Annotated in this window: 56 protein-coding genes (1 of these 56 cut by a window edge); 12 read left to right on the top strand and 44 right to left on the bottom strand. The window is 57.0% G+C overall.

Translation table 11 applies throughout. The features are described 5' to 3' along the window. A protein-coding gene (locus PI91_RS20035) for an EAL domain-containing protein (RefSeq protein ID WP_023293514.1) crosses the window boundary here: on the bottom strand, nt 1-815 show its 5' portion. The gene continues 751 nt to the left of window position 1, outside the view; 815 of the gene's 1,566 nt are visible here — the first part of the coding sequence; it begins with the start codon at nt 813-815; the stop codon falls past the left edge of the window. A gap of 635 nt (nt 816-1,450) precedes the next feature. Here PI91_RS20035 and PI91_RS20040 point away from each other — a divergent pair. Beyond that, entirely contained in the window at nt 1,451-1,732 is a 282-nt protein-coding gene (locus tag PI91_RS20040; RefSeq protein ID WP_039266974.1) for a YjcB family protein, read from the top strand. A gap of 62 nt (nt 1,733-1,794) precedes the next feature. On the opposite strand, the gene ssb1 is transcribed toward PI91_RS20040, so the two are convergent. Beyond that, the gene (ssb1, locus tag PI91_RS20045) at nt 1,795-2,319 is read right to left on the bottom strand and encodes a single-stranded DNA-binding protein SSB1 (RefSeq protein ID WP_039266975.1); all 525 of its coding nucleotides are present in this window, start codon (nt 2,317-2,319) and stop codon (nt 1,795-1,797) included. 251 nt (nt 2,320-2,570) lie between these two features. Here ssb1 and uvrA point away from each other — a divergent pair, with 251 nt between their 5' ends. Next, the gene (gene uvrA, locus PI91_RS20050) at nt 2,571-5,393 is read left to right on the top strand and encodes an excinuclease ABC subunit UvrA (RefSeq protein ID WP_039266976.1); all 2,823 of its coding nucleotides are present in this window, start codon (nt 2,571-2,573) and stop codon (nt 5,391-5,393) included. A gap of 3 nt (nt 5,394-5,396) precedes the next feature. Here the strand turns inward: uvrA and PI91_RS20055 are convergent, their stop codons facing one another. The 8 genes from PI91_RS20055 to dnaB all read right to left on the bottom strand — a co-directional run bounded on the left by PI91_RS20055 (nt 5,397) and on the right by dnaB (nt 12,614). Beyond that, a complete protein-coding gene (locus PI91_RS20055) occupies nt 5,397-5,750 on the bottom strand; it encodes an MmcQ/YjbR family DNA-binding protein (RefSeq protein WP_008503382.1) in 354 nt (117 codons plus the stop codon). A gap of 2 nt (nt 5,751-5,752) precedes the next feature. Next, nucleotides 5,753-6,169: a secondary thiamine-phosphate synthase enzyme YjbQ gene (locus PI91_RS20060; RefSeq protein ID WP_008503381.1), complete on the bottom strand. Its 417-nt coding sequence runs from the start codon at nt 6,167-6,169 to the stop codon at nt 5,753-5,755. Between the two features lie 113 nt (nt 6,170-6,282). Then, nucleotides 6,283-6,996: an acid phosphatase AphA gene (gene aphA, locus PI91_RS20065; protein WP_021242762.1), complete on the bottom strand. Its 714-nt coding sequence runs from the start codon at nt 6,994-6,996 to the stop codon at nt 6,283-6,285. A gap of 253 nt (nt 6,997-7,249) precedes the next feature. Beyond that, nucleotides 7,250-8,443 (bottom strand): aromatic amino acid transaminase, encoded by a 1,194-nt coding sequence (gene tyrB, locus PI91_RS20070; RefSeq protein WP_039266977.1) that lies wholly within the window; start codon nt 8,441-8,443, stop codon nt 7,250-7,252. A gap of 75 nt (nt 8,444-8,518) precedes the next feature. Further along, nucleotides 8,519-9,529: an AAA family ATPase gene (locus PI91_RS20075; RefSeq protein WP_008503378.1), complete on the bottom strand. Its 1,011-nt coding sequence runs from the start codon at nt 9,527-9,529 to the stop codon at nt 8,519-8,521. Further along, a complete protein-coding gene (pnuC, locus tag PI91_RS20080; protein ID WP_023293520.1) occupies nt 9,526-10,083 on the bottom strand; it encodes a nicotinamide riboside transporter PnuC in 558 nt (185 codons plus the stop codon). Before pnuC ends, PI91_RS20075 begins: the two co-directional genes overlap by 4 nt. Before the next feature lie 22 nt (nt 10,084-10,105). Continuing rightward, nucleotides 10,106-11,185, bottom strand: coding sequence for an alanine racemase (alr, locus tag PI91_RS20085; protein ID WP_008503376.1), 1,080 nt, complete (start codon nt 11,183-11,185; stop codon nt 10,106-10,108). 16 nt (nt 11,186-11,201) lie between these two features. Then, nucleotides 11,202-12,614, bottom strand: a complete 1,413-nt coding sequence (dnaB, locus tag PI91_RS20090) for a replicative DNA helicase (protein ID WP_008503375.1) — start codon at nt 12,612-12,614, stop codon at nt 11,202-11,204. A gap of 60 nt (nt 12,615-12,674) precedes the next feature. Here dnaB and PI91_RS20095 point away from each other — a divergent pair, with 60 nt between their 5' ends. Beyond that, complete coding sequence (locus PI91_RS20095; protein WP_008503374.1) at nt 12,675-13,658, top strand: quinone oxidoreductase; 984 nt, start codon at nt 12,675-12,677, stop codon at nt 13,656-13,658. 184 nt (nt 13,659-13,842) lie between these two features. On the opposite strand, the gene pspG is transcribed toward PI91_RS20095, so the two are convergent. The 4 genes from pspG to PI91_RS20115 all read right to left on the bottom strand — a co-directional run bounded on the left by pspG (nt 13,843) and on the right by PI91_RS20115 (nt 17,271). Beyond that, nucleotides 13,843-14,085: an envelope stress response protein PspG gene (pspG, locus tag PI91_RS20100; RefSeq protein WP_023293521.1), complete on the bottom strand. Its 243-nt coding sequence runs from the start codon at nt 14,083-14,085 to the stop codon at nt 13,843-13,845. A 136-nt stretch (nt 14,086-14,221) separates the two neighbouring features. Beyond that, on the bottom strand, nt 14,222-15,217 hold the full coding sequence (gene dusA, locus PI91_RS20105) for a tRNA dihydrouridine(20/20a) synthase DusA (RefSeq protein WP_039266978.1): 996 nt from the start codon (nt 15,215-15,217) through the stop codon (nt 14,222-14,224). Between the two features lie 82 nt (nt 15,218-15,299). Continuing rightward, the gene (locus PI91_RS20110) at nt 15,300-16,610 is read right to left on the bottom strand and encodes a conjugal transfer protein TraF (RefSeq protein WP_039266979.1); all 1,311 of its coding nucleotides are present in this window, start codon (nt 16,608-16,610) and stop codon (nt 15,300-15,302) included. Nucleotides 16,611-16,782: 172 nt separating this feature from the next. Beyond that, nucleotides 16,783-17,271 carry a cupin domain-containing protein gene (locus PI91_RS20115; RefSeq protein WP_023345267.1) on the bottom strand — a complete coding sequence of 163 codons (489 nt, stop codon included), beginning with the start codon at nt 17,269-17,271 and terminating at the stop codon, nt 16,783-16,785. Between the two features lie 115 nt (nt 17,272-17,386). Here PI91_RS20115 and zur point away from each other — a divergent pair, with 115 nt between their 5' ends. After that, nucleotides 17,387-17,899, top strand: a complete 513-nt coding sequence (gene zur, locus PI91_RS20120) for a zinc uptake transcriptional repressor Zur (RefSeq protein ID WP_008503369.1) — start codon at nt 17,387-17,389, stop codon at nt 17,897-17,899. Between the two features lie 69 nt (nt 17,900-17,968). Here zur and PI91_RS20125 read toward each other — a convergent pair whose 3' ends face one another. From PI91_RS20125 to PI91_RS20140, 4 genes are all read right to left on the bottom strand, one after another. Continuing rightward, nucleotides 17,969-18,178 carry a CsbD family protein gene (locus PI91_RS20125; RefSeq protein WP_014830284.1) on the bottom strand — a complete coding sequence of 70 codons (210 nt, stop codon included), beginning with the start codon at nt 18,176-18,178 and terminating at the stop codon, nt 17,969-17,971. A gap of 120 nt (nt 18,179-18,298) precedes the next feature. Next, nucleotides 18,299-19,636: an MATE family efflux transporter DinF gene (gene dinF, locus PI91_RS20130; RefSeq protein ID WP_021242751.1), complete on the bottom strand. Its 1,338-nt coding sequence runs from the start codon at nt 19,634-19,636 to the stop codon at nt 18,299-18,301. Between the two features lie 63 nt (nt 19,637-19,699). Then, nucleotides 19,700-20,308, bottom strand: a complete 609-nt coding sequence (lexA, locus tag PI91_RS20135) for a transcriptional repressor LexA (protein WP_008503366.1) — start codon at nt 20,306-20,308, stop codon at nt 19,700-19,702. A gap of 108 nt (nt 20,309-20,416) precedes the next feature. Then, on the bottom strand, nt 20,417-20,785 hold the full coding sequence (locus PI91_RS20140; RefSeq protein WP_021242750.1) for a diacylglycerol kinase: 369 nt from the start codon (nt 20,783-20,785) through the stop codon (nt 20,417-20,419). Between the two features lie 154 nt (nt 20,786-20,939). Between PI91_RS20140 and plsB the strand changes: the two genes are divergently transcribed. Continuing rightward, nucleotides 20,940-23,360 (top strand): glycerol-3-phosphate 1-O-acyltransferase PlsB, encoded by a 2,421-nt coding sequence (gene plsB / locus PI91_RS20145; protein ID WP_021242749.1) that lies wholly within the window; start codon nt 20,940-20,942, stop codon nt 23,358-23,360. A 102-nt stretch (nt 23,361-23,462) separates the two neighbouring features. Here the strand turns inward: plsB and gntU are convergent, their stop codons facing one another. From gntU to PI91_RS20170, 5 genes are all read right to left on the bottom strand, one after another. After that, the gene (gntU, locus tag PI91_RS20150) at nt 23,463-24,803 is read right to left on the bottom strand and encodes a gluconate transporter (RefSeq protein WP_039266980.1); all 1,341 of its coding nucleotides are present in this window, start codon (nt 24,801-24,803) and stop codon (nt 23,463-23,465) included. A gap of 3 nt (nt 24,804-24,806) precedes the next feature. Further along, on the bottom strand, nt 24,807-25,334 hold the full coding sequence (gntK, locus tag PI91_RS20155; protein ID WP_014833578.1) for a gluconokinase: 528 nt from the start codon (nt 25,332-25,334) through the stop codon (nt 24,807-24,809). 126 nt (nt 25,335-25,460) lie between these two features. Continuing rightward, complete coding sequence (gene gntR / locus PI91_RS20160) at nt 25,461-26,456, bottom strand: gluconate operon transcriptional repressor GntR (RefSeq protein ID WP_021242747.1); 996 nt, start codon at nt 26,454-26,456, stop codon at nt 25,461-25,463. A gap of 101 nt (nt 26,457-26,557) precedes the next feature. Further along, nucleotides 26,558-27,253: a pirin family protein gene (locus PI91_RS20165; RefSeq protein ID WP_008503360.1), complete on the bottom strand. Its 696-nt coding sequence runs from the start codon at nt 27,251-27,253 to the stop codon at nt 26,558-26,560. 123 nt (nt 27,254-27,376) lie between these two features. Next, nucleotides 27,377-28,414, bottom strand: a complete 1,038-nt coding sequence (locus PI91_RS20170) for an oxidoreductase (RefSeq protein WP_039266981.1) — start codon at nt 28,412-28,414, stop codon at nt 27,377-27,379. A 256-nt stretch (nt 28,415-28,670) separates the two neighbouring features. Here PI91_RS20170 and yhhY point away from each other — a divergent pair, with 256 nt between their 5' ends. Beyond that, on the top strand, nt 28,671-29,159 hold the full coding sequence (yhhY, locus tag PI91_RS20175; RefSeq protein ID WP_008503358.1) for an N-acetyltransferase: 489 nt from the start codon (nt 28,671-28,673) through the stop codon (nt 29,157-29,159). A gap of 86 nt (nt 29,160-29,245) precedes the next feature. Here the strand turns inward: yhhY and ggt are convergent, their stop codons facing one another. Beyond that, complete coding sequence (gene ggt / locus PI91_RS20180; protein ID WP_186437261.1) at nt 29,246-30,991, bottom strand: gamma-glutamyltransferase; 1,746 nt, start codon at nt 30,989-30,991, stop codon at nt 29,246-29,248. A gap of 123 nt (nt 30,992-31,114) precedes the next feature. Here ggt and PI91_RS20185 point away from each other — a divergent pair, with 123 nt between their 5' ends. After that, nucleotides 31,115-31,492, top strand: a complete 378-nt coding sequence (locus tag PI91_RS20185) for a DUF2756 family protein (protein ID WP_008503356.1) — start codon at nt 31,115-31,117, stop codon at nt 31,490-31,492. Here PI91_RS20185 and ugpQ read toward each other — a convergent pair. From ugpQ to livK, 10 genes are all read right to left on the bottom strand, one after another. After that, complete coding sequence (ugpQ, locus tag PI91_RS20190) at nt 31,476-32,222, bottom strand: glycerophosphodiester phosphodiesterase (protein ID WP_039266982.1); 747 nt, start codon at nt 32,220-32,222, stop codon at nt 31,476-31,478. The genes PI91_RS20185 and ugpQ overlap by 17 nt on opposite strands. Next, nucleotides 32,219-33,289, bottom strand: a complete 1,071-nt coding sequence (locus PI91_RS20195) for a sn-glycerol-3-phosphate import ATP-binding protein UgpC (protein ID WP_008503354.1) — start codon at nt 33,287-33,289, stop codon at nt 32,219-32,221. The genes ugpQ and PI91_RS20195 overlap by 4 nt, the downstream gene beginning before the upstream one ends. A 1-nt stretch (nt 33,290) precedes the next feature. Continuing rightward, nucleotides 33,291-34,136, bottom strand: coding sequence for a sn-glycerol-3-phosphate ABC transporter permease UgpE (gene ugpE / locus PI91_RS20200; RefSeq protein WP_039266983.1), 846 nt, complete (start codon nt 34,134-34,136; stop codon nt 33,291-33,293). Further along, entirely contained in the window at nt 34,133-35,020 is an 888-nt protein-coding gene (gene ugpA / locus PI91_RS20205; RefSeq protein ID WP_039024665.1) for a sn-glycerol-3-phosphate ABC transporter permease UgpA, read from the bottom strand. Before ugpA ends, ugpE begins: the two co-directional genes overlap by 4 nt. A gap of 106 nt (nt 35,021-35,126) precedes the next feature. After that, the gene (gene ugpB, locus PI91_RS20210; protein WP_023326491.1) at nt 35,127-36,443 is read right to left on the bottom strand and encodes a sn-glycerol-3-phosphate ABC transporter substrate-binding protein UgpB; all 1,317 of its coding nucleotides are present in this window, start codon (nt 36,441-36,443) and stop codon (nt 35,127-35,129) included. A 247-nt stretch (nt 36,444-36,690) separates the two neighbouring features. Next, nucleotides 36,691-37,404 (bottom strand): high-affinity branched-chain amino acid ABC transporter ATP-binding protein LivF, encoded by a 714-nt coding sequence (gene livF / locus PI91_RS20215; RefSeq protein ID WP_008500102.1) that lies wholly within the window; start codon nt 37,402-37,404, stop codon nt 36,691-36,693. Between the two features lies 1 nt (nt 37,405). Continuing rightward, nucleotides 37,406-38,173 carry a high-affinity branched-chain amino acid ABC transporter ATP-binding protein LivG gene (gene livG / locus PI91_RS20220; protein ID WP_008500101.1) on the bottom strand — a complete coding sequence of 256 codons (768 nt, stop codon included), beginning with the start codon at nt 38,171-38,173 and terminating at the stop codon, nt 37,406-37,408. Next, on the bottom strand, nt 38,170-39,447 hold the full coding sequence (livM, locus tag PI91_RS20225) for a branched chain amino acid ABC transporter permease LivM (protein ID WP_008500100.1): 1,278 nt from the start codon (nt 39,445-39,447) through the stop codon (nt 38,170-38,172). The genes livG and livM overlap by 4 nt, the downstream gene beginning before the upstream one ends. Beyond that, entirely contained in the window at nt 39,444-40,370 is a 927-nt protein-coding gene (gene livH / locus PI91_RS20230) for a high-affinity branched-chain amino acid ABC transporter permease LivH (protein ID WP_008500099.1), read from the bottom strand. Before livH ends, livM begins: the two co-directional genes overlap by 4 nt. Nucleotides 40,371-40,416: 46 nt before the next feature. Further along, a complete protein-coding gene (gene livK / locus PI91_RS20235) occupies nt 40,417-41,526 on the bottom strand; it encodes a high-affinity branched-chain amino acid ABC transporter substrate-binding protein LivK (RefSeq protein WP_008500098.1) in 1,110 nt (369 codons plus the stop codon). A gap of 424 nt (nt 41,527-41,950) precedes the next feature. On the opposite strand from livK, the gene panM reads away from it, so the two are divergent. Next, complete coding sequence (panM, locus tag PI91_RS20250; RefSeq protein WP_008500097.1) at nt 41,951-42,334, top strand: aspartate 1-decarboxylase autocleavage activator PanM; 384 nt, start codon at nt 41,951-41,953, stop codon at nt 42,332-42,334. Nucleotides 42,335-42,510: 176 nt separating this feature from the next. Here the strand turns inward: panM and livJ are convergent, their stop codons facing one another. From livJ to ftsY, 6 genes are all read right to left on the bottom strand, one after another. Next, complete coding sequence (livJ, locus tag PI91_RS20255) at nt 42,511-43,611, bottom strand: branched chain amino acid ABC transporter substrate-binding protein LivJ (protein WP_021242735.1); 1,101 nt, start codon at nt 43,609-43,611, stop codon at nt 42,511-42,513. A 197-nt stretch (nt 43,612-43,808) separates the two neighbouring features. Then, complete coding sequence (locus PI91_RS20260) at nt 43,809-45,074, bottom strand: 4-aminobutyrate--2-oxoglutarate transaminase (protein ID WP_039266984.1); 1,266 nt, start codon at nt 45,072-45,074, stop codon at nt 43,809-43,811. A gap of 136 nt (nt 45,075-45,210) precedes the next feature. Further along, entirely contained in the window at nt 45,211-46,068 is an 858-nt protein-coding gene (gene rpoH, locus PI91_RS20265) for an RNA polymerase sigma factor RpoH (protein ID WP_008500093.1), read from the bottom strand. 251 nt (nt 46,069-46,319) lie between these two features. Continuing rightward, nucleotides 46,320-47,375: a permease-like cell division protein FtsX gene (ftsX, locus tag PI91_RS20275; RefSeq protein ID WP_023326488.1), complete on the bottom strand. Its 1,056-nt coding sequence runs from the start codon at nt 47,373-47,375 to the stop codon at nt 46,320-46,322. Further along, nucleotides 47,362-48,033, bottom strand: a complete 672-nt coding sequence (ftsE, locus tag PI91_RS20280) for a cell division ATP-binding protein FtsE (protein WP_008500091.1) — start codon at nt 48,031-48,033, stop codon at nt 47,362-47,364. Before ftsE ends, ftsX begins: the two co-directional genes overlap by 14 nt. Nucleotides 48,034-48,035: 2 nt before the next feature. Beyond that, nucleotides 48,036-49,496 (bottom strand): signal recognition particle-docking protein FtsY, encoded by a 1,461-nt coding sequence (gene ftsY / locus PI91_RS20285; RefSeq protein WP_039266986.1) that lies wholly within the window; start codon nt 49,494-49,496, stop codon nt 48,036-48,038. A 127-nt stretch (nt 49,497-49,623) separates the two neighbouring features. Between ftsY and rsmD the strand changes: the two genes are divergently transcribed. Together rsmD and PI91_RS20295 are read left to right on the top strand one after the other, a co-directional pair. Further along, nucleotides 49,624-50,226 (top strand): 16S rRNA (guanine(966)-N(2))-methyltransferase, encoded by a 603-nt coding sequence (gene rsmD, locus PI91_RS20290; protein ID WP_008500089.1) that lies wholly within the window; start codon nt 49,624-49,626, stop codon nt 50,224-50,226. After that, nucleotides 50,210-50,491: a DUF1145 family protein gene (locus PI91_RS20295; RefSeq protein ID WP_008500088.1), complete on the top strand. Its 282-nt coding sequence runs from the start codon at nt 50,210-50,212 to the stop codon at nt 50,489-50,491. Before rsmD ends, PI91_RS20295 begins: the two co-directional genes overlap by 17 nt. Before the next feature lie 82 nt (nt 50,492-50,573). On the opposite strand, the gene PI91_RS20300 is transcribed toward PI91_RS20295, so the two are convergent. Further along, entirely contained in the window at nt 50,574-50,933 is a 360-nt protein-coding gene (locus PI91_RS20300) for a DUF2500 domain-containing protein (protein ID WP_008500087.1), read from the bottom strand. Nucleotides 50,934-51,062: 129 nt separating this feature from the next. Between PI91_RS20300 and PI91_RS20305 the strand changes: the two genes are divergently transcribed. Both PI91_RS20305 and zntA read left to right on the top strand, forming a co-directional pair. Beyond that, nucleotides 51,063-51,689: a lysoplasmalogenase gene (locus PI91_RS20305; protein ID WP_039266987.1), complete on the top strand. Its 627-nt coding sequence runs from the start codon at nt 51,063-51,065 to the stop codon at nt 51,687-51,689. Nucleotides 51,690-51,765: 76 nt separating this feature from the next. Further along, entirely contained in the window at nt 51,766-53,937 is a 2,172-nt protein-coding gene (zntA, locus tag PI91_RS20310) for a Zn(II)/Cd(II)/Pb(II) translocating P-type ATPase ZntA (RefSeq protein ID WP_039266988.1), read from the top strand. 89 nt (nt 53,938-54,026) lie between these two features. On the opposite strand, the gene ubiA is transcribed toward zntA, so the two are convergent. The 3 genes from ubiA to malM form a co-directional block, all read right to left on the bottom strand. Further along, nucleotides 54,027-54,896 carry a 4-hydroxybenzoate octaprenyltransferase gene (gene ubiA / locus PI91_RS20315; protein WP_039266989.1) on the bottom strand — a complete coding sequence of 290 codons (870 nt, stop codon included), beginning with the start codon at nt 54,894-54,896 and terminating at the stop codon, nt 54,027-54,029. 12 nt (nt 54,897-54,908) lie between these two features. After that, entirely contained in the window at nt 54,909-55,406 is a 498-nt protein-coding gene (ubiC, locus tag PI91_RS20320) for a chorismate lyase (RefSeq protein WP_021242729.1), read from the bottom strand. A gap of 180 nt (nt 55,407-55,586) precedes the next feature. Continuing rightward, nucleotides 55,587-56,540: a maltose operon protein MalM gene (malM, locus tag PI91_RS20325; protein ID WP_025912217.1), complete on the bottom strand. Its 954-nt coding sequence runs from the start codon at nt 56,538-56,540 to the stop codon at nt 55,587-55,589. Between the last annotated feature and the right edge of the window lie 70 nt (nt 56,541-56,610).

A 56,610-nucleotide genomic window follows, 5' to 3' on the forward strand; every position in this document is an offset into this window, starting at 1 on the left:
CCCGGCGAATTAAGCTCACGATGAGTACGGGACCAGACCAGCAAAATAATAATGCTGCAGATCATGCCCAGCGGCAGCGTTAATGTCGCCTGATGATAAAGCGTTTCATAAAAGCGTTTATTCGATGTCGACACAATGGCCGCAATCGGTCTTTTAGGGGATGTGACGATCGTATAAAAGCGGTTATCTTTTTGAAATACCGATTCCTTATCCCGAATCAGCGAATTTAATAACGAAACGTTGGCTTTCTGACTGACGGAAAAGAAAGCATTGGTTACCGTGTCGTAAACCCCCCACGAGAGAGAATGATCCGCGGACATGACTTCGCTGTATGAAAGTGGATTAACGACCACTACATAATTTCCGCGCTGCATATATGTCATTTTATAGCCAGTATAAAATGGGGTGTCGCGATAATAATAGATAGCGACGTCAGGTTTTCGCGTGTAATTAGCGACGGGTATGGCGTAGGGTTGATCCGGTGTAAAAACGGTCGAACAAAGAAAATTCTGACCTTCAGCGTAAATTAAATCGGCAACAAACAGGCGACCACGAACAACGTTCAACATATATTGACGGTGTCCCGGGGTACAGAGCTCGCCCCGATATTTTTCTGCCTCGTCCCGGGCCAGATCAACCTGTTGTATAACCAGCTCAGTTTTGTCTAAAGCCAGTTCAGCAAATGTCCGTAGCTGGGCGCTTGTTTCAGACACGGCTCTTAGCTGGGCAAACCATAGCGCAAGCATCACCGGCAGCATAACTACCATGATGATCCCTACCACCCTGAGCATCTTGCGCCGCGCGCTACGATTCATTTCCCGCCCTATATCCCTGCATGTTGTACGCCTGTAGTAATGAAGGCCGGATGCTGTGTTAAACAGGTGATTACGTTGCATGAATCATGCGAAGTTAGCAACTGACTTTTCGTATTAAAAATCTTAAATTTCGTTATGACGATAATATTTTCCCGTAAGTGAAACTGTAAGTATTCGTTCCGTTTCAATTAAGGAAAATAATTATCCAGCCCTCGAGGACGGAGGGAAGATAACACAACAGACGATCGTTGATTAAGCCAAACTTCTGGCAGCATGAAAAAAGCGCACCTTTATCATGACGTTTTATGCTATTTACTGTGGGGCATTGTGTGCGTTGATTTATAAATAATCAGTCTTCGCCGCACTATTTTATGATTCGACTGAGCCCCTCTTATAAAAACCGAATTTGAGGTATCACCACTAGCCCGATGGACGTTTCCGGCACGCTGGGGGGCGCCTCCTCGCGCGCCGAGGGCAGGGCCAGCCTGCACACACTCTTTACCTGAGGAATAAAAACCGTTTTTTGATCGCACAGACACTGGCGAATAAATCAACAAATGTGATATAGTTCACACATATTCTGTAACGAGAAACACCGTTTCATTCAGGTCGTCTGTTTTGTAGAGGATGGGTTTATGGCAACCATTACTACCAGCATGGTTCTCCTGCGCTGGCCTTTGTTGAGTGCGGTACTGATGTTTTTGGCCAGCACGCTGAACATTCAGTTTCGTAAATCTGACTACGCGGGTCTCGCTGTCATCAGCACGCTGTTGGGGCTGGGTGCAGCATGTTGGTTTGCAACGGGGTTGCTTGGCATTACCCTGCCGGATATCGCCGCCGTCTGGGAAAATATCAAAGTGGTGATGGTTGAAGCGATGAGCCACACGCCACCAGACTGGCCAATGGTGATTACCTGATCCCTTTATGGAATAAAAAAACCCAGACGATGTCTGGGTTTTTTGTTTGAAGGACGCACAAATCAGAACGGAATGTCGTCGTCGAAATCCATTGGCGGTTCGTTAGACGCCGCCGGAGCAGACTGCTGCTGCGGACGAGACTGCGCGCCGCCGCTGAACTGGTTGCCGCCCTGTGGCTGCTGAGGCTGACCCCAACCGCCCTGCTGCTGGCCGCCACCTGCTGGTGCGCCACCGCCCTGACGGCCACCCAGCATCTGCATGGTGCCGCCGACGTTAACCACGACTTCAGTGGTGTACTTCTCAGCACCGGACTGATCGGTCCATTTGCGGGTACGCAGCTGGCCTTCGATATAGACCTGAGAACCTTTACGCAGATACTCACCGGCCACTTCTGCCAGTTTGCCAAACAGCACAACGCGGTGCCATTCGGTCTGCTCTTTCATCTCACCGGTCGCTTTATCACGCCAGGATTCGGAAGTAGCCAGCGTAATGTTGGCAACTGCGCCACCACTCGGCATGTAGCGTACTTCCGGGTCCTGGCCCAGATTACCGACGAGAATCACCTTGTTTACGCCTCTGCTGGCCATGTTCGTGTCTCCTGAATACGTTTCTTAATAGTGTAAACGCGCGAGTGTACCATTTCCACGCTGCATTTTGATAGCTGCGAGATGGATTCCAGAGTTCTCGCGCGAACATAACATTGTTACACAGTCCGTCAGAAAATGCATTCCAATACTGTATATTCAAACAGGTCAAATTGTGTCATAATTAGCCGTTTCTGACAGCCGTTTGTCCTTCAAACAAACCAGGCAATCCGTGTTCCAACCGGGAAAGGTGAATGGATAAGATCGAAGTTCGGGGCGCCCGCACCCACAATCTCAAGAATATCAACCTCATAATCCCTCGCGACAAACTCATTGTCGTGACCGGGCTTTCGGGGTCTGGCAAATCCTCACTGGCTTTCGACACTCTGTATGCCGAAGGACAGCGTCGTTACGTTGAATCGCTCTCGGCGTACGCGCGTCAGTTCCTGTCGCTGATGGAAAAACCGGATGTCGACCACATTGAAGGGTTGTCTCCTGCTATCTCTATTGAGCAGAAGTCCACGTCGCATAACCCGCGCTCCACGGTCGGTACCATTACTGAAATCCATGACTACCTGCGTCTGCTGTATGCCCGCGTGGGTGAGCCGCGCTGCCCGGACCACGACGTCCCGCTGGCGGCACAGACCGTGAGCCAGATGGTGGATAACGTGCTGTCGCGGCCGGAAGGCAAACGCCTGATGCTGCTGGCGCCAATCATTAAAGAGCGTAAGGGCGAACACACCAAAACGCTGGAGAACCTGGCAAGCCAGGGCTATATCCGCGCCCGTATTGACGGCGAAGTGTGTGACCTGTCCGACCCGCCCAAGCTAGAACTGCAGAAGAAGCACACCATCGAGGTGGTGATTGACCGCTTTAAGGTGCGTGACGATCTCGCCACGCGTCTCGCAGAATCGTTTGAAACGGCGCTGGAGCTCTCCGGCGGCACGGCCGTGGTTTCCGACATGGACGACCCGCAGGCGGAAGAGCTGCTCTTCTCCGCCAACTTTGCCTGCCCGATTTGCGGCTACAGCATGCGCGAGCTGGAACCGCGCCTGTTCTCGTTTAACAACCCGGCGGGCGCCTGCCCGACGTGTGACGGTCTGGGCGTCCAGCAGTATTTCGACCCGGACCGCGTGATCCAGAATCCGGAGCTGTCGCTGGCGGGTGGCGCCATTCGCGGCTGGGACAAGCGTAACTTCTATTACTTCCAGATGCTGAAGTCGCTGGCGGAGCACTACAAGTTCGACGTGGAAGCGCCGTGGGCCAGCCTGAGCCCGAACGTACACAAAGTGATCCTGTTCGGTTCTGGCAAAGAGAACATCGAGTTCAAGTATATGAACGATCGCGGCGATACCTCCGTGCGTCGCCACCCGTTCGAAGGGGTGCTGCACAATATGGAGCGCCGCTACAAAGAGACCGAATCCAGCGCGGTGCGCGAGGAGCTGGCGAAGTTCATCAGCAACCGCTCCTGCGCCACCTGCGAGGGCACGCGCCTGCGTCGCGAAGCGCGCCACGTGTTTGTGGAAAATACGGCGCTGCCGACCATCTCAGACATGAGCATCGGCCACGCGATGGACTTCTTCAATAACCTGAAGCTGTCCGGCCAGCGCGCGAAAATCGCTGAAAAAGTCTTGAAAGAGATTGGCGATCGCCTGAAGTTCCTGGTGAACGTCGGCCTGAACTACCTGACGCTTTCACGCTCGGCAGAAACGCTCTCCGGCGGTGAAGCCCAGCGTATTCGTCTGGCGAGCCAGATTGGTGCGGGCCTGGTGGGCGTGATGTACGTGCTCGATGAGCCGTCCATCGGCCTGCACCAGCGCGATAACGAACGCCTGCTCGGCACCCTGGTTCACCTGCGTAACCTCGGTAACACGGTGATCGTGGTGGAGCACGACGAAGATGCGATCCGCGCCGCAGACCACGTGATCGACATCGGCCCGGGCGCTGGCGTGCACGGCGGCCAAGTGGTGGCGGAAGGCACGCTGAAGGACATTATGGCGGTGCCCGAGTCGCTGACCGGCCAGTACATGAGCGGCAAGCGCAAGATTGAAGTACCAAAACAGCGCGTGGCGGCGAACCCGGAAAAAGTGCTGAAGCTGACCGGCGCGCGCGGCAACAACCTGAAAGACGTTACCCTGACGCTGCCGGTGGGCCTGTTTACCTGCATTACCGGCGTGTCCGGTTCCGGTAAGTCGACGCTGATCAACGATACGCTGTTCCCGATTGCGCAGACGGCGCTGAACGGCGCGACCCTGGCCGAACCTGCACCGTACCGTGACATTCAGGGGCTGGAACATTTCGATAAGGTTATCGATATCGACCAGAGCCCGATTGGCCGTACGCCACGCTCTAACCCGGCAACCTATACCGGTGTTTTCACGCCCGTACGTGAACTGTTTGCCGGTGTGCCGGAAGCGCGTTCACGCGGCTACACGCCGGGACGTTTCAGCTTTAACGTGCGCGGCGGCCGCTGTGAAGCCTGCCAGGGCGACGGCGTGATCAAGGTTGAGATGCACTTCCTGCCGGATATCTACGTGCCGTGCGACCAGTGCAAAGGCAAGCGCTATAACCGCGAAACGCTGGAGATTAAGTACAAGGGCAAGACCATCCACGAAGTGCTGGATATGACCATCGAAGAGGCGCGCGAGTTCTTTGACGCCGTCCCTGCGCTGGCGCGTAAGCTGCAGACGCTGATGGACGTCGGCCTGACCTACATTCGTCTGGGGCAGTCCGCCACGACGCTGTCCGGCGGTGAAGCGCAGCGCGTGAAGCTGGCGCGCGAGCTGTCAAAACGCGGCACCGGTCAGACGCTGTATATCCTGGATGAGCCGACCACCGGTCTGCACTTTGCCGACATCCAGCAGCTGCTGGACGTGCTGCATCAGCTGCGCGATCAGGGCAACACCATCGTGGTCATCGAACATAACCTGGACGTGATTAAAACCGCGGACTGGATTGTCGATCTTGGCCCGGAAGGCGGCAGCGGCGGCGGTGAAATCCTCGTCTCCGGTACGCCAGAGACCGTTGCAGAGTGCGAAGCCTCGCACACCGCGCGCTTCCTTAAACCGTTGCTGTAATTGTCACACGGAGAGTTGCTGTCGGGTCGTTTCCGGCAGCAGCTCAACCGCCTGCTGATAGGACGCGTCCACCAGGTAGTAAATTTGCGAGCCTGGAATCGATCCATCCAGATAGACGGTGCTCCAGTGCGCCTTATTGAGGTGCTGGCTCGGCCTCACGTCATCATGCTGCTGACGCAGTAAATCCGCCAGTTCAGGGCTGGTTTTCAGCGACGCCGCCGGACGGCCTTCTACCTCTTTCACCATCGCAAACAGCACATCCCCCACCTTAACCTGCGTGGCTTTCCAGTCGCTATGGACGCTCTGCTCCGCGCCGGGCTTGCTCATGCAGTACTGAAGTATCTCCGAAATTGTCATCTTTATTCCCCTTGTAGCGTGGCGATAATTTTACGCGAACCACCGTGAATGCGATGTTCTCCCAGCCAGATCCCCTGCCACGTGCCCAACAGCAGCCGTCCGTTGTGGACCGGCAGCATCAGCGATACGCCCAGCAGGGAAGATTTGATATGCGAAGGCATATCGTCCGCCCCCTCATAGTCATGCTCGTAGGGCGCGTTGTCCGGGACGCTCTTCAGAAAATGACGCTCCATGTCAGACCGGACGGTGGGATCGCAATTTTCATTCAGCGTGAGAGAGGCTGACGTGTGCTGAAGCAGCAGATGCAGCAAACCCGTTTTGACCCGCGACAGGTCGCGGAGCTGCCCGATGACTTCATCCGTCACCAGGTGAAAACCGCGTGGTTTAGCGCTTAAGGTCAGGGTCTGTTGGTACCACATCTGCTGCTCCGTAATGAAAGATGAATCTTTCTAAGTGTGCAGCAAGAAGGCGAAAGGTAAAACCCGCAGCAGCGAGATTTGATTAAAAAAGAGTCAAACTCGCTGCCAGAGACTTAATACTCCGAGTTGACGATCACCTCTTCACCAAACTTTCCGGCCATCGGCAGCGGTCGATAGGTCGAGTTAGACGCGCGTAACACCCTGATCCCTCTGGCACCAGCATCCTGCGCGGCGGTAATGTCGTTATCCGAATCGCCATAAAACACTTTGATGTTTTTCTTTTCCAGCCACTGGATTTTGGTGTTTTGCCCCTCTTTGTCACCCGCAAAAATGACCGGATTCATATTGGCAGCCGGGATCTGGAAATCGTCCTGCAGTGTTCTGGAGACGGTTTCCGTTTTGGTCTGGCTACGGCCGGTAACGAAGTAAATGCTGTCACCGCGCTTAACGTGCATAGCAATAAGCGCCCGGGCGACCTCTTTCGGGATGCTGTACTCGTCCCAGCCGTTATTCATTTTTTCCCAGAACTCCGGATTCTTCAGATACGCTTCGCTGTCCGGTGAATACATTTTTTTGCCGCGCCAGAAGCCAGGGCTTGAGAACAGCACGGTATCGTCAATGTCGAAGCCCACGGCCATTGGCGCGCGTCCCATCAGGCTGTTTTCGATTTGGGCCACGGAGACCCAGTGAATGGGCGCCTGTTCGGCAAGCATGGCGGCGGTGGTGCCGGTGTAAAGCGGCGTCGGCGCCGAGGCACGTGCGACGACGGCGCTATTAAGTGAGAACAATAAGCAGGCGGCGCTGAGCGCCAGTGTGATCTTGCGCATATTTTCCCCTGAATATTCAGCTTGTTATCGTTTTATTTTGAGTGAATGGTCAAAAAACTATCCGACCTTAACCCCAGCGGGAGGTGAAGGGAAGGAGTTTTTGCTTATGAAGCGGAATAAAAAGAAGACGATCACAAAGTGTGGATGAGTGATGTAGGCCCGGTAAGGCGCAGGCGCAGCCGCCACCGGGCAAGATTTTCTGCGGCCTGATGCCCTCTCCCACAGGGAGAGGGAGATAAAAAGTAGTGAGTACTTACATCACAGCTGCAAACGCCTGCGCCACGCGGTGAACGTTGCTGGCATTCAGGCCCGCCACGCACATACGGCCGCTGGCGATCAGGTAGACACCGAACTCTTCGCGCAGGCGATCGACCTGCGCCGCGCTCAGTCCGGTATAGCTGAACATCCCGCGCTGCTTGAGCAGATAATCAAAGTTATGCCCTGGCACAGCCTCTTTCAGGACGTTAACCAGCGCCTGACGCATCGACAGGATGCGCTTACGCATCGCTTCCACTTCGGCAAGCCAGGAGGCTTTCAGCGTTTCGTCACCGAGAACCGTCGCCACCACCTGAGCACCAAAGTTTGGCGGGCTGGAGTAGATACGGCGCACCGTCGCTTTCAGCTGGCCCAGCACGCGGCCCGCCGCTTCGGCGTCTTCACACACCACGGACAGGCCACCAACGCGTTCACCGTACAGGGAGAAGATCTTAGAGAAGGAGTTACTCACCAGTACAGGCAGCCCGGCGCTGGCAGCGGCACGGATGGCATAGGCGTCTTCTTCCATACCCGCGCCAAAGCCCTGGTAGGCAATGTCGAGGAACGGGATCAGGTCGCGGGTCTTCAGCACCTCGATCACCGCATCCCACTGGGCATTGGTGAGATCCGCCCCGGTTGGGTTATGGCAGCATGGGTGCAGCAGCACAATACTGCGCGCTGGCAGCGTGTTCAGCTTTTCCAGCAGCGCGTCAACGCGCACGCCGTTCGTTTCGCTGTCGAACCACGGATAGGTCGCCACCTTAAAGCCCGCGCCCTCGAAGATCGCAACGTGGTTTTCCCACGTCGGGTCGCTGACCCACACGCCTGAATCAGGGAAGTATTTTTTCAGGAAGTCTGCACCCACTTTCAGCGCACCCGAGCCGCCCAGCGTCTGGATGGTCGCCACGCGTTTTTGCGCGAGCACAGCGTGATCGGCGCCGAACAGCAGCGGTGCAATGGTATTGCGATAAGCGTTTAGCCCTTCCATCGGCAGATAAAGAGACGCGCCGTGTGGAACCGCGTTCAGACGCGCTTCGGCTTCGGCAACGGCTTTTAATTGAGGAATAATGCCCTCCTCGTTGTAATACAGACCGATGCTGAGGTTCACTTTGTCGCTGCGAGGATCTTCTTTGAAACGCTCCATTAAGGAGAGGATAGGGTCGCCGGCATAGGCGTCAACTTTCTGAAACACGCGATGGTTCTCCGGAATTCGATGAGGCAGGGATTTCAACAATAAACCGGAAGCAGATGAAGGTCGAGAGCGATATCAGATCGGTCCCTGGATATATCGGCAAATGTGATCGATTCGCTCAGGCAGTGAGCCCCGCACGCGCAGAAAAGGAATATTTCGTGCCGACAGCTCTGCTTCATACCATACTTGCTGTCGATGGCGAAACGCCTCGCCCTGCCGGGTGCCATCCTGCACAAACGGAAATTCATCTCCGCAAAGTACGACCAGCGCATAGTCTCGTTCAGCTAACTCCTTTAACGCCTGCGGCGCGCTGCCAAACTGATCGAGTGCGTAAAACAGGGTCGTTAAAGGTGAGGTATCACAGACCAGATAAGGCGCCGTGCAGGCTAATGCTTCCCGACGTACTTGCTCGCGGGCAATATGCAGCAAATCCTCCCGATCCAGGATACCGTTCTTCGCTTCCCAGTGTTCACGGCCATACTCTGCAACGTACGGAACGTTTAGCGTCTGCGCCAGAGCCTTTGCTAGAGTGCTTTTGCCCGTCGATTCTCCACCTAATAAGCAGATACGAAAAACAAAGCTGCGGTACACCTCTGGGGACATCATCTTACGATAACGATGAACATCAGAACGGATGAGCGTTCCCGAAGGGGCCTCTGGTCCCCGTTGACGCTGGAGACGCACGTGCGCAACCGGTCGTCCGAAACGCTGGCTCAGGACAGCGGCAAACCCGTCTCCATAGTCTTCGGCAGTAAATACCGCCTCTGGCTGACAGTGCAAAATGTCCTCACACAGCGTTGCAACATAATGCCGGTGAAGATCGTCATCAGCGTCATTCGGTGGCGGTGGCGCAAGGCCATATGCAGCCAACACATGCGGCGAAAGCACGAGGTGGCGACATTGCGGAAAGCGCGTTGTTAACCAGTTAAGCCGCTTTTCAGGTTCGTAACCGCGTATTTCCGGCGACGAATAGCTGATGATACAGACCGTCTCGCACTGCTCAAGTGCCGTATTGATAAGCGCTTCATGGCCTGCATGTAATGGTGCGAATTTGCCTACCACCAGGCCGTTGGCATACAGCGTCATTGCGCACGGATCTCCTTGCGCCACTGATACAGTCCGTGCCACGCATTAAACCAAAACACCAGATATAAACCGGCGGTCAGGTACAGTTCTCTCGTCGCGTACAGCGGTACTGCCAGCGTGTTAACGGCAAGCCAGATGTACCAGTTTTCCAGACGCCGTCCCATCAACATAAACTGAGCAAGAATGCTGAATGTCAAAATGATGGAGTCCAGCCAGGGGGCCCATGCATTGGTATAGAGATGCAATATCCACCCGTACGCCGCTGCTACGCTTACGGCGCAGGCTAAAAGCATAAAAAAATGTCCCGGTCTGGTACGACGAACAGGCAAGACCTCTCCATGATTGCCTTTAAGCCAATGCAGCCAGCCGGTTATGCTCGTTATGATGAAAAAGAACTGAAGGGTAACGTCAGCATAAAGCTGCACAGAATAGAAAACCCAGGCATAAAGCCCGCTACCGATGATGCCTATCCACCACGTATGGATATTGTTTCTGGCGGCCAGCCAGACGGAGAGAGCATAGGCCAGACATGCAGCGATTTCTGAAGGGGACATTATCCTTCCCTGGAATGAAATGTTAGTCGATGTACTTCATCGCCACCCGAGACGTCAGGCGGGTGATAAGTTCGTAAGCACTCACTTTAGTGATTTCAGCAATACGTTCAACGGGTAAACCTTCCCCCCACATCACCACATCGTCGCCGGGTTTATCCTGCGCTTCTGGCCCCAGATCGACGCAAATCATGTCCATCGCCACGCGGCCAACGATCTTCACCTCGCGACCGTTGACCAGCACCGGCGTACCCGTTGGTGCAGCGCGCGGATAGCCGTCGCCGTAGCCCATCGCCACCACGCCGAGACGCGTGTCGCGCTCGCTGGTCCAGGTGCCACCATAGCCCACCGGTTCACCGGCTTTGTGTTCACGCACGGCAATCAGAGTAGACACCAGAGACATCACCGGCTGGAAACCCATGTCCGGTCCCCAGGGTTTATTCTCCAGCGGCGACACGCCGTAAAGAATGATGCCCGGTCGCGCCCAGTCGAAATGCGACTGCGGCCACAGCAGAATACCGCCGGATGCGGCGATCGAGCGCATCCCCGGCTTGCCTTCGCAGAAGGTATTAAAGATATCCAGCTGTCGCTCGGTCGCACCGCACTCGGGCTCATCGGCACGGGCGAAGTGGCTGACAATATTCACCGGCTGGCGCACGTTTTTGCACCGGCATAAACGCTGATAAAACGCTTCGGCGCTTTCCGGACGCACGCCCAGACGGTGCATGCCCGTATCAAGCTTCATCCACACGGTCACCGGCTCGCTCAGCTCAGCGGTTTCCAGCGCGGCCAGCTGTTCTTCGTTGTGTACCGCCGTGTGCAGATGCTGATCCGCGATAGTTGGCAGATCGGCGGCTTCGAAAAAGCCTTCGAGGAGCAGAATCGGCTGGGTAATCCCCCCCGCGCGCAGGCGGAGGGCTTCTTCAAGACGGGCGACGCCAAAGGCGTCGGCATCGGGGAGCGTTCGCGCGGTCTCAAGAAGACCGTGTCCGTAAGCGTTCGCTTTCACGACTGCAACGAGCTTGCTGGCGGGTGCCAGTTCACGCAGACGTTGCAGGTTGTGTCGCAGAGCGCGGCGGTTAATGACAACAGTTGCCGCTTGCATTTGAATTCCTTAGAAATTACTCATCATCATATTGAGGACCGGCATAGTTGTCGAAACGCGACCACTGGCCGTTAAAGGTCAGACGCACCGTCCCGATCGGGCCGTTACGTTGTTTACCAATAATAATTTCGGCGATCCCTTTCAGGTCGCTGTTCTCGTGATAAACCTCATCACGGTAGATAAACATGATTAAGTCGGCATCCTGCTCGATGGAGCCGGATTCACGCAGGTCGGAGTTGACCGGGCGCTTGTCTGCACGTTGTTCCAGAGAGCGGTTAAGCTGCGACAGCGCCACCACCGGCACGTGCAGCTCTTTGGCTAACGCCTTGAGCGAGCGGGAAATTTCGGCGATCTCCAGCGTACGGTTGTCGGAGAGCGACGGGACGCGCATCAGCTGAAGGTAGTCGATCATGATAAGGCCGATACCGCCGTGTTCGCGGGCGATACGACGCGCGCGGGAACGGACTTCCGTCGGCGTCAGGCCGGAAGAGTCATCAATATAGATGTTACGTTTTTCCAGCAGAATGCCCATGGTGCCGGAGATGCGCGCCCAGTCCTCATCGTCGAGCTGGCCGGTACGGATGCGGGTCTGGTCCACGCGCGACAGCGATGCCAGAGAACGCATCATGATCTGCTCAGAGGGCATCTCAAGACTGAAAATGAGTACCGGCTTATCCTGCAACATCGCCGCGTTTTCGACGAGGTTCATCGCAAAGGTCGTTTTACCCATCGACGGACGCGCCGCGACGATAATCAAATCCGACGGCTGCAGACCGGCGGTTTTCTTGTTGAGATCGTCATAACCAGTGTTCACCCCGGTCACACCGTCGTGCGGCTGCTGGAACAGCTGTTCGATACGGGCAACGGTGGCGTCGAGGACGTCGGCGATATTTTTGGGGCCTTCGTCTTTGTTAGCGCGGCTTTCGGCGATTTTGAAGACGCGGGACTCGGCAAGGTCGAGCAGATCTTCACTGGTACGACCCTGCGGATCAAAACCGGCTTCGGCGATCTCATTCGCCACCGAGATCATCTCGCGGACAACGGCACGTTCACGCACGATGTCGGCATAAGCGCTGATGTTTGCCGCACTTGGCGTGTTTTTTGACAGTTCTGCCAGATAGGCAAACCCGCCGACACTGTCCAGCTGTCCCTGACGCTCCAGCGATTCCGCGAGGGTGATCAGGTCAATCGGGCTACCCGACTCCTGCAGGCGCGCCATTTCGGTAAAGATATGACGGTGCGGACGGGTGTAGAAATCCTCAGACACCACGCGCTCGGCGACGTCGTCCCAGCGCTCGTTATCCAGCATTAAACCGCCCAACACCGACTGTTCCGCTTCAATCGAGTGCGGCGGGACTTTTAACCCTGCGACCTGGAAATCACGCTCGCGAGGTTCAGTCTGTTTGTTGAAGGGTTTGTTTCCTGCCATAGTGAATGGAGTTACCGAGATAAAGAGTGGGTCGAAAGATTACCACATTCTGGAGGAAGCATGGCAACACGTATTGAATTTCACAAGCATGGTGGCCCTGACGTACTCAACGCGGTGGAGTTCACCCCCACCGCGCCTGGCGAAAACGAAGTGCAGGTTGAAAACAAAGCCATCGGCATAAACTACATCGACACCTATATTCGCGGCGGGCTCTACCCGCCTCCGTCGATGCCGAGCGGACTGGGCACCGAGGCGGCCGGCGTCGTCGTCAAAGTGGGCAGCGCAGTTAAGCATATTAAAGAAGGCGACCGCGTGGTGTACGCGCAATCTCCGCTGGGCGCTTACAGCTCCGTCCACAACGTCCCGGCGGATAAAGCCGCCCTGCTGCCCAACGCCATCTCCTTTGAGCAGGCGGCGGCCTCCTTTCTGAAAGGGTTAACCGTTTACTACCTGCTGCGCAAAACCTATGAAATTAAACCCGACGAGCAGTTCCTGTTTCATGCCGCGGCGGGTGGCGTCGGGCTCATCGCCTGTCAGTGGGCAAAAGCGCTGGGCGCAAAACTGATCGGCACCGTGGGCAATGCCCAAAAAGCCCAGCGCGCGCTGCAGGCGGGCGCCTGGCAGGTGATTAACTACCGTGAAGAGAGCATTGTCGAACGGCTGAAGGAGATCACCAGCGGCAAAAAGGTGCGCGTGGTGTATGACTCGGTAGGGAAAGATACCTGGGAAGCGTCGCTGGACTGCCTGCAGCGTCGTGGGCTGATGGTGAGCTTCGGGAATGCGTCAGGCGCAGTCACCGGCGTGAATCTCGGCATCCTTAACCAGAAAGGCTCGCTGTACGTCACGCGCCCTTCCCTGCAAGGCTACATCACCAACCGGGAAGAACTTGAGGAAGCCAGCAACGAGCTGTTCTCGCTGATCGCCAGCGGCGTCATTAAGGTGGATGTGGCAGAAGCGCAGAAATACCCGCTAGCCGATGCGCAGCGCGCGCATGAGGTGCTGGAGAGCCGGGCAACGCAGGGATCGAGCTTGTTGATTCCCTGAGCCCCAAAAAGAAATTGGGCTTCCCGTGGGAAGCCCTTTCTTTTTTTAGTTCGGCTGTATGTAGGGTACAGCGCGATGAATTCTTTAACGGCAGTCATAGTGACAGATTCGATAAGTAAATCCTATTCTGTTCTAAGCCAGGCTGCCGGAAAAGTTACAACTCTGTGACGAACCCCTCAATACCTTAGTAACGGAAGCGGTTATTGCGCTGATAACTGGGCACTTTTGGCGATTTAATCGCCCGTATCACCCACACCGCCGCGACGGCCAGCAGTAACCACGGCAGCAGTTTGATCGTCAGGGCAAACAATCCGCCAATAAACATGACGACCGTCGCCACCACGATAGCCGCCAGAATGCCGAGCAGCGAAATGCCCGTTGCTAACAGCATGACAAAAAAGCCAATCACAAAAAGTAGTTCCAGCATGGTGCTCTCCCACGAGTTCCCGAATGATGCAGCAAACATTACAAGAATCATGCCAGACATAACGTGTTGTTCTTAAAACAAAACGCCCCGCGAGAATTCGCAGGGCGTGGTGAATTTGACGAACTTTTAGCGAAAGTTATCGCTTGTCCGCCACCAGGCGCAACGCATGTTCCAGCACCTCAATATCGGCCCCGGCTTTATGGGCGTTTTCGCTCAGGTAGCGACGCCACTGACGCGCGCCCGGAATGCCCTGGAACAGCCCAAGCATATGGCGAGTGATATGGCCGAGATACGTACCGTTGCTCAGCTCGCGCTCAATGTAAGGATACATCGCACGCACGACGCCAACCGGATCGGTGTCTGCACCTCCGATGCCAAAGATTTCGCGATCGACCGTCGCCAGAATGCCCGGGTTCTGATACGCCTCGCGCCCGACCATCACCCCATCCATATGTTCAAGATGCGCTTTGGCCTCTTCCAGCGACTTGATGCCGCCGTTAATGGACATGGTCAGGTGAGGGAAGTCACGCTTCAGCTGATACACGCGCGGGTAGTCCAGCGGCGGGATTTCACGGTTCTCTTTCGGGCTCAGGCCGGAGAGCCAGGCTTTTCGCGCATGGATGATGAACATCTCGCATTCGCCCTTGCCGGAGACCGTATTGATGAAATCGCACAGGAATTCGTAGCTGTCCTGGTCGTCAATCCCGATACGGGTTTTGACCGTCACCGGAATGGAAACGACGTCGCGCATCGCCTTGATACAGTCCGCCACCAGCTGCGCGTTCCCCATCAGGCAGGCGCCGAACATACCGTTTTGCACGCGATCGGACGGGCAGCCAACGTTGAGGTTGATCTCGTCGTAGCCGCGCGCTTCAGCCAGCTTCGCGCACTGCGCCAGGGCGGCCGGATCGCTGCCGCCCAGCTGCAGGGCAACCGGATGCTCTTCTTCGCTATAGGCCAGATAGTCGCCCTTGCCGTGAATGATTGCGCCTGTGGTCACCATTTCGGTGTACAGCAGCGTATGGCGGGAGAGCTGGCGCAGGAAATAGCGGCAGTGTCTGTCCGTCCAGTCGAGCATTGGCGCAATGGAAAAACGGTGTGCAGGGAAAGCGGTCTGTAATTCTGACGACATGGCGAAGTTTTAAGCATCTGGTGGAAAAGGGGCGCTACTATAGCACAAAGAAAAGCCGGAGGCGCAGCGCCTCCGGTGGACTTTAGAACGTCATGCTCAGCTGAGCCCCTGCGCCCCAGGTTTCGTCTTCACCGTACAGGCCCATCAGGTCAACATGCACGGTGCTAAACGGCGCGAAACCGACACCGCCGGTAAAGACATTGCTGTCGTTACCCTTCACGTCGGCACGATAACCCGCACGCACCGCCAGCCAGCTCAGCGGCGTCACCTCGGCACCGACACCCACGTACTGCGATGTATCTTCGCTCTTGAAGCCTTTGGTTTCGGTCAGATCGCCATCGGCGGTCAGCGTCACCAGGTCGTTGTGCCAGGCAGCACCGGCGGTCACCAGCGGACGGATCTGGTAGGTGTCTTTATAGCTCACCACTTCTCCCGTACGGCCGTTGCGGATACGGATGTCTTTGGTGTCGATATCACGCGACATCAGGTTTTGTCCGCTCACGCCCACGGTCCAGTGTTCGCCGAAATCGGCCGCAATACCGGCATCCACGTTGAAGCCCGTATCGTCAGTGCGGTAGCGGCTGTCGTTCCACTTGTTACTGTCGTAATCGTAGATTGACGTGGTGTAGTTATAGACCCAGGTTTTTTGCAGTTTTGGCGTAACCCCCACGGAAACCGGGACGCCACCCAGATCGAACTGACGGGCAACAGCAACACCGTAATCGGAGACTATCGCCGCCCGGCCGGATGCCGTTGAGTTGAGGTTTTTGGTGATCTGATCCGTACCATTCAGCGCAGCGTCCAGCGCGACACCGGCAGCCACGACATTGCTTCGTTGAATACGGCGAAGGTAATCAATATCTTGCTGATCGATAGACGAGCTCACCCGGCCATGGGCATAGCCTTTCGCCATGAAGGCTACCGAAAGGACATCGTTAGGGATACTCACCGCAAGCCCTGCCCCTGCCGTTGCGCGTGCGGTTTTGCCTTTGAGATAGTCCAGCTCATCGGCCAGATCTTTGGCCGCGCCCTGGAATTGATTAATGGAACCTAATGGATTGGTGATAATTTCTCGTGGCGTGAGATTATCAACCACATCCTTGTAGTGATTAATTTTGTCGTTGATGTTATCAATCTCGTCCTGAAGATTGTCTTCATCCGTGATTTGCGCGCCAACCGAAGGCAATATGACCGTCACATCATCGTCCGGTTTTGCCTTTGCCAGCAGCGCGGGGTTGATTAACGCCCCACTACCATAGCTTCCCGAAGCCACGCCGGTGCCACCCATTGCGTCGCTGCGTGATTCTGTCCAGGTAATGGCTGCTCCCGCCTGATTTGCCATAAACAAGGAGACAGCAATGCTAACCACCGAAAATTTAAAATTTTTTTTCACAGTATGCCCGTTATAGTCTGTTATGAAATAACCCCTGTCTGTTATCACCCAAACAGGAACGAACTATTGCTGTGAATAAGTAGTAAAAGACCCGCTATTTCTTTCCCTAAGTAAAACTCCCTTACGGCCTGTTATATTTTGTGACGGCCCTCAATATTTATAGAAGAGGAAATTATTTTTTCCCAGGTTTTCCATCATGCGGCCCAAAAAACTGCGGGGGATGATCTACCCAGCGATCTTCCCGCGTGGCGGCATACACGGGGTTGAGCGGGTAGTAGATGCGGTTGTGCTTCTTGTTGGCCTCGCCAACGACCAGGAGCCGAACCTCATCGTCCGTGTTGTTGATAAAGGTATGACAGATGCCGGTTCCGGCGGGAAAGCCTACGCTGTCGCCAGGCTCCAGTTTCCACAAGTAGCCGTTAATCCAGGCTTCAGGGTAGCCTTCGAGCACGTAAACAAACTCTTCTTCGTCGCTCTCCGCATGCGGATAGGACGTTCTGCGCCCAGGCGGCAGGCGCTCATGATGGATGCCAATACGCCCGAGCCCAAGCTTGCGAGCCAGCGGAGCACCAATGGAAAAAAGCTCATGGCTGTCGGGGTAGGTCGAGTCATCCGCGCCTTCCACGTCGCGCCAGTGTCGAATGCAGTCAGGTCTTTTCATTCTGGTTCTCCCGGTTTTCGATGGGTCAGGTATAGCACAGACTGGCGGATCTCGGTGTTTTTAGCAGAACATGATAAAGTGAAGGTTTTCCGTCCTATAACATCCGGGGTGCTACATGGATAAGTCCACAAAAGAGCTGTTAGCGCAGGCCGAAAAGCTGTGTGCGCAACGCAATGTGCGCCTGACTCCGCAGCGCCTTGAAGTATTACGTCTGATGAGCCTGCAGCAGGGTGCCATCAGCGCCTACGATCTTCTGGATCTGCTCCGCGAAAGCGAGCCGCAGGCAAAGCCGCCGACGGTCTATCGCGCGCTGGATTTCCTGCTTGAACAAGGGTTCGTGCACAAGGTGGAATCCACCAACAGCTATGTGCTATGCCATCTGTTTGATCAGCCCACCCACACGTCGGCGATGTTTATCTGTGACCGCTGCGGCGTGGTGAAAGAAGAGGCTGCGGAAGGCGTGGAAGATATTATGCATACGCTGGCAGCGAAAATGGGCTTTGCCCTGCGTCATAACGTGATTGAAGCGCACGGGCTCTGTTCCGCGTGCGTGGAGGTGGAAGCCTGTCGCCATCAGGACGCGTGTCAGCACGACCACTCTATCCTGGTGAAGAAAAAGCCGCGTTAGCGGCAAAAGAAAAGGCGGCTCATGGCCGCCCTCAGGGTGTACTTCCTTGTACTTTCGGGTGTAGCCCGGTTACCAGCGGTAGTCGTTGCGTTTTTCCCAGTCGCCCACTTCTTTTTCCGCCTGGTCTTTTGCGTAGCCGTAACGCTCCTGGATTTTACCGACAAGCTGATCGCGTTTACCTTCGATGACGGTCATGTCGTCATCCGTCAGCTTACCCCACTGTTCTTTCGCTTTACCTTTGAACTGCTTCCAGTTGCCGCCGATTTCGTCTTTATTCATCATCGTGTCCTCTTCGTTAAGCGTCGGGTCGTAACGTCCGTTACGTTCTTTTCTGCTGGACGTGATAATTATTGTAGTTAAGGATTCCGTGGTTAATTTCATATTCGGAATCTTTAACCGTCACGATATATCGGAGCGCGAGGGAAACCAGGTATTGTTTTGCCAGTGTCGGTGCCAGATAAACGCCAGCGATAATCCGCGCAGCGAGAGGAAGACGGCCAGGGCCAGCCATAAACCATGATTCCCCAGCCAGGGGAGCGTCAGGAGCGTCAGGCCAAATCCGGCCGCCGCGACAGCCATACTGTTGCGCATTTCGGCTCCGCGCGTCGCCCCAATAAACATGCCGTCCAGCAGATAACACCAGACGCCAACCACCGGTAAGACGACTTGCCAGATGAGATAGTGGCTCGCCAGCTCGCGCAGCGCAGGGAGAGAGGTAAGCAATGCAACGATCTGCTCACCGAAGCAGGCGTAAACCAGACCAAAGGCCAGCGCCACCAGCCCCGACTGACGGCAGGCAGCCCGCCAGACCTCCCGTAGCTGCCCGCTTTCGCGCGCGCCGTACGCCTGTCCGGAATGCGCTTCAACCGCGTAGGCAAAGCCGTCCAGCGCATAGGCGGTAAAGGTCAGAAGCGTCATCAATACCGCATTCACCGCAACGATTTCCGGCCCCAGTCGAGCCCCGAAAACCGTCAGCGCACCAAAGCAGAGCTGAAGAAGAAGCGAGCGCAACATGATGTCACGGTTGAGCGCCAGCAGCTTACGGATATTGCCGCGCCATGCGGTTTTGAGCAGCGCCAGGGAGATCCCGCGCATGGCCAGCACACGCCGGACCATCCACAAGCCAATGATAAAGGTCCCGTATTCGGCAATCGCCGTCGCCAGCGCCGCGCCCTGCACGTTCATATGCAGACCCATGACCAGCCAGACGTCCAGAACAATGTTGAGCAGATTACCCACCACCAGCAAAATCACGGGCGCGCGGGCGTACTGCACGCCCAGTAGCCACCCCAGCAGAACCAGGTTTGCCAGCGAGGCGGGTGCGCTGAGCCAGCGGATTTCCAGGAACCGTCGCGCCTGCGCCAGTACCGCTTCGCTGCCACCGACGATATGAAGCGCAAGATCGATCAGGGGGGCCCGCAATACAACGATTAACGCACCCGCGCCAAGCGCGAGGATCAGCGGCTGCACCAGTGCGCGCGCCAGACGCAGCGGATCTTTCGCGCCATAAGCCTGTGCGGTAAGACCGGTGGTACTCATGCGCAAAAAGAGCAGCAGCATAAACAGGAAGCTGGTTGCCGTCGCGCCAATCGCCACGCCGCCAAGATAAACCGGTGAATCAAGATGGCCTATAACGGCAGTATCAACCAGCCCCAGCAAGGGCACGGTAATATTGGAGAAAATCATCGGCAGAGCAAGACGCCACAATGCCTTATCGGATGCCGTCAGCAGTGACATGAAAGATACCGGGAGTGGGGAATGAATCAGGCTACAGCGGTGCCATAGCCTGTCAGGAAGAGATTACAGCCATTCACCGTTGCGAATCACGCCTACCGCCAGACCTTCAATAGAGAAGCTCTGTTCGCGGAGGTCGACCACAATCGGGGTGAACTCGCTGTTTTCGGGCAGCAACTGAACAGTGTTACCCTGCTTTTTCAGACGCTTAACGGTCACTTCGTCATCAATGCGTGCGACCACGACCTGGCCGTTTCGCACGTCCTGAGTTTTATGCACCGCAAGCAGATCGCCATCAAGAATGCCGATGTCTTTCATCGACATGCCGCTGACGCGCAGCAGGAAATCAGCGCTCGGTTTGAACATGCCGGGATCGACCTGGTAGTGACCTTCAATATGCTGTTGTGCCAGCAGCGGCTCACCTGCAGCAACACGACCTATCAGCGGAATGCCCGTCTCTTCTTCCACCAGCAGGCGGATACCACGCGACGCGCCTGACACAATCTCAATCACACCCTTACGCGCCAGCGCTTTCAGGTGTTCCTCGGCAGCATTCGGAGAACGGAAGCCCAGACGCTGCGCGATTTCCGCACGCGTGGGTGGCATACCCGTCTGGCCGATATGATCCCGAATGAGATCAAACACCTCTTGCTGCCTGGTCGTTAACGCTTTCATTCCGCCCCCTGGGTGTATATACAGTTATGCTGTGAGTATATACAGTCAAAGGCGATTTTGGAACCAAAAACTGCACAAAAAACCAGGGACTTAATTATTCCTCGAGGCTCATCGGAAATGTGACCAAAGCAGGGTGACCCAGGTGATAACGGCAGTGATAATCGCCAGCAACACGGCAGCAGAGCCCATGTCTTTTGCACGGCCAGAAAGCTCATGGAAATCGGAACCAATGCGATCAACAACGGCCTCAATAGCGCTATTAAGAATTTCCACTATCATCACCAGAAGTACGGAACCGATAAGCAGTACGCGGGTAATCGCATCAACATCAAGGAAACAGGCGACGATCACCGCGATGATTGCGGCGACGCCCTCCTGGCGAAAAGCGGCTTCGTTGACCCATGCGGCACGGAAACCTTTCCATGAATAGCCGGCGGCTTTGATGATACGCGTTAACCCAGTGGTATTATTGGCCATTAAAAGAACCTTTTTTAAAAAAGAGCGTCATTAACATGAGGCGGAGCGCGTTTCGCTACAGCCTGAAGTATGACGGGTAACAACAGAAATTTTGCGCGCTTTCTGTTATCCTTGCGCCGCAATTGCATTATTAACCAGAGGCTTTACATCGTTTATGTCCGGCTGGCCACGAATTTACTACAAATTACTTAATTTACCATTAAGCATCCTGGTAAAAAGCAAGTCTATCCCAGCAGAACCCGCGCTGGAACTGGGGCTCGATACGTCGCGCCCTATTATGTACGTTTTGCCTTATAACTCGAAGGCAGACTTACTGACGCTTCGCGCCCAGTGTCTGGCGCATGACTTACCTGACCCGCTTGAACCGCTGGAAGTTGACGGTACGCTGCTGCCGCGCTACGTCTTCATCCACGGCGGGCCGCGCGTGTTTACCTATTACACGCCGAAAGAAGAGTCCATCAAGCTGTTCCATGACTATCTCGACCTGCACCGCAGCAACCCCGATCTGGATGTGCAGATGGTGCCGGTATCGGTGATGTTTGGTCGTCGTCCGGGTCGTGAAAAAGGCGAAGAGAATCCGCCGCTGCGCATGCTTAACGGCATCCAGAAGTTCTTCGCGGTCTCCTGGCTGGGACGCGACAGCTTTGTGCGCTTCTCTCCTTCCGTTTCGCTGCGTCGCATGGCGGACGAGCACGGCACCGACAAGATCATCGCGCAAAAACTGGCGCGCGTGGCGCGTATGCACTTCGCCCGTCAGCGCCTGGCTGCCGTAGGGCCACGCCTCCCGGCGCGTCAGGATCTGTTCAACAAGCTGCTGGCTTCAAAAGCGATCGCCCGCGCCGTTGAAGATGAAGCGCGCAGCAAGAAAATTTCGCATGAGAAAGCTCAGCAGAACGCCATTGCGCTGATGGAAGAGATCGCAGCGAACTTCTCTTACGAGATGATTCGCCTGTCCGATCGTATTCTTGGCTTTACCTGGAACCGCCTGTATCAGGGCATCAACGTGCATAACGCCGAGCGCGTGCGTCAGCTGGCGCACGATGGCCATGAGATTGTCTATGTCCCCTGCCACCGCAGCCACATGGACTACCTGCTCCTTTCCTACGTGCTCTATCACCAGGGGCTGGTGCCACCGCACATCGCAGCCGGTATCAACCTGAACTTCTGGCCCGCGGGCCCGATTTTCCGTCGCCTGGGCGCGTTCTTTATTCGTCGTACCTTCAAGGGCAACAAGCTCTACTCCACCGTGTTCCGCGAGTATCTTGGCGAGCTGTTCAGCCGCGGCTATTCCGTGGAGTACTTCGTGGAGGGCGGTCGTTCCCGTACCGGTCGTCTGCTCGATCCGAAGACCGGCACGCTGTCGATGACCATCCAGGCCATGCTGCGCGGAGGCACCCGTCCGATCACGCTGGTGCCTATCTACATCGGCTACGAGCACGTGATGGAAGTGGGCACGTACGCGAAAGAGCTGCGCGGTGCGACCAAAGAGAAAGAGAGCCTGCCGCAGATGCTGCGCGGCTTGAGCAAGCTGCGTAATCTCGGTCAGGGCTACGTGAACTTCGGCGAGCCGATGCCGCTGATGACCTACCTGAACCATCATGTGCCGGAATGGCGCGAGTCCATCGATCCTATCGAAGCGGTGCGTCCGGCCTGGCTGACGCCAACGGTTAACGGCATCGCATCCGAGCTGATGGTGCGCATTAACAACGCCGGTGCGGCTAACGCCATGAACCTGTGCTGTACGGCACTTCTGGCTTCGCGTCAGCGCTCGCTGACCCGTGAACAGCTTACGGAGCAGCTGGATTGCTATCTGGACATGATGCGTAACGTGCCGTATTCGGTTGACTCGACCGTGCCTTCTGCAACCGCCAGTGAACTTATCGATCACGCGTTGCAGATGAACAAGTTTGAAGTGGAGAAGGACACGATCGGCGACATCATCATTCTGCCGCGCGAGCAGGCGGTGCTGATGACCTACTACCGCAACAACATCACGCATATGCTGATGCTGCCGTCGCTCATGGCCGCCATTATTACCCAGCATCGTCATATCTCCCGTCAGGAGCTATTGCGCCATCTTGAGACCATCTATCCGATGCTGAAAGCGGAGCTGTTCCTGCGCTGGAGTAAGGATGAGCTGGCGACAGAACTGGATAAGATGACGGAAGAGATGCGTCGCCAGGGGCTGATTACCCTGAACAACGACGAGCTGCACATCAATCCGTCACGCTCCCGCACCCTGCAGCTGCTGGCGGCCGGTGCGCGCGAAACGCTGCAGCGCTACGCCATCACGTTCTGGCTGCTGAGCGCGAACCCGTCCATCAACCGCGGTACGCTGGAGAAAGAGAGCCGGACGCTGGCCCAGCGCCTGTCCGTTCTGCACGGCATTAACGCCCCTGAATTCTTCGACAAAGCGGTCTTCAGTTCTCTGGTGCTGACGCTGCGCGATGAAGGCTTCATCAGCGATACGGGTGATGCCGAGCCGGAAGAGACGTTGAAGGTGTACCAGATGCTGGCAGAGCTGATTACCTCGGACGTGCGCTTAACGATTGAGAGCGCCACGCAGGGCGAGTAACACAATGCCGGGTTATGGCCCGGCCTGACGCCCTGGATAATAAAAAGGCCCGGTAAGCGCTGACGCTACCGGGCCTTTTTTTGCCTTGTTAAATCATTGCATTTAGCTGAGCAGCGTAAAGGCAATCATCCCGACAATTGCCCCCGTCGTGCCGAGGATAGTTTCCATCAGCGTCCAGGTTTTCAGGGTTTGCGCTTCGGTGGCGCCGGTAAACTTACCGAACAGCCAGAAGCCGGCGTCGTTAACGTGAGAGACCACAATCGAACCGCCCGCGATACAGATAGAGAGCGCGGCCATCTGGGCCCCGGAGTAGTTCAGCTGTTCAATCACCGGCATCACCAGACCCACGGCGGTTAAACACGCCACGGTGGCGGAACCCTGGATGATACGCACCGCCGCAGCCAGCACAAAGCAGGTGACCGCAATCGGCAAGCCCATCCCGGTCAGCGCTTCGCCCAGAGCCGGGCCCACGCCGGAATCCACCAGCACCTGCTTGAACACGCCGCCTGCACCGATCACCAGCAGGATAATCCCCGCAGGCTGCAGCGCCGCACCGCAGATCTCCATCACCCGGTCTTTTGGCATCCCCTGACGCATCGCCAGACCGTAAATCGCCACCAGGCACGCCACCAGGATCGCCGTGAACGGATGACCAATGAACTCAAACCATTCGTAGGCGGTAGAACCGACCGGCACAAAGCGCGCGGCGATGGTTTTCAGGCCCACCAGCACCAGCGGCAGCAGGATCAGCGACAGGCTGAAGCCAAAGGATGGCATTTTGCCCTCGCCCAGGTGCGGCTCGGTAATGTCGTCCGGAATGTGCAGCTCAACGTAACGGCTGATGAAGTTGCCCCACAGCGGACCGGCAACAATCATCCCCGGGATTGCCGCGCACAGGCCAATCAGGATCATCCAGCCAAAGTCGGCGTGCATCTGGGAAGCCAGCAGCATCGGGGCAGGCCCCGGCAGCAGAAACGCTGCGGCCGCCGCCACGCCCGCAAACAGCGGAATGACCAGCTTCACGAGGTTAGTGCCGGTATGGCGCGCCATGGAGAAGGCGACGCTTATCAGCAGCACAACGGCCACTTCAAAGAACAGGGGCAGTGCGCAAATCAGACCGGCCAGGCCAATCGCGTAGTGCGCGCGGCTGTGGCCAAAGGATTTCAGCATCTTGACGGCAATCTGGTCGACCGCGCCCGTCTCGTGCAAAATCTTGCCAAACATCGCGCCCAGCGCGACCACAATCGCCAGGAAGCCCAGCGTACCGCCCATCCCTTTTTCCATCGTCGCGGCGATCTTGTCGAGCGGCATACCGGAAAAGAGACCAGCACCAATAGAAACCACCATCAAAGCAACAAAGGCGTGCATGCGCGCCTTCATCACTAAAAACAGCAGCAGCAATACCGAACCTACTGCTGTCAAAACTAGCGTTAATGTACTCAAAACTTACTGCCTTTTATTAATGACCTCGATGGTGCTGGCAACAACACCCTCCAGTGACTGATCGATATCAACCACTAAGACGTCTTTTTCGTCTTCACCCGGCTCCTGCAGCGCTTCAAACTGCGTCACCAGCATCTGGGTTTTGAAGAAGTGACCTTTACGCGCCTTCAGGCGGCTTTCAATCACCTCGAAATCCCCTTTCAGGTAGATGAAAGAGAGGTTCGGGTTGCCGTCACGCAGCAGATCGCGGTAGGTTTTTTTCAGCGCAGAGCAGACGATCAGGGAAACTTTATTGGTGCGCTGCATGGCAAACGCGGCATCGTTCAGCGCCTGTAACCACGGTTTACGGTCGTCGTCGTTCAGCGGCTCGCCGGAGGCCATCTTCATGATGTTGCTGCGCGGATGGAGGAAGTCGCCATCAAGAAACGCCGCATTAAGTTGATGCGCCACTTCGCTGGCCACGGCTGATTTCCCGCTACCGGAAACGCCCATCAGGACGTAGACGTGGTGATCATGATTAGTCGTGCTCAAAGGGTGTCCCTCAGTCAATTGTTACGGGTAACAGTTATCGGTAACATTGTCCTGCCGGGGCAAAAGAGAAGCAATATCCAAACGTGCGCGAAGTGAATAAGTGTGAGCTACTTCAAATTTGTCAGTTCAAATAGATCCACCCGGTGACAAGGTGAAACCTAAATCTAACATTTTCGGCGTAACCGTCTCGCCACGAATGCGCGCCAGCAGGCGTTCTGCGCCAATGCGGCCCATACGTTCACGCGGCGTCAGGACGCTCGCCAGACGCGGCTCCATCACCTGACCGATGTCATGGCCGTGGAAACCGGCGATCGCCATATCATCAGGGATCTTCAGCCCCAGACGCTGGCACTCAAACGCTGCGCCGACCGCAAGGTCATCGTTGGTACAGAAAATACCGTCCAGTTGCGGATACTCGCGTCGCGCCTGACGCATCAGCTCAATACCCGACGTATAGGAAGAGGACTGCTCCACCATCACGCTGTACGGGGTTAAGTTCGCGTCGAGCATCGCCTGCTCGTATCCCTTCTGTTTGATGATAGTACGTTCATCAAGACGCGCACCCAGATAGGCGATATGACGATGCCCGCGGGCGATAATGGCCGCCGTCATCTGGCGCGCCGCTTCGAAGTTATCAAAGCCGACGGCGATGTCGAGGCACGGCGACTGGCTGTCCATCAGCTCCACGACCGGAATACCGGCCACTTCAATCATTTTGAGCGTGCGGGCAGTGTGGGTACGTTCGGTTAAAATCAGGCCGTCAATGTTCCAGGAAAGCATCGATTCAAGACGTTCCTCTTCGAGTTCCGGCTTGTACCCGTAGTGGGCGAGCATGGTCTGGTAACCAAACGCATCGGTGACGCTTTCAATTCCACGTAATACTTCGGCGAAAACCTGGTTGGTCAAAGAAGGAAGCAGAACGCCCACCGCGCGGCTGGTCGCATTCGAGAGAATATCGGGTGCACGGTTGGGGATGTAACCCAGTTCATCAAGGGCAGCGGCAATCTTGCCACGTAACGCCACGGAAACCTGTTCCGGGTTACGTAAAAAACGGCTGACCGTCATTTTGGTCACACCGACGCGATCGGCGACATCCTGAAGTACGGGGCGTTTCTTTTTCATCGTCCTGAGAAATCTTGAAGTGAGAGATTCGCTCAGTTTACCACGGACAAAGCCCATCCTTCCCCTGTCAAAGGGAAGGATGGGGATTTATTTATGTTTTATTACACCGGCGGCAGGTCAAACAGCAGAATTTCGCTTTCGCTGTCGGCATGCACGGAGATCGCCTGCTCATCCCAGATGGCCAGACCATCGGCGGTTGTCGCTTTGGTGCCGTTGATGGACACCTCCCCTTTCACCACCTGGATCCAGACGCGGCGGTTAGCGGCAATCTGATGCACGGACTGTTCATCTTTCGCCAGCGCCCAGCGGTACAGCTCCATATCCTGATGCACTTTCAGGGAGCCTTCACGCGCATCCGGGGAGAGCACCAGCTGTTTACCCTGTTTGGCGTCGAAGCGGCGCTGCTCGTAGCGCGGCGTGATGCCGGTCTCTTCTGGAATGATCCAGATTTGATACAGGTGCAGTTTTTCCGTTTTGCTTGGGTTGTACTCGGAGTGACGCACCCCGGTACCCGCGCTCATAATCTGGAACTCGCCCGCCGGAACCTGCTCTTTGTTGCCCATGCTGTCCTGGTGCTCAACCGCGCCTTCCAGCACATAGGTCAGGATTTCCATGTCTTTGTGCGGGTGGGTACCAAAGCCCTGGCCTGCATCAATCACGTCGTCGTTAATCACCCGCAGTGCGGAGAAGCCCATGAAGTTCGGGTCGTAGTAGTCGGCAAACGAGAATGAATGCCATGAGTCCAGCCAGCCATGATTCGCGTGACCACGTTCGTTTGCTTTGCGTAAGTAGATCATTGTTTTCACCCTCAGTTCGTTTCGATGGAGTAAGTGTGGACGCAAACGGCCTGGGATCATAGAGGGTGAAAATTGACTCCTCTGTTCAAAAATTGTGAACAAGTTCAGAGGAGCCGTTTTTGCTTATTTTGCGAGGGTTACCGTGGCAGGAGAAGCCTGTCCGAAGGCCCGCTCAAGGATTTCGAGGTTGGTCAGAACGTCAGATTCCTTGACGTAATTCGCCGTGCCGTTTGTGAGGGTCTCAAACAGCGCATCATAGACGCGGCCATAGTCGCCGGTTTCCGGCTTAAGCGTTTCTTTGACCGTCACGCCCTCATCGTTCACATACTCCAGCACGCCCACGGAATCGTCCGCCGCAAAGCCAGGTTCACCGGGCATGATATTGGCCTTCAGGCTGGTCTCCTGCTGGTCGATACCGTATTTGATAAACGAACCTTTTGTGCCGTGAACGATAAATTTCGGGTAGTCGATCTTCACCAGGTGGCTGGTTTTGACGATGGCTTTAAGGTCGCCGTAGAACAGCTGGGCTTCGAAGGTATCGTCCGGGTTGGCTTTATTGCGCAGGCTGCGAATGTCATACGTCACGTGGTCCGGGCGGCCAAACAGGGAGATGATCTGGTCCATGGTGTGCACCCCCAGCCCGTAGAACGAACCATCCTGCGGCAGTCCGGGTTGCGTTTCCGCCACCGGGCGGTAGTAATCGAAGTGACTTTCGATCTCCACAATGTCGCCGAGCTTGCCGCTTTCAATCGCTTTTTTTGCCGTCAGGAAGCAGCTGTCAAAGCGACGGTTCTGATACGGCGTGACGGTCAACCCTTTACTTTTCGCCAGCGCGAACAGCGCTTTCGCTTCGGCGATGGTCGGGGTGAACGGCTTTTCTACCAGCACGTTTTTGCCCGCTTCCAGCGCGCGTTTCGCATAGTCAAAATGGCTGTCGGCGTGGGTGCAGACAACCACCAGCGTGACCTGCGGATCGTTAAGCACCTCATCGAGATCGCTGGTGAAATGGATGTGGGAGTACTGCGGAGACTGCTCCTCCGGCTTCGCGCGGCGGCGGTAGATATGGGCCACATGCCAGCTGTCTTTGCGGTTAAGGACATACGGCAGGTGATAGCGGGTGGTGCTTTTGCCAAATCCAATAAATGCACAGTGTAGTGTCATGGCTCAGTCCTTTTGGAAGGTTACTGAGTCTAACCATAACAAAAAAAAAGCCAGCTAAAAGCTGGCTAAAGTAATACTGGAAGCAATGTGAGCAATGTCGTGCTTTCAGGTTCCCGTAGCGGTCTTCCTGAATGCAGAGCAATAATAATCATTCTCATTCGCACTTGTCCAATACTTTTTGCAAAAAATAGCGGTTGACTCAAATTTTAAAGTCATTGATGTTGGAAGGGCCTTTTAACTGACTGAGGAACAAGGAATGAGTGAGATAGTGATACGCCACATCGAACCCAGCGATGCAGAAGCTTTACGTGACATCATGTCGCATCCTGATGTGTATCACGACACGCTACAGCTCCCTCATCCTTCTATGGAAATGTGGCACGAACGCGTTGCGACAAAACCAGGCCGGCGCCATCTCGTTGCCTGTCTGGACCAGCGCGTTATTGGACATATGGCACTGGACGTAATGGAAAACCCGCGTCGCAGCCATGTTGCCACATTCGGCATCAGCGTGGCTGCGGATATGCAGGGACGCGGCGTAGGCCGCAGGCTCATGAGCGAGATGATCAACCTGTGTGACAACTGGTTGCGTATTGAACGTATCGAACTGACGGTCTTTGCCGATAACCCCTCGGCAGTTGCCCTCTATAAAAATTTTGGTTTTGAAATCGAAGGAACCGGCAAGAAATTTGCCCTGCGCAACGGCGAATATGTGGACGCGTATTATATGGCGAGAATGAAGTAATGATTTGCCGGGTGGCGGCTTCGCCTTACCCGGCCTACGTTCGTGCAGTTGTAGGCCCGGTAAGCGCAGCGCCACCGGGCAACACATCAATACCCCGCCGTCAAATCATCCACCGAACGCGGATCTGATGCGCCAAACAGCGCTCCGTCCGGCCCCACCATAATGCTCTGGGTGCTGCCCATCGCCTCTTTCACCGCCACCTTCTGCCCACGCTGCTCAAGCAGTTTAATGGTGTCCGGGCTAAAGCCCTTCTCGACGCGCAGCTCGTCCGGCAGCCACTGGTGGTGGAAACGCGGGGCGTTAGTCGCTTCGGCGACGTTCATCCCAAAGTCGATACTGTTTACCACCATCTGTAATACGGTGGTGATAATCCGGCTGCCGCCCGGGCTACCGGTTACCAGCCAGGTTTTGCCCTCTTTCACCACGATGGTGGGCGACATGGACGACAGCGGACGTTTCTTCGGCCCTACCGCATTCGCATCGCCGCCGACCAGCCCGTAGACGTTCGGCACGCCCGGCTTGGCGGAGAAGTCATCCATCTCGTTGTTCAGCAGAATGCCGCTGTTGCCCGCCACAATCCCGGTGCCGAAGGTGGTGTTGAGCGTATAGGTCACCGCCACCGCGTTACCGTCTTTATCCACCACCGAGAAGTGGGTGGTCTGGTTGCTTTCATACGGCGCCAGCTTGCCGGGACGGATCTCGCTCGACGGCTTGGCCTTGTTGATATCAATCTGATCGGCAATGGATTTGGCGTACGCCTTGTTGGTCAGCGCCTGCCACGGCACCTTCACGAAGTCCGGGTCGCCGAGATATTCCGAGCGGTCAGCGTAGGCGCGTTTTTCCGCTTCCGCCATTATCTGCATGGCATCCGCGCTGCCGAAGCCGAACTTGTGCATATCGAAGTTTTCAAGAATGTTGAGGATCTGCACGATGTGAATGCCCCCGGAAGACGGCGGCGGCATGGAGAAGACCTCGTACCCGCGGTAGGTGCCGCTAATCGGCTCGCGCTCCACCGCCCTGTAGTCCGCCAGATCCGCTTTGGTGATGAGCCCGCCGTTCTTCTGCATCTCTTGTGCAATCTGGTCGGCAATCGCCCCTTTGTAGAAAGCGTCCGGACCGTGCTCCGCAATCAGCTCCAGGCTTTTGGCGAGGTTCTTCTGCACCAGCTTATCGCCCTTCTTCAGCGGTTCACCGTCTTTCCAGAAGATCGCCTTACTGTTTTCGTGATTCGGAATGACTTCGCTGCCGTAGGTTTTGAGGTCGTCTGCCAGGGCGTCATTCACCACAAAGCCCTCCCGCGCCAGCTTGATAGCAGGCTGAACCACCTTGTTCAGCGGCATCGTGCCGTATTTTTCCAGCGCCAACGAGAAGCCCGCAACGGTGCCCGGCGTGCCGGAGGCCAGGTGCGAGGTCAGGGATTTTTTACTGTCCGGGTTGCCCTGGTCATCGAGGAACATGTCCCGTGACGCCTGAGAAGGCGCCATTTCACGGAAGTCGATGGCGGCGGTTTTCCCGTCTTTGGTGCGCAGCATCATAAAGCCGCCGCCGCCCAGGTTCCCCGCCTGCGGGTGCGTCACCGCCAGCGCATAGCCGACAGCGACCGCCGCATCCACCGCGTTACCGCCCTGCCTGAGAATATCAACACCCACGCGGGTCGCCAGCGCATCCACCGACGCCACCATGCCGTGGGTTGCCCGCACGGGATGAAAGACATCTTCCTCCACGCCGTAAGAGACCGGAGGCGCCGCGGGCGGGTTGGCCGCCACGCTAAATGTACCGCCTGCCATCAGCGCGGCGAGGGCGACCCAGCGCAAAAACGTTGGTTTCATCATTATTGTTCTCCAGGTGAAGGGATCCATATTCCCCGCTTAAGCCTGGTTCACAACTCCTAAAAAATCATCGTCATGGTGAAATCAGGGTAAACTTAAGAGAGACCTCAAAAGGAGGAAATGACAATGAAACGCTTATTGATTCTTACGGCGCTGATCCCGTTTGCCGCGCTCGCACAGCCACTCAATACGATGAATAACCCGAACCAGCCGGGTTACGTTATCCCGAGCCAGCAGCGTATGCAGACCGAGATGATGAGCCAGCAACAGCAGCAAAAAGGGATGCTGAATCAGCAGCTGAGAACGCAGACCCAGATGCAGCAGCAAAGCCTGCAAAATCAGATGAACGCCAACACCCAGCGCGTGCAGCAGGGGCAGGTGCGCGAGCAGCCGCTGCCGAACAGAAACGGCGGAATGTTAGGTGGGATGACCTCGTCAGGCAGCGGACAGCAGCATATGCTGCCGCCGCAGTCGAATGGCAGTATGCTTAATCCGCAGAACTAAAGTCCGGGCCGATCAAGTCAATCGCATCGGTACAGATGCTGTCCACGCCCCAGCGCAGCAGTTCGGCTGCACGCTGGGGTTTATTGACGGTGTAAACCAGAATATGCAGACCCGCGTCTTTCAGCACCTTCACCCGCGCCTCATCCAGCAGCTTGTGATTAAGATGAATAGAGACACACGCTAAGCGCGTCGTCAGCTCACGCCAGTCCTCGCGCCACTCGTCCAGCAATAGCCCGCGCGGCAGTTCCGGCGCTGCGGCCTGTGCGGCCTCCAGCGCATCGATTTCAAATGATGACAGCAGCGGCGCGGTCATCCCTTCCCACAGCTCGCGCGCGGCAAGGGCAATCACTTTGCCGGTCAGCGGCCCGGTGCCGGTGGTCGGTTTGATTTCGATATTGGCCATCATGCCGTGCTGGCGACAGCGGTCGGCCACTTCCGCCAGCAGCGGCAGCGGTTCGCCTTTGAATTCGCCGCTGTACCAGCTTCCGGCGTCGACCTTCAGCAGATCGCGCCACGGCAGCTCGCCCGCCACGCCCCAGCCGTTGCTGGTGCGTTCGAGGTTATCGTCATGCAGCAGGAAAATCTCGCCGTCTTTCGACAGCTTGGCGTCGAACTCGATCATGGTGTGGCCGTAACGCGCGCCAACATCAATCGCCGCCAGGGTGTTCTCCGGCGCCAGCTTACCGCCGCCGCGGTGGGCGACGACGTGGGGATAAGGCCAGTTGCTCATACTCGTTGTCCTGTTTCACCGTCAAAAAGGTGCAGATGATTTTCCGGCAGGTGCAGCCACAGCGTGCTGCCTGCTTTCGGGCGCTCCTGATGCGCCAGACGCACCACCATCTTTTGCTCGCCCCAGCGCCCGTGCGCCAGGTTATCTGCACCTAACATCTCCAGCGTGTCCATCACCAGCGGCACGCCGCCTTCCGCCTGAGAGGTTAAACCGATATGTTCCGGGCGGATACCGAGCGTCATCTTACGCCCGGCGTAGCCACGATAGTACCAGTTGATCGGCAATGCCATCCCGCTTTCCAGCTCAAAGTGCGTGCCCGTGCTGCTGATGCGCCCTTCGAGCAGGTTCATCGCCGGGCTGCCGATAAAGCTCGCCACAAAGCGGGTGGCCGGTTTCTCGTAGACTTCCACGGGGGTACCAATCTGCTCGGCAACGCCTTTGTTCATCACCATCACGCGCTGAGCGAGGGTCATGGCCTCAACCTGATCGTGGGTAACGTACAGTGACGTGGTTTTCAGACGACGGTGCAGCTGCTGCAGCTCAAGACGCATCTGCACGCGCAGCTTGGCGTCGAGGTTAGAGAGCGGCTCGTCGAAGAGGAATACCGCCGGATCGCGCACGATGGCGCGCCCCATCGCCACGCGCTGGCGCTGGCCGCCGGAGAGTTCGCGCGGGCGGCGCTTGAGCAGGCCGTCCAGCTCCAGAATGCGCGCCGCTTCTTTCACGCGCTCCTCAATATGGCCTTTGCCCATGCCGCGGATTTTCAGCCCCCAGGCCATGTTCTCCTCCACGCTCATGTGCGGGTAGAGAGCGTAGTTCTGGAACACCATCGCGATGCCCCTGTCTTTCGGCTCCATCTCGGTGACGCGCTGGCGGTCAATCCAGATATCCCCGGACGTCACGCGCTCCAGCCCCGCCACCATGCGCAGCAGCGTAGATTTGCCGCAGCCGGACGGGCCGACCATCACGATAAACTCCCCGTCCGCCACGTCGAGCGTCAGCGGCTGAATCACCTGGGTTTTGCCGTCCCAGCTTTTGGTTACTGCCTGAAGTTTTAAACCTGCCATCTTATTTCTCGCTATCGACCAGGCCGCGGACAAACGCGCGCTGCATGGCTAAAACAATGACTACGGGTGGGATTAGGGTGAGCAGCATCGCCGCCATCACCTGGTTCCAGAGGGTGGTGCCTTCGCCGGTGGCAATCATGCCTTTGATGCCCGCCACGGCGGTGCCGAGATTGACGTCCTGAATAATCAGCAGCGGCCACAGGTACTGGTTCCAGCCGTAGATAAAGGTGATCACAAACAGCGCCGCAAGGTTGGTTTTCGACAGCGGCAGCACGATGTCGCGGAAGAAGCGCATCGGCGACGCGCCGTCGATGCGCGCGGCTTCAATCAGCTCGTCCGGCAGGGTCATAAAGAACTGGCGGAACAGGAAGGTGGCGGTCGCCGAGGCCATCAGCGGCAGGGTTAGGCCCGCGTAGCTGTCGAGCATCTTCAGGTTGGCGATCACTTCCACCGTCGGGAAGATACGCACCTCCACCGGCAGCATCAGGGTAATGAAGATCATCCAGAAGAAGAGGTTGCGCAGCGGAAAGCGGAACCAGACGATGGCGAAGGCCGAGAGCATCGACACCGTAATTTTGCCGACGGTGATGCCAAACGCCATGATGAAGCTGTTGAGCATCATCAGCCAGAACGGCGCGCTGTTGGCGCCCACGCCCTTGGTCCAGATGGTCTTCATGTTCTCGAACAGATGTGTGCCTGGGATCAGCGTCATCGGCGTATCGAACACCGCTTTGGTGTCCAGCGTGGCGGCGACAAAGGCCACGTACAGCGGGAAGAGGATGACGATAATCCCCAGAATCAGCATGGTATGGCTGAAAATCGTCAGCCCGCGACGGTTCTCAATCATTGGTAGCGCACCTTACTTTCAACATAGCGGAACTGCACCACCGTGAGGATGATGACGAGGAACATCAGCACCACCGACTGCGCGGCGGAGGCCGAGAGATCCAGCCCGGCGAAGCCTTCGCGGTAGATCTTATAGATAAGCGTGGTGGTCGCCTGCACCGGACCGCCTGCGGTGGCCGCATCGATCACCGGGAAGGTGTCGAAGAAGGCGTACACGAGGTTAACCACCAGCAGGAAGAAGCTCACCGGGGCAATCAGCGGCAGCGACAGCCTGAAGAAGCGACGAATCGGCCCTGCGCCGTCAATGGCGGCGGCCTCCACCAGCGAACGCGGGATGGACTGCAGCGCGGCAAAGAAGAACAGGAAGTTGTAGCTGATCTGCTTCCACACCGAGGCGAACACCACCAGGAACATGGCCTGACCGCTGTTCTGGGCGTGGTTCCAGTCGTAGCCGAACTCTGCCAGGAAATGGGTAATCAACCCGCGACCGGGGTTAAACAGGAAAATCCACAGGACGGCGGCGACGGCGGGTGCCACGGCGTACGGCAGCAGCATCAGGGTCTGATACAGGCGGCTGCCGCGCACCACGTAATCCACCAGCGCGGCGAAAAACAGCGAGGCAACCAGACCGCTGACGGTCACCAGCGCGCTGAACCTGATCGTCGTCCAGAAGGCGTCCAGGTAGTAGCCGTCATGGAACAGCGCGGTAAAGTTGTCCAGCCCGACAAACTGGCTGGAGAGCCCGAACGGATCGACGCTTTGTACCGAGTACCACAGCGCTTCGCCCGCAGGCCAGATAAAGAAGATAACGGTGATGACCAGCTGAGGCGCGACCAGCAGGTACGGCAGCCAGCGGGAGCGAAACACCGGACGGGATGAGGACATGGAGATTTGATTCCTGAACAATGCCGGGTGGCGGCTACGCCTTACCCGGCCTGGATGGGGCACATCGTAGGCCCGGTAAGCGCAGCGCCACCGGGCGAATCACGGATTACGATTTCGTCGACTGCTCAAAGCGGCGCAGCAGCTGATTCCCGCGCTCTACCGCGGAATCCAGCGCCTGCTGTGGCGTTTTCTTCCCGGTCCAGACGCTTTCCAGCTCTTCATCCACGATGGTGCGGATCTGCGGCATGTTGCCCAGGCGCAGGCCTTTGGTGAACGGCAACGGCGGCTTGTTCAGCATCTGACGCGTCGCGATATCCGCGCCCGGGTTCTTGCTGTAGAAGCCCTGCTCGCGGGTCAGGTCATACGCGGCTTTGGTGATCGGCAGGTAGCCAGTCTTCTGGTGCCATTCGGCGGCGTTTTCCGGCTTCGCCAGGAAGTCGAGGAACTCGGCCACGCCTTTATAGGTGCCCTTGTCTTTACCCTGCATCACCCACAGGCTCGCCCCGCCGATGATGGCGTTCTGCGGCGCGCCCTTCACGTCGGCATCGTACGGCATCATGCCCACGCCGTAGTTGAATTTGGCGTAGTGACGGATATCCGCCAGCGAGCCGGAAGAGGCGGTGGTAATGGCGCAGTCGCCGTTATAGAACTTCTCGGTGGATTCGTCTTTACGCCCGAAGTAGCTGAAGTCGCCCTTCTTGTTCAGTGCTTCCAGCAGCGCGATGTGCTTCACCTGCTCCGGCTTGTTAAACTCCAGTACCGCGTCGGTGCCGTCGAAGCCGTTGTTTTTGGTCGCCACCGGCAGGCCATGCCAGGCGCTGAAGTTTTCGATCTGGATCCAGCCCTGCCAGCCGCTGGCGTAGCCGCACTTCATTCCCGCCGCTTTCAGCTTCGCGGTGTATTCGGCCAGGTCCTGCCAGGTTTTTGGCGGCTGCTCCGGGTCTAAACCGGCTTTCTTGAAGGCGTCTTTGTTGTAGTACAGCACCGGCGTGGAGCTGTTAAACGGCTGAGACAGCAGATGTCCGGTTTTGGAATCGGTGTAGTAACCCGCTACGGTTGGCACGAACTGGGATTCATCGAAGTTAATACCCGCTTCTTTGAACACTTCATAGACCGGCTTGATGGCTTTGGAGGCCATCATGGTGGCGGTGCCCACTTCATAAACCTGTAACAGTGCAGGCGCGTTGCCGGTACGGAAGGCGGCAATGCCCGCGCTCAGGCTCTGCTCGTAGTTGCCTTTGTACACCGGCACAATTTTGTAATCCGGATGGGTGTCGTTGAAACGCTGCGCCAGGGAGTCAACTTCTTTACCCAACTCCCCTTCCATGGAATGCCAGAACGGAATGGTCGTCACAGCCATTGCGTTCGTCGCAAAAGCCAGACCCAATGCCAGACCCAAAGCTGTGTGTCGTAACGATGTCATTGTCATCTCTCTTATTGTGCCGGATGCGCGATATCACGCGTTTTATGCTCGCGAGGTAACATGACATGCTCGAATGACAGAAAAATAACTGTTTGTTTACAGATAAGTGACAGCAAAGGGTCAGGGGGATGATGGTTGTGTGAAGGGGTGTAGTGGTTAAAAAAGCCGGGTGGCGGCTACGCCTTACCCGGCCTACTCGATCCCTGTAGGCCCGGTAAGCGCTGCGCCACCGGGCGATACAGACGGCTCAGCCGCCCAGGTAAGCGCTCCGCACCGCTTCGTTCGCCAGCAGCGCATCGCCGGTGTCTTCCAGCACCACGCGGCCGTTCTCCAGCACGTAGCCACGGTCAGCGAGCTTCAGCGCCTGGTTGGCGTTCTGCTCGACGAGGAAGATGGTCATCCCCTCTTTACGCAGCTGCTCAATGGTGTCGAAAATCTGCTGGATGATGATCGGCGCCAGGCCGAGCGACGGCTCATCCAGCAGCAGCAGGCGCGGCTGGCTCATCAGCGCGCGGCCGATCGCCAGCATCTGCTGTTCACCGCCTGACATGGTGCCTGCACGCTGGATGCGGCGCTCCCACAGGCGCGGGAAGAGTTCGTACACCCACTTGATGCGGGTCTGGTATTCATCGCGGTGGGCGAAGAAGCCGCCCATCGCCAGGTTCTCTTCCACCGTCATACGCGAGAACACGCGACGCCCTTCCGGAACAATCGCCACCGCCTCGCGCATGATTCTGGCGGTCTGCCAGTCGGTAATGTCTTTGCCGTCAAACACAATCCGCCCGCTGGTGGCGCGCGGGTCACCGCACAAGGTGCCGAGCAGCGTGGTTTTACCCGCGCCGTTGGCGCCAATCAGGGTGACGATTTCACCCTGGTTGATATGCAGGCTGACGTCGTGCAGCGCCTGGATCTTGCCGTAGTGCGCATTGACCTTGTCGAACGTTAACATCGCTTTTTCCATCTTATGCCTCACCCAGGTATGCGCGGATCACGTCCGGGTTGTTGCGGATCTCTTCCGGCGTGCCGTTTGCCAGCGGCGTACCCTGGTTAACCACGTAGATACGGTCGGAAATGCCCATCACCAGCTTCATGTCATGCTCAATCAGCAGAATGGTGGTGTCGTGATGATCGCGCAGTTCGGCAATCAGCTCGTCCAGCTCTTTGGTCTCTTTCGGGTTGAGGCCCGCCGCCGGTTCGTCGAGCATGAGGATTTCCGGCTGCGTCACCATGCAGCGCACAATCTCCAGGCGACGCTGATCGCCGTAGGCCAGGTTGCTCGCCTGACGGTTGGCGTGCTGCAGCAGGCCAATGCGGTCGAGCCAGGTGGCGGCGCGATCGAGCGCTTCATCCTGGGCGCGGCGGAAGGCCGGGGTTTTCAACAGGCCGGAGAACAGCCCGGTTTTCAGCTGCTGATGCTGCGCCACCAGCAGGTTCTCAATCACCGTCATCTCGCGGAACAGACGCACGTGCTGGAAGGTACGCACCACGCCCATGCGGGCAATCTGCTGGCCCGGCAGCCCTTCAAGATGCTGATCGCGCAGCATGATGGTGCCGCCCGTCGGCTTGTAGAAGCCGGTCAGGCAGTTAAAGACCGTGGTTTTCCCCGCACCGTTCGGGCCAATCAGGGAGACAATCTCTTTCTTGTGCAGATCCAGATTCACGTTGTTGACCGCCAGCAAGCCGCCAAAACGCATCATCAGACCGTTAACGGATAATAATGGCTGACTCATGCCTGCTCTCCTTTCGCTTGCCCGTTCTTCAGCTTCAGCTGTGGACGGGTCATCGGCAGCAAGCCCTGCGGACGCCAGATCATCATCAGCACCATCAAACCACCCAGCATTAACATGCTGTATTCGTTAAAGTCGCGCATCAGCTCGCGCGAGACCACCAGCAGGATGGCCGCCAGGATAACGGCGAACTGCGAGCCCATCCCGCCCAGCACCACAATCGCCAGCACAAAGGCGGATTCGGCAAAGGTGAACGATTCCGGGCTGACGAAGCCCTGACGCGCGGCAAACAGCGTTCCGGCGAAACCGGCAAACGCGGCGCTGATGGTGAACGCGGTCAGCTTGATGCGGGTCGGGTTCAGGCCCAGGGAACGGCAGGCAATCTCATCTTCGCGCAGCGCTTCCCACGCGCGGCCCAGCGGCATGCGCAGCAGGCGGTTAATCACGAACAGGGTGATGACCACCAGCAGCAGCGCCACCAGATAGAGCCAGATGACGCGATCGGACGGGTCATACTTCACGCCGAAGAAGTTACTGAAGGTGTCCCAGCCGCCTTCGCGGGCGGTGCGGCTGAACTCCAGGCCGAAGAAGGTCGGTTTCGGGATCTGGCTGATGCCGTTCGGGCCGCCGGTCACTTCGGTGTTGTTCAGCAGCAGGATACGGACGATTTCACCGAAGCCTAAGGTCACAATCGCCAGGTAGTCACCGCGCAGGCGCAGCACCGGGAAACCGAGCAGGAAGCCTGCGGCGGCAGAGACCAGCCCCGCCAGCGGCAGGCAGGTCCAGAAGCCGAGCCCGTAATAGTGGTTCAGCAGCGCGAAGGTGTAGGCACCGATGGCGTAGAAGCCGCCGTAGCCCAGCACCAGCAGACCTGAGAGCCCCACCACCACGTTCAGACCGAGACCGAGGATTACGTAGATCATGGTCAGGGTAGCGATATCCACGGTTCCACGAGACACCACGAACGGCCACGCCACGGCAGCCACCAGCAGCGCCACGAGGAACAGCTTCTGCTTAACGGTAGACCCGTCGATGGCCGGCAGGACGAATTTCGGCCCGGAGACGTTTTTCAGCGACTTCTGGAACAGCGGACGCAGCAGCTGGAACAGGAACACGACGGCGGTACCGATAAACACCCACTGCCAGCGGATGTCGGGGGCGGTATCCACCACCAGTTTGGTGCCATTCAGCTCAAGCTGGACGCCCATAAAGACGCCCGCCAGCACGAAGAACATGGCGGCAGAGAGCAGCGCCATTGCAAAATGCATCGGTTTCATACTTTCTCTACCTCCGGACGGCCCAGAATACCGGTAGGCATGACCAGCAGAACCAGAATCAGCAGGGCAAACGACACCACGTCTTTATATTCCGTGCTCAGGTACGCCGAAGAGAGCGCTTCCGCCACGCCCAGGATCAGGCCGCCAATCATCGCGCCCGGAATACTGCCGATACCGCCCAGCACCGCCGCGGTAAAAGCTTTCATCCCGGCCATAAAGCCGATGTACGGGTTGATCACGCCGTAGAACTGGCCGAGCAGCACGCCTGCGACGGCAGCCATCGCGGCGCCAATCACGAAGGTCAGGGCAATCACGCGGTCGGTGTTGATGCCGAGCAGGCTCGCCATCTTCAGGTCTTCTGCGCACGCGCGGCAGGCGCGTCCCATCCGCGAGTAGCGGATGAACAGCGTCAGGGCCAGCATCGCAATAAAGGTCACGACCCAGATAACCAGCTGCATGGTGGTGATAGAGGCCGCGAAGTTTTCGCTGGCTCCCACAATCCACTGGCCGTTAAACAGGCTTGGCAGCGCCACGTCGCGCGAGCCTTCGGTCAGGCTGACGTAGTTTTGCAGGAAGATCGACATCCCGATGGCGGAAATCAGTGCAATCAGACGCTTGGAGCTGCGCACCGGCCGGTAGGCCACGCGCTCGATGCTCCAGCCGTAGGCGCTGGCAATCACAATCGCGCCGACAAACCCGGCGGCGACCAGCAGCCAGCTGCTGTCGATGCCCATCATCATCAGGGCGGCGATAATCATAAAGGAGACATAGCTACCGATCATGTAGACCTCGCCGTGGGCGAAGTTGATCATGCCGATAATGCCGTAAACCATCGTATAGCCGATGGCGATCAGCGCGTAGGTGCTTCCCAGCGTGACGCCGTTAAACATCTGCTGCAGGAAATAGAGAAACTGCTCGGACATATGCAAACCTTTTTATACCCGCCCGTCATGCCGGGCGGTGGGATAATTATTTGGCGGCCGAAGACGAACCGTCGGCGTGCCACTTAAAGACACCAAACTCAAATCCCTTCAGATCGCCTTTCTCATCCCAGTTCAGCGGCCCAATCACGGTGTTCGCCCCGTGTGCTTTTAAATCTTTCACCAGATCCAGCGGTTCTTTGCTGCCGGTACGATCCAGCGCGGTGGCCAGAGACTGTACGGCGGCATAGGTGATCCAGACGTACGGACCACTCGGATCTTTCTTCTGCGCCTTGAGCGCATCCACGATAGCCTTGTTGGCCGGATCCTGGTCATAGCGTTTTGGCATCGTCACCAGCATGCCTTCGGCAGAATCCCCGGCGATGTTGGACAGGGAGGCATTGCCCACGCCCTCTGGCCCCATAAACTGAGTTTTCAGACCGGTAGCGCGCGCCTGACGCAACATCTGCCCCATCTCCGGGTAGTAGCCGCCGTAGTAAACAAAGTCGATATTCTCTTTTTGCAGACGGGCGATCAGCGCGGAGAAGTCTTTCTCACCGGCGGTAATGCCGTCGAAGAAGACGATGTTCGCGCCGCCTTTTTTCAGGCCGTCCTGAACGGAGCGCGCCAGGCCTTCGCCGTACTGCTGCTTGTCATGAATAATGGCGATACGCTGCGGCTTGACGGTTTCAAGGATGTATTTGGCGGCGGTAGGCCCCTGAGAGGAGTCCAGACCAGCGGTGCGCATGATGTGCTGGTAGCCGCGCTGGGTCAGCTCAGGGTTAGTGGCGCCAGGGGTGATCATCAGAATGCCTTCGTCTTCGTAGATGTCAGACGCGGGCTGGGTGGACGATGAGCACAGGTGGCCGATCACATACTGGATGCCATCGTTGACGATTTTGTTGGCGACCGCGACGGCCTGTTTCGGATCGCAGGCGTCGTCATACTCCACGCCCACCAGCTTGTCGCCCTTGATGCCGCCCTTAGCGTTGATGTCTTTGATGGCCTGGCGCGCACCGTTGAACTCCATGTCACCCCACTGGGCAACAGGGCCGGACATCGCACCCACTACCGCAACTTTTATGTCTTCCGCCATGGCGGCATGCGAGATCGACAGTGCGACCATCCCCGCGATTAACGTCTTCGCGTTCCTTTTCATCTCTGAATCCCCATTCGTGATGTCGTGTTTATATTTTGTTTTATTATGGTTAAAAAGCATTCTGTACTTTTAATGAACAACGCTATTTTTACCAGTGCCTTTAATGGTTTAGCGCAGGTTTTTGTCAAAAACCAGACTAAAATCTCTATTTTTCAGGCGATTAAGCAAAGATAATATTCTGAAATCAGGCAGAGATAAACAAATAAAAGTGCAGTTTGCAGCATAAAATAACGGTACAAAGCGCCGAATAAATCACTGCCATTCAGGTTAAAATCCTGCTTATTTTTCGATCCATGTGTTTTCAAACTGCCCAACGCGTTGCCAAAAAACTAATCACCTGGCAAACGGCGATAAAAAGAGGAAGCCGCTGAGCGAATAAATTGAGTACACTGCCTCTACTCAATTTGATTTGGACAAGCAGCTAATGAAACTGACTATCGTGCGTCTGGTGACCTTTAGCGACCAGGATCATATCGACCTGGGCAAGATCTGGCCGGAATATTCCCCTTCGTCGCTGGCCGTCGACGAAAATCACCGTATCTATGCCGCGCGCTTTAACGAGCGTCTTCTGGCCGCCGTTCGCGTAACGCTGAGCGGCACGGAAGGGGCGCTGGACTCGCTGCGCGTGCGTGACGTGACCCGCCGTCGCGGCGTGGGGCAGTATTTAATTGAAGAAGTGCTCCGCGAAAACCCGGGCGTGACCTCATGGTGGATGGCCGACGTGGGCGTGGAAGACCGCGGCGTGATGGCGGCGTTTATGCAGGCGTTAGGGTTTACGGCGCAGGAGAGCGGGTGGGAGAAGCGCTAAAAGAAAGCCGGGTGGCGGCTGCGCCTTGCCCGGCCTACAATTTCTACCGCATTTTCCCAAGCATTTCGTGTTGCAGGAAGGCGGCAAGTTATGAAATCCCCGGGAGCTTACATAAGTAAGCGACCGGGGTTGAATAACGCAGCCAACGCACCTGCGCGCGAAAGGCGACGGGAATATTATTTGGCGTCTGTCGCCGTGCCGTTCGCATGCCAGTCAAACACGCCGAACTCGAAGCCCTTCAGGTCGCCTTTCGTGTCCCAGGAGAGAGGCCCCATAACGGTTTCGACGGTGTTCGCTTTCAGCCAGGTGGCAATCTCAGCCGGATCGGCTGACTGGTTCAGGCCCGCCTGCAGCGACTGCAGCGCCGCGTAGGTGGTCCAGACGAACGCGCCGCTTGGATCCTGTTTCTTCGCCTTGATGGCATCTACGATAGGTTTGTTCGCAGGGACCTGGTCGTAGTTCTTCGGTTTGGTCACCAGCAGGCCTTCGGCGGATTCACCCGCGATGTTAGACAGAGAAACGTTCGCCACCCCTTCCGGGCCCATGAACTGGGTTTTCAGACCGGCTGCGCGCGCCTGGCGCAGGATCTGGCCCATTTCCGGGTGGTAGCCGCCGTAGTAAACAAAGTCGATATTCTCTTTCTTCAGACGCGCAACCAGCGTGGAGAAGTCTTTCTCACCGGCGGTGATCCCGTCGAAGAACACCACGTCGGCATTGGCTTTCTTAAGGTTGTCCTGCACTGAACGCGCCAGACCTTCACCGTACTGCTGCTTGTCATGAACAATGGCAATGCGTTTCGGCTTCACTTTTTCAACGATGTATTTCGCCGCGGTTGGGCCCTGGTCAGAGTCCAGACCGGTGGTGCGCAGGGTCAGCTTGTAACCGCGTGCGGTCAGCTCTGGTGCGGTCGCCGCCGGGGTGATCATCAGAATACCTTCGTCTTCGTAGATGTCAGACGCCGGCTGGGTAGAGGAAGAGCACAGGTGACCGATAACGTATTTGATCCCGTCGTTCACCACTTTGTTCGCGACCGCGACCGCCTGTTTCGGGTCACAGGCATCATCATATTTTACGATCTGCAGTTTTTCGCCCTTGATACCGCCCTTAGCGTTAATGTCTGCAACCGCCTGTTCTGCGCCAGTAAACTCCTGGTCGCCGTACTGCGCTACCGGACCGGACATGGCGCCAACCACAGCCACTTTGATGTCTGCCTGCGCCATGGTGCTGAATGCCAACGCGATACATCCTGCCAGTAACGCTTTACCCTTCATGTTCATCCTGAGATTCCCCATTATTATGGTTATTACGATTGTTGTGATGTTGTTGTGCAGCGCTTTATTTCAGTTATAGGTGTGCTGTTCGCGCTTTTTCAGCATACTCTGCTAAAACATACCCCATTTTTATGATTTTGGAATAGCAAATTTGAAATGAATATATGATAAGCCCGGCAGAGAGTTCCGCCGGGCATGTGGCTTTAACGTGTCAGCGACGCGGAGATAATGTCCAGCGCTTTACGGAACTGCACTTCGGGAATCGTCAGCGGATAGAGGAAACGAATGACGTTGCCGTAGACGCCGCAGCTCAGAAGCAGCAGACCTTCCTGCAATGCACGCTCCTGCACCTGGCGGGTAAATTCCGGCGCAGGCTGACCCGTTTGCGGATCGTTAAACTCCACCGCCACCATCGAGCCCTGCGCGCGAATATCCGCGATATACGGGCAGTGTTCCTTCGCCTTGTTCAACACTTCCACCAGGTGATGGCCAAGATGCGCCGATCGCGTGCAGAGATCTTCCTCATCAATCACGTCCAGCACGGCGTGCGCCGCCGCAATCGCCAGCGGGTTACCCGCGTAGGTACCGCCCAGCCCACCCGGCGCGGGGGCATCCATCACTTCAGCACGGCCCGACACCGCCGAGAGCGGCATCCCACCCGCCAGGCTTTTCGCCATAGTGATCAGATCGGGCTTCACGCAGTGGTGTTCCATCGAGAACAGCTTGCCGGTGCGGGCGAAACCGCTTTGCACCTCGTCGGCAATCAGCAAAATGCCGTGGGTATCGCACAGGGCGCGCAGCGCCTGCATAAAATCAGCCGGGGCGATGTTGAAACCACCCTCTCCCTGAACCGGTTCGAGAATAATCGCCGCGACCTGGTCAGGGGCAATATCCGCTTTAAAGATGCGTTCCAGGCTTTTCAACGCTTCCGCCGTGCTGACGCCGTGCAGTTCATTCGGATACTGGGCGTGATACACCGAGCCGGGGAAGGGTCCGAACCCGAGCTTGTACGGCGCAACTTTGCCGGTCAGCGCCATGGTCATAAAGGTGCGGCCGTGGAACGCGCCGCCGAAGGTGATAAGGCCGGGACGTCTGGTAAAGGCGCGGGCAATTTTCACCGCGTTTTCGACCGCCTCAGCCCCCGTCGAGAAGAACGCGGTTTTGGCCGGGCCGTCAATCGGCACGCGCTGGTTGATGCGCTCGGCAAGCGCCACGTAGCCTTCGTACGGCACAATCTGGTAGGCCGTGTGGGTAAACGCGTGGAGTTGTTTTTCGATGGCGGAAATAACTTTGGGATGGCGATGGCCGGTATTCAGCACCGCGATCCCGGCGGCGAAGTCGATGTACTCATTGCCTTCCACGTCCCACACCGTGGCGTTTTCGGCTTTATCGGCATAGAAGTTACACATCACGCCGATGCCGCGCGGCGTCGCCTGTAACCGCCGGTCGTTCAGTTCGTTGTTTTTCACCCTGTCCCCCTGAGAAAGTCGCCTGCTTAGCGCATCAGTAAGTGTTTGCCAGGGGGAGGGAATTCGCCAGAGCGGGCGCTAAAAAAACAAAACCCCCAGACTCTCATCCAGGGGTTCTCGGTGTACTTCGCGTTAATTACGCTTCGATAGCGGCGCGAAGTTTCTTCATGGCGTTCTTTTCAAGCTGACGGACACGTTCCGCAGAGACGCCGTAGCGGTCGGCCAGCTCCTGCAGCGTGGACTTGTTGTCTTCGTCCAGCCAGCGGGCGCGGATAATATCCTGGCTACGTTCGTCGAGGCCTTCCATCGCATAGCTCAGCTTGTTCGCGGCCTGATCTTCCCAGTTGTCCTCTTCGATGCCGTCGGCAAAGTTAGAGGTTTTATCCTGCAGATACAGAACCGGTGCCATCGGCTGGCTGTCAGATGCGTCGTCGTCGGAGGACATGTCAAAAGTCATGTCCTGCGCGGCCATACGGGATTCCATCTCACGCACGTCTTTGCTGGAAACACCCAGCTCGCGCGCCACCATTTCCACTTCATCCTGATTAAACCAGCCCAGACGCTGCTTGGTTTTACGCAGGTTGAAGAACAGTTTGCGTTGCGCTTTTGTCGTGGCGACTTTCACGATACGCCAGTTGCGCAGCACGTATTCATGAATTTCTGCTTTGATCCAGTGGACGGCGAAGGAGACCAGTCGCACACCCACTTCCGGGTTAAAGCGACGCACAGCCTTCATCAGGCCGATGTTACCTTCCTGAATCAAGTCCGCCTGCGGCAGGCCATAGCCCGCATAATTACGAGCAATGTGAACAACAAAGCGCAGGTGAGACAGGATCAGCTTTTTCGCTGCTTCCAGATCGCCCTGGTAATGCAGCTTTTCAGCAAGCTCCTTTTCTTCCTCGGCCGTTAACATCGGCCAGGTGTTCGCAGCCCGGATATAAGATTCCAGGTTACCAACAGGGGCTAAAGCTAAAGTTTGCATTTCTTTGGTCATTCATTCCTCTCAGTGTTTCTTCTGGTCCAGGCTGTCCCCGTCAGGCAACAACCATGCCAAAGCGTTTGAGCAACGAGATTAGCATTCACTCTTTTATCAGACAGTGATTTTATCCACAAGTTCCAGGTGCAACGGTGAATAAATTACGCACAAAATGTGACATGGAGATGATAACAGGGGAAGAGACAACAGGGACGCTTTCCCTGCAGAGCGAACATCTCGATGCAGGGAAAGATTATATCACGCTTTTATTAGTCGGGAGTAAAGTGACGTAAATGTTGAACGGTTGCCAGCCACGCTGCCACCCACCCAATCATTGAACACACCAGCAGCAGTAAGAGACACTCATCGAACCCTAAGCCGCTGATATCAAACTTGGTTCCGAAAACCTGCGCCACTTCAGTCACGGCAGAGGAAAGCCGCATCACCAAAATTTCTGACAATATCAGTGAAAGAAATGCGCCGGAAAAACCGAGCAGTGCGCCACCGTAAAGGAACGGTCGGAGGATGAAGCCATCCGTCGCACCAATCAGTTTCTGCACGTTAATGGTATCGCGACGAGCGAAGATGCTCAGGCGTACGCTGTTGCCAATGACGAGGAAGACAGCCGCCACCATCAGCACGCCAATCATCGCCGCGACGCGGCCTACCAGCCCGGTCAAAGCAGCGAGACGCGCAAACCAGCTGTCATCCATGCGCACTTCATCAATGCCCTTAATGCGCGTGATGCGATCGCGCAGGGTGTTAAGCGAATCGGTCCCCTGGAAATCCAGCTTCGGGATCACCACCGCCACGGCGGGCAGCGGGTTCTCTTCAAGCATATCCAGCGCACCGCCAAAGCCTGACCAGTTGCGGAACTCGCCCAGCGCGTCTTCACGTGAGAGATAGTTGACCTTCTCCACGCCCTGCTCGGCCTGAATTTGCCCAACCACCTGCGCCGCCGCGTTATCGTCGAGCGCTTTATCCAGATAGACCGTGATCTGCGGAGACGGATAATACTGCGACGCCGCCTGGTTGACGTTCTTGTAAACCATGTAGCAGACGCTTGGCAGCGTCAGGGAGATGGCGATTACCATCACCGTCAGGAACGTCGCCAGCGGTTTGCTTTTCAGGTCCTGCAGCGCGCCGTGGAACGCGTAGCGCACCTGCTCGTTAAAGACGTTGGTTTTGCGGGAGGCCGGTTTTGGCGCGGCCTTCTGGCGCTTCGGCGCATTACGATTGCCGTCACCACCGCCCTGCGGCTTACGGAAACGGTCAAACCGGTTCCCGAACTGCCGAATCTGGTTTATTGCATCACGCTTGTTCACCGTGGCCTCCGTGCAAATGCCCGTCGCTCAGGGTCAGCATGCGGTACGAACGACGGGAAATCAGCCCGATGTCGTGCGTTGCCATCAATACGGTAACCCCTACGCGGTTAAACTCCTCAAACAGACGCAAAATCCCTTCTGACAGGGCATCGTCCAGGTTACCGGTCGGTTCATCCGCCAGCAGCACAGCAGGCTTGTTCACCACCGCGCGGGCGATGCCCACGCGCTGCTGTTCACCGCCGGAGAGCTGGATCGGGAAGTTCTTCGCTTTGTCCAGTAGCCCGACCTTATCCAGCGCCGCAGAGACGCGGCGGCGGATATCGTCATAGCTGGCGCCGGCAATAATCAGCGGAATGGCCACGTTATCGAAAACGGTGCGATCCATCAGCAGGTGGTGATCCTGGAAAATCATGCCGATCTGACGACGCAGGAACGGCACCTCACGGTTTTTCAGACGGCTGATCTCATGGCCGCTGAAAAAGATTTTTCCGGCGCTTGGCCGCTCGATCCCACAGATAAGCTTGAGCAGGGTACTTTTCCCCGCGCCGGAATGGCCGGTCAGGAATGCCATCTCGCCCGGCTGCAGGTGGAAGGTCACCCCCTGCAGCGCTTGTCTCCCACCGAGATAGGCCTTGCTGACGTGTTCAAAGCGAATCATTGTTAGTCCTCTCGGGCAAATAATGCCTCAATAAAGTCGTCCGCCTTAAACGGACGTAAATCCTCAATACGCTCGCCCACACCGATGTAACGGATAGGAATGCCGAACTGGTCGGCCACGGAGAAGATCACCCCGCCTTTCGCGGTGCCGTCCAGTTTGGTCAGCGTGATCCCCGTCAGTCCTACCGCTTCATGGAACAGCTTCGCCTGGCTGATGGCGTTCTGTCCGGTGCTGGCGTCAATGGTCAGCATAATTTCATGCGGTGCGTCTTCGTCCAGCTTCTTCATGACGCGAACGATCTTCTTCAGCTCTTCCATCAGGTGCGATTTATTCTGCAAACGCCCTGCGGTATCGGCTATCAGCACGTCCACGTTACGCGCCTTCGCCGCCTGGATGGCGTCAAAGATCACGGATGCGGAATCTGCGCCGGTATGCTGAGCAATCACCGGGATGTTGTTGCGCTGGCCCCAGACCTGCAGCTGCTCAACCGCCGCCGCACGGAAGGTGTCACCCGCCGCCAGCATCACCGATTTGCCCTGCTGCTCGAACTGACGCGCCAGCTTGCCGATGGTGGTGGTTTTACCCACGCCGTTCACGCCAACCATCAGAATAACAAATGGCGTTTTGCCTTCAATATTAAGCGGTTCGTCAACTTTTGCGAGAATTTCACCCATCTCGTCTTTCAGCAGGCCGTACAGCGCTTCGGCGTCACGCAATTGCTTGCGGCTCGCCCCTTCGGTCAGATTAGTGATGATCTTACGGGTGGTTTCCACCCCAACGTCCGCAATCAGCAGTTGCTCTTCCAGCTCTTCAAACAGATCGTCGTCGATCTTCTTGCCGCGGAACAGACTGATAAATCCGGAACCTAAGTTTTCTTTGGTTTTAAGCAGGCTGCGCTTCAGGCGCGCGAAGAAACCCTCTTTGGTCGGTTTTTCCTGCTCCTGAACGATCTCTTCTTCGGCCTGCTCTTCTACGGGCACAACGATGACCGCTTCTTCAGCCGCTTCCGCCGCCAGCGCCTGGGCTTCCAGCTCTTCGTCGGTCAGCTCCGGCTCGAGCGCCGCTTCTTCTTCCACCGCCTCAACGATTTCAACGGTTTCCGCTTCGGCCTGCCACTCTTCGGCAGACACCGCTTCGTCTTTGACCTCTTCCGGCAGCGGAAGCTCTTCGTGTTCGATAGCAGCCTGTGGCGCTTCGATAGCGGCTTCTACGACAACCGGTTCTGGCTTCTCGCTCTCCTGAACCTGTTCAGTGACCTCAACCACCTCTTCAGCAAAGGTTTCAACCTCTTCTTTGCTGTGCGCCGTTTCTTCCGCATCGACAACCGCGGCGGTTTCTACTGGCGTTTCAGGCTGCGATGGCTCTTCAACGGCTTGTTGCTCTTCGGTTTTCTGTTCTGTTTCTTGCTCTTTTTCACCGAAGCCCAGCCAGGAAAAGAAGCCACGTTTTTTTTGTTTTGCCATCTGCGACTACACTCCTCGCGGCGCTATATACATGGAAGCTAAAAAAATGATGAAATAGTCTAACACTTTACTTAATTGACATCACCGCCCGCAATCGCAGGCCAATTGTTAACAGAGCTTTCCTGAGATGAAGAAACCCAACCGCGCCCCGGCCGGTCAAATTCGTATTATCGGCGGTCAGTGGCGAGGCCGGAAATTACCGGTGCCGGACAGCCCCGGTTTACGCCCTACTACCGACCGCGTGCGCGAGACGCTGTTTAACTGGCTGGCCCCGTCAATGGTAGACGCCCGCTGCCTGGACTGCTTCGCCGGTAGCGGCGCGCTCGGGCTGGAAGCGCTGTCGCGCTATGCTGCCAGCGCCACGCTGCTGGAGATGGAGCGCGGCGTGGCGCAGACGCTGCAGCAAAATCTGGCGACGCTGAAAGCGAGCAACGCGAAAGTGGTGAACACCAACACGCTGAGCTTCCTCGCGCAAAAGGGCACGCCGCACACCGTGGTGTTTGTCGACCCGCCGTTCCGCAAGGGGCTGCTGGAAGAAACGTTATCCCTGCTGGAGCAAAACGGCTGGCTGGCGGATGACGCATTGATTTACGTGGAAAGCGAAGTGGAAAACGGTTTGCCGCCGGTTCCCGCTCACTGGGATCTGCACCGTGAAAAAGTGGCAGGTCAGGTTGCTTATCGTCTGTATCACCGTCAGGCACAAGGAGGATCCGATGCCGGTACTGATTAATCTGGGACGTCTGCTGATGCTGGGCGTCTGGGCGTTTTTGCTGCTCAACCTGGTGCACCCGTTCCCGCGCCCGATGAATATTTTCGTTAACGTGGCGCTGATTTTCACCTCGTTCATGCACGCCCTGCAGATGGTGATGCTGAAAAACGGTCTGCCGAAAGACGGCCCGCAGATGACGGGCTGGCAGCAGCTGCGCGTGTTTATTTTCGGCGTGTTTGAGCTGCTGGTGTGGATGAAGAAGTTTAAGGCGCAGGTGAAGAAGTAAGGTGCGTTTAGTCGCCCGGTGGCGCTTCGCTTACCGGGCCTACGAAACCACGTAGGCCGGGCAAACGCAGTGCCGCCCGGCGTTACAACTCCGGAACAAACCCCTCAAACCGCGATCCTTTGTAACTCAGCGTTCCTTTTTCCCCCACCGTCAGCTGGTGGTACTGCTGCGCCTCCAGGCGGAAGGTCATCTCCAGGCCTCCCGTTTCCGGCTTAAAGCTCGCTTCATAACGCATTGTTGTGCCCGCAGGCGTCACCTGCTGCTGGCGCGAGCGGCGGTCATTGAGCGGCTTTTCGCGTTTGTTCGTCACCACCACGCGCTTTTGCATCAGCGGCGCGGCATCGTTATCCGCCTTCTCGCGGCGCTGCTGCACGAAGCGGAACGAGGCGGCAATGACGATAATCGCCACCACGATAATGAAAAACAGCGGCATCTTGCTCATTCAACTATCCCATCAGATTATGCGGAATTCAGGATACCCTGCCTTCCCCGGCATTGCCAAACGCCCGCCCGCGTCACTACACTGGATCAGAAACTGATTATTCAGACTTAACAGATACAGGGAGTTAATATGCTTTGGTCATTTATCGCTGTCTGTTTTTCCGCATGGCTTTATGTCGATGCGTCGTACCGTGGTCCCACCTGGCAGCGCTGGCTGTTTAAACCCGTCACGCTGTTGCTCCTGTTGCTGCTGGCCTGGCAAGCACCGATGTTTAATGCCGTCAGCTATCTGGTCCTCGCCGGGCTGTGCGCCTCTCTGATTGGCGATGCCTTAACCCTGCTGCCGCGCCAGCGCCTGCTGTATGCCGTAGGGGCATTTTTCCTGTCGCATCTGCTGTATACCATCTACTTCGCCAGCCAGATGACGCTCTCTTTCTTCTGGCCGCTGCCGCTGGTCCTGCTGGTGATTGGTGCCCTGCTGATCGCAGTGATCTGGTCGCGTCTGGAAGAGATGCGGTTGCCGATCTGCACGTTTATCACCATGACGCTGGTGATGGTATGGCTGGCAGGTGAACTGTGGTTCTTCCGTCCGACCGCTCCGGCGATGTCCGCGTTCTTCGGGGCCGCGCTGCTGCTGATTGGGAATATCCTGTGGCTGGGCAGCCACTATCGCCGCCGTTTCCGGGCGGATAACGCGATTGCCGCCGCCTGCTACTTTGCCGGGCACTTCCTGATTGTGCGTTCGCTGTATATCTAAATAACGCTTGACTCTGGAGTCGACTCCAGAGTGTATGCTGCGGTTAATGAGAAAATTATCATTGCCGGAGACTGCCATGTCGACTCCAGAAACACCCAAAAAAGTCCCTCAATTCTCGGCGCTTAAGCTCAGTCCCGTTCCGTCGAAAGATGGCTGCTGCTGCGAAGGCGCGTGCGAAACGCAAACTCAAACGCTTCCTGAAAGCGGCAACCGCTACAGCTGGGTCGTTAACGGCATGGACTGCGCCGCCTGCGCCCGCAAAGTGGAAAATGCGGTGAAACAGGTGCCGGGCGTCAGCCACGTTCAGGTGCTGTTCGCCACCGAAAAGCTGCTGGTTAGCGCCGATAACGACGTCAGCAAACAGGTTGAAGACGCGGTAAGCAAGGCGGGTTACAGCCTGCGTAGCGAAGCCGCGCCCGCGGAAAAAACCTCTTCACTGAAAGAAAACCTGCCGCTCATTACCCTGATCATCATGATGGCCCTGAGCTGGGGGCTGGAACAGATCAACCATCCGTTCGGCAACCTGGCGTTTATCGCCACCACGCTGGTCGGGCTGTTCCCGATTGCCCGTCAGGCGCTGCGTCTGATGAAAAGCGGCAGCTGGTTCGCCATTGAAACGCTGATGAGCGTGGCGGCCATCGGCGCGCTGTTTATTGGCGCGACGGCAGAAGCGGCGATGGTATTGCTGCTGTTCTTAATCGGTGAACGTCTTGAGGGCTGGGCGGCGAGCCGGGCGCGTAAAGGGGTCAGCGCGCTGATGGCGCTGAAGCCGGAAACCGCCACGCGCGTAGTAAACGGCACGCGTGAAACGGTCGCCATCACGACCCTGCGTCCGGGCGACGTGATAGAAGTCGCGGCAGGCGGACGCCTGCCTGCCGACGGCGCGCTGCTTACCGCCACCGCGAGCTTTGATGAAAGTGCCCTGACCGGTGAGTCCATTCCGGTTGAACGTGCCGCAGGTGAAAAAGTGCCTGCTGGCGCCACCAGCGTCGACCGTCTGGTGCAGCTCACCGTGCTTTCCGAGCCGGGTGACAGCGCCATCGACCGCATCCTGAAGCTGATTGAAGAGGCCGAAGAGCGCCGCGCGCCGGTCGAACGCTTTATCGACCGCTTCAGCCGCATCTACACGCCCGCCATTATGCTGGTTGCCCTGCTGGTCACCGTCGTCCCACCGCTGTTCTTTGGCGCGCCGTGGGAGGGCTGGATTTATAAAGGGCTGACGCTATTGCTGATCGGCTGCCCGTGCGCGCTGGTGATTTCCACCCCGGCGGCCATTACCTCCGGGCTGGCGGCTGCGGCACGTCGCGGGGCGCTGATTAAGGGCGGCGCGGCGCTGGAGCAGCTGAGTCAGGTGCAGCATATCGCCTTCGATAAAACCGGTACGTTAACCATCGGCAAGCCGCAGGTGACCGGCGTGTATCCGCAGGAAATCAGTGAAGACGAACTGCTGATCCTGGCCGCCGCCGTTGAGCAGGGTTCCACTCACCCGCTGGCGCTGGCGATTGTGCGAGAAGCGCAGTCGCGCGAGCTGAATATCCCACCGGCAACCGCTCAGCGGGCGCTGGTCGGGACAGGGATTGAGGCCACCGTTGACGGTAAAAAAGTTCTGATTGTCGCGGCGGGCAAGTCTTCTACTCCAGAGGTGGAGGCGTTAGAACAGACCGGACAAACTGTCGTGACCGTTATGCAGGACGGCGTCGCAAAAGGGATGCTGGCGCTGCGCGACACCCTGCGCGATGACGCAAAAGAGGCCGTGGCGGCGCTGCATCAGCTGGGCGTGCAGGGCGTAATTCTCACCGGCGATAACCCGCGCGCGGCGGCAACGATTGCCGGTGAGCTGGGGCTGGCGTTTAAGGCCGGATTACTGCCGGCGGATAAGGTCAGCGCGGTAACGGAGCTGAACGCGCACGCCCCGCTGGCGATGGTCGGAGACGGGATTAACGATGCCCCGGCGATGAAGGCGTCCACCATCGGCATTGCGATGGGCAGCGGCACCGACGTGGCGCTAGAGACGGCGGACGCGGCGCTGACCCACAACCGCCTGACCGGACTGGCGCAGATGATCGATCTTGCGCGGGCGACGCGTGCCAACATACGCCAGAACATCGGCATCGCGCTGGGGCTGAAGGGGATTTTCCTGGTGACCACCCTGCTCGGCATGACCGGACTGTGGCTGGCGGTGCTGGCGGATACCGGCGCGACGGTGCTGGTGACGGCGAACGCGCTGCGGCTGCTGCGTCGCCGGTAAAAAAACGCCCGGTGGCGCTGACGCTTACCGGGCCTACATATCCTGCTAAAACGTAGGCCGGGTAAGGCGAAGCCGCCACCCGGCTTTTTTTATAAGAAGTAGCTCATCGCCAGCCCTAAAAACAGCACCAGACCGACGTAGTTATTGTTCATAAACGCCTTGAAGCAGGCGTCGCGTTCGCGCTTCGCAATCAGCTTTTGCTGGTAGGCAAACAGCAGCCCCGCCACCAGCACCGACCAGTAAAACGCCCAGTTCAGCCCGTTCAGGCGGCCAATCGCCACCATCAGCGCCAGCACGGCGACCTGCAGAATCCCGATAATCAGCTTGTCCTGACGGCCAAAGAGGATGGCGGTGGATTTGATGCCAATTTTCAGGTCATCGTCGCGGTCAACCATCGCGTATTGCGTATCGTAAGCCACGGCCCAAAGTATGTTCGCCAGAAACATCAGCCAGCAGCTGAACGGTAAGGACTCACTAACTGCCGCAAACGCCATTGGAATCGACCAGCCAAACGCGGCGCCCAGCACCACCTGAGGCAGGTGGGTATAGCGCTTCATAAACGGATAAACCCAGGCCAGTGCCAGCGCCGCAACGGAAAGCAGTATGGTCATGGTGTTCAGGGTTAACACCAGCAGGAAAGAGAGCAGCACCAGAACAGCAAACAGCACGCGGGCTTCTTTCCCGGTCACCTGCCCGCTGGGTAACGGACGACCGGCAGTCCGCTTTACATGGCCGTCGAATTTACGATCGGCATAATCATTGACCACGCAGCCCGCTGCGCGCATCAGCCAGACGCCAGCAACAAACACGCCCAGGATCCACAGCGGCGGCACGCCCGGCGTGGCGACCCACAGCGCCCATAAGGTCGGCCACAGCAACAGTAACGCGCCAATCGGTTTATCGGTACGCATTAAGCGGTGATACGCCAACAGCTTATTCTGCGTCAGGCTCCACTCCATTTTTTCTTCCTCTTAGTACAACGGTGATGCCGGTAAAAAAAGCTCCGTCAGAATTAACGGTTTACCGCTCAGGCGAAGGCGGGAACGACGCCCCCAAAGTTCAGCATCACGACCAATCTCAATAAAATCCCGGGTAAGCTCAGACGAGGTGAAAAGGTAACGCCCCAGCGGCGTTTTCCCCAGACGTTGCAGCGCCAGCTCGGGCCCGGACAAAGTGGACTCGGGCACCACCGTCCGTCCGGCAAGCCACGGCTCGCCGTCAGCGCAGAGTAAAATTTCACGCAGCCAGTAACGTGGCTCGTGCGGCAGCAGCGGCAGCTCGTTGGCGATCTCATCGCCAGAGACAAACCCTTCCTGAATCAGGGTCACCGTGACCGTTTTTCCCTGCTGCTCAAAACGTTTTGTCATGGAATCTTCCAGCAACAGCCAGTCCAGCTGCTGCGGATCAAGCGCAGGTATTTGGTCGAAATAGCGCAGCGCACGCAGTTGCGTTAGCGCAGGGTGTGACATGCCAGACTCTCCGATACATAACGTACAGGCATTGTATCGCAGAAACGCGGATTGAGGGGGGCCAAACGTTATTTAACGATCACGATCGCAACAAGAGTGCAACAGCCCGGCGGAGACGAAAAAAAGTGCGCCCACTCAGGCGCACCAAACGACTAACAAATCAGCATTGTGGGGAAACGGTTACCCCTTGCCTTTTACACTGCTGATAAAGGTGGAACGGGCAGTGGTTGAACCTAAACGTTCGGCTTCATCAAGCAGCTTCAGCGCTTTATCGACATCGCCGCGCTTCACTGCCTGCTTGATGGCATTGTTGAAGTATTCTTCGGTGTCGTTAAGCACCGGCTCCGCTTTCTTCGCCGGGGCCGGCGCTGCAGTCGCTACCGGTGCGGCTGCCGTGGAAGCTGGCGCAGTATAGGCAGGCGCAGCGGTGTTGCCCACGGTGACAGGGCCGGTACCGGAGGAGCCAAACAGCGGGCCGACCAGGACGCTGGACGCACTGCTGGTCGACACTTTCAGCTTCACAAGGCCGTCAGTGGTGTGGCGGGCGATCGGATCCGGGATATCCGGTGCGGCGTTACCTACGCCTTTGGCATAGGCCTTCGCAGGATCAAGCAGCGTGGTGGTTTGCTGCAAATCTTTTTCCGTGGTGAAGACGAGTACATAAATTTTCTGCTGACCCAGCGCAGGCGTCAGGCGCATTACCCCTTCCAGGCGATCGGCGCTCATGACACCCGGTTCCTGATAGGTAAAATATTCGCTCGGGAAGAACGCAGAAGGCGTCATGTTCTGGTCAAGAATCAGCACGTTCGGCGCAAAGACGCTGGTCTGTTTATTGACTTCACTGGAGAGCGTTAACGTCAGTTCGCCAATGTTAGCGGGCACGCTGTACGCGACCACCGGACCACTAATACCCGGAACATTAAGCGGTTGCCCACCCGTCGAGAGCTGGGTCGTTTGGGCTTTAGATTGATCGACAGGCGTCCAGACCAGCTGTTGCAACGCAGCTGCCGGAATGGCCGGCGCGGATGTTGTGTTTTGCGGAACGAAATTCACATTAGCGAGCGTTACAGCAGGCGCGCTCGCCAGCAACCCTGCGGATAAACAAAGGGCAAGGAGAGTTTTGTTCATTTTCATTGTTATCACCTCAAAATGCACAGGTCAGCGGTAGCCAGGCAATAGCGCGCCGTCCCAAGGATTGAGGGGC

Origin of the sequence: Enterobacter sp. FB, from assembly GCF_000805795.1 — a bacterium.
Classification (GTDB): domain Bacteria; phylum Pseudomonadota; class Gammaproteobacteria; order Enterobacterales; family Enterobacteriaceae; genus Enterobacter; species Enterobacter roggenkampii.

Bases quoted from the DNA above. Each gene is read 5' to 3' on its own strand.
- PI91_RS20140 (WP_021242750.1), bottom strand. From the start codon at position 20,785: ATGGCCAATAATACCACTGGGTTAACGCGTATCATCAAAGCCGCCGGC.
- PI91_RS20060 (WP_008503381.1), bottom strand. From the start codon at position 6,169: ATGTGGTACCAACAGACCCTGACCTTAAGCGCTAAACCACGCGGTTTT.
- PI91_RS20165 (WP_008503360.1), bottom strand. From the start codon at position 27,253: ATGATCTACTTACGCAAAGCAAACGAACGTGGTCACGCGAATCATGGC.
- pnuC (WP_023293520.1), bottom strand. From the start codon at position 10,083: ATGTCCCCTTCAGAAATCGCTGCATGTCTGGCCTATGCTCTCTCCGTC.
- ugpA (WP_039024665.1), bottom strand. From the start codon at position 35,020: ATGTCCTCATCCCGTCCGGTGTTTCGCTCCCGCTGGCTGCCGTACCTG.
- ftsY (WP_039266986.1), bottom strand. From the start codon at position 49,496: ATGGCAAAACAAAAAAAACGTGGCTTCTTTTCCTGGCTGGGCTTCGGT.
- lexA (WP_008503366.1), bottom strand. From the start codon at position 20,308: ATGAAAGCGTTAACGACCAGGCAGCAAGAGGTGTTTGATCTCATTCGG.
- livJ (WP_021242735.1), bottom strand. From the start codon at position 43,611: ATGAACATGAAGGGTAAAGCGTTACTGGCAGGATGTATCGCGTTGGCA.
- alr (WP_008503376.1), bottom strand. From the start codon at position 11,185: ATGCAAGCGGCAACTGTTGTCATTAACCGCCGCGCTCTGCGACACAAC.
- PI91_RS20095 (WP_008503374.1), top strand. From the start codon at position 12,675: ATGGCAACACGTATTGAATTTCACAAGCATGGTGGCCCTGACGTACTC.
- panM (WP_008500097.1), top strand. From the start codon at position 41,951: ATGAAACTGACTATCGTGCGTCTGGTGACCTTTAGCGACCAGGATCAT.
- yhhY (WP_008503358.1), top strand. From the start codon at position 28,671: ATGAGTGAGATAGTGATACGCCACATCGAACCCAGCGATGCAGAAGCT.
- ubiA (WP_039266989.1), bottom strand. From the start codon at position 54,896: ATGGAGTGGAGCCTGACGCAGAATAAGCTGTTGGCGTATCACCGCTTA.
- ftsE (WP_008500091.1), bottom strand. From the start codon at position 48,033: ATGATTCGCTTTGAACACGTCAGCAAGGCCTATCTCGGTGGGAGACAA.
- PI91_RS20195 (WP_008503354.1), bottom strand. From the start codon at position 33,289: ATGGCAGGTTTAAAACTTCAGGCAGTAACCAAAAGCTGGGACGGCAAA.
- PI91_RS20170 (WP_039266981.1), bottom strand. From the start codon at position 28,414: ATGACACTACACTGTGCATTTATTGGATTTGGCAAAAGCACCACCCGC.
- PI91_RS20040 (WP_039266974.1), top strand. From the start codon at position 1,451: ATGGCAACCATTACTACCAGCATGGTTCTCCTGCGCTGGCCTTTGTTG.
- ugpB (WP_023326491.1), bottom strand. From the start codon at position 36,443: ATGACATCGTTACGACACACAGCTTTGGGTCTGGCATTGGGTCTGGCT.
- PI91_RS20300 (WP_008500087.1), bottom strand. From the start codon at position 50,933: ATGAGCAAGATGCCGCTGTTTTTCATTATCGTGGTGGCGATTATCGTC.
- PI91_RS20055 (WP_008503382.1), bottom strand. From the start codon at position 5,750: ATGACAATTTCGGAGATACTTCAGTACTGCATGAGCAAGCCCGGCGCG.
- dnaB (WP_008503375.1), bottom strand. From the start codon at position 12,614: ATGGCAGGAAACAAACCCTTCAACAAACAGACTGAACCTCGCGAGCGT.
- dinF (WP_021242751.1), bottom strand. From the start codon at position 19,636: ATGTCACTGCTGACGGCATCCGATAAGGCATTGTGGCGTCTTGCTCTG.
- livF (WP_008500102.1), bottom strand. From the start codon at position 37,404: ATGGAAAAAGCGATGTTAACGTTCGACAAGGTCAATGCGCACTACGGC.
- aphA (WP_021242762.1), bottom strand. From the start codon at position 6,996: ATGCGCAAGATCACACTGGCGCTCAGCGCCGCCTGCTTATTGTTCTCA.
- rsmD (WP_008500089.1), top strand. From the start codon at position 49,624: ATGAAGAAACCCAACCGCGCCCCGGCCGGTCAAATTCGTATTATCGGC.
- zntA (WP_039266988.1), top strand. From the start codon at position 51,766: ATGTCGACTCCAGAAACACCCAAAAAAGTCCCTCAATTCTCGGCGCTT.
- ggt (WP_186437261.1), bottom strand. From the start codon at position 30,991: ATGATGAAACCAACGTTTTTGCGCTGGGTCGCCCTCGCCGCGCTGATG.
- PI91_RS20305 (WP_039266987.1), top strand. From the start codon at position 51,063: ATGCTTTGGTCATTTATCGCTGTCTGTTTTTCCGCATGGCTTTATGTC.
- ssb1 (WP_039266975.1), bottom strand. From the start codon at position 2,319: ATGGCCAGCAGAGGCGTAAACAAGGTGATTCTCGTCGGTAATCTGGGC.
- PI91_RS20185 (WP_008503356.1), top strand. From the start codon at position 31,115: ATGAAACGCTTATTGATTCTTACGGCGCTGATCCCGTTTGCCGCGCTC.
- ugpE (WP_039266983.1), bottom strand. From the start codon at position 34,136: ATGATTGAGAACCGTCGCGGGCTGACGATTTTCAGCCATACCATGCTG.
- pspG (WP_023293521.1), bottom strand. From the start codon at position 14,085: ATGCTGGAACTACTTTTTGTGATTGGCTTTTTTGTCATGCTGTTAGCA.
- PI91_RS20295 (WP_008500088.1), top strand. From the start codon at position 50,210: ATGCCGGTACTGATTAATCTGGGACGTCTGCTGATGCTGGGCGTCTGG.
- ugpQ (WP_039266982.1), bottom strand. From the start codon at position 32,222: ATGAGCAACTGGCCTTATCCCCACGTCGTCGCCCACCGCGGCGGCGGT.
- uvrA (WP_039266976.1), top strand. From the start codon at position 2,571: ATGGATAAGATCGAAGTTCGGGGCGCCCGCACCCACAATCTCAAGAAT.
- plsB (WP_021242749.1), top strand. From the start codon at position 20,940: ATGTCCGGCTGGCCACGAATTTACTACAAATTACTTAATTTACCATTA.
- PI91_RS20115 (WP_023345267.1), bottom strand. From the start codon at position 17,271: ATGAAAAGACCTGACTGCATTCGACACTGGCGCGACGTGGAAGGCGCG.
- PI91_RS20075 (WP_008503378.1), bottom strand. From the start codon at position 9,529: ATGACGCTGTATGCCAACGGCCTGGTGGTAGGCAAATTCGCACCATTA.
- dusA (WP_039266978.1), bottom strand. From the start codon at position 15,217: ATGTCGTCAGAATTACAGACCGCTTTCCCTGCACACCGTTTTTCCATT.
- livH (WP_008500099.1), bottom strand. From the start codon at position 40,370: ATGTCCGAGCAGTTTCTCTATTTCCTGCAGCAGATGTTTAACGGCGTC.
- rpoH (WP_008500093.1), bottom strand. From the start codon at position 46,068: ATGACCAAAGAAATGCAAACTTTAGCTTTAGCCCCTGTTGGTAACCTG.
- PI91_RS20125 (WP_014830284.1), bottom strand. From the start codon at position 18,178: ATGAATAAAGACGAAATCGGCGGCAACTGGAAGCAGTTCAAAGGTAAA.
- malM (WP_025912217.1), bottom strand. From the start codon at position 56,540: ATGAAAATGAACAAAACTCTCCTTGCCCTTTGTTTATCCGCAGGGTTG.
- gntR (WP_021242747.1), bottom strand. From the start codon at position 26,456: ATGAAAAAGAAACGCCCCGTACTTCAGGATGTCGCCGATCGCGTCGGT.
- livM (WP_008500100.1), bottom strand. From the start codon at position 39,447: ATGAAACCGATGCATTTTGCAATGGCGCTGCTCTCTGCCGCCATGTTC.
- ubiC (WP_021242729.1), bottom strand. From the start codon at position 55,406: ATGTCACACCCTGCGCTAACGCAACTGCGTGCGCTGCGCTATTTCGAC.
- zur (WP_008503369.1), top strand. From the start codon at position 17,387: ATGGATAAGTCCACAAAAGAGCTGTTAGCGCAGGCCGAAAAGCTGTGT.
- livK (WP_008500098.1), bottom strand. From the start codon at position 41,526: ATGAAAAGGAACGCGAAGACGTTAATCGCGGGGATGGTCGCACTGTCG.
- livG (WP_008500101.1), bottom strand. From the start codon at position 38,173: ATGAGTCAGCCATTATTATCCGTTAACGGTCTGATGATGCGTTTTGGC.